Annotated in this window: 29 protein-coding genes and 1 riboswitch; of the genes, 9 read left to right on the top strand and 20 right to left on the bottom strand. The window is 32.9% G+C overall.

The window, feature by feature from the left end; translation table 11 throughout:
- Window positions 1-567 precede the first annotated feature (567 nt).
- From GXK57_RS24010 to GXK57_RS23995, 4 genes are all read left to right on the top strand, one after another.
- On the top strand, window positions 568-891 hold the full coding sequence (locus GXK57_RS24010) for a PadR family transcriptional regulator (protein ID WP_160680551.1): 324 nt from the start codon (window positions 568-570) through the stop codon (window positions 889-891).
- Window positions 884-1,486 carry a DUF1700 domain-containing protein gene (locus tag GXK57_RS24005; RefSeq protein WP_160680549.1) on the top strand — a complete coding sequence of 201 codons (603 nt, stop codon included), beginning with the start codon at window positions 884-886 and terminating at the stop codon, window positions 1,484-1,486. Before GXK57_RS24010 ends, GXK57_RS24005 begins: the two co-directional genes overlap by 8 nt.
- A 12-nt stretch (window positions 1,487-1,498) precedes the next feature.
- Window positions 1,499-2,518: a DUF4097 family beta strand repeat-containing protein gene (locus GXK57_RS24000; RefSeq protein WP_160680548.1), complete on the top strand. Its 1,020-nt coding sequence runs from the start codon at window positions 1,499-1,501 to the stop codon at window positions 2,516-2,518.
- 575 nt (window positions 2,519-3,093) lie between these two features.
- On the top strand, window positions 3,094-4,422 hold the full coding sequence (locus tag GXK57_RS23995) for an FAD-dependent oxidoreductase (RefSeq protein ID WP_160680547.1): 1,329 nt from the start codon (window positions 3,094-3,096) through the stop codon (window positions 4,420-4,422).
- A 46-nt stretch (window positions 4,423-4,468) separates the two neighbouring features.
- Here GXK57_RS23995 and GXK57_RS23990 read toward each other — a convergent pair whose 3' ends face one another.
- From GXK57_RS23990 to GXK57_RS23965, 6 genes are all read right to left on the bottom strand, one after another.
- Window positions 4,469-10,072: a S8 family serine peptidase gene (locus GXK57_RS23990; RefSeq protein ID WP_160680546.1), complete on the bottom strand. Its 5,604-nt coding sequence runs from the start codon at window positions 10,070-10,072 to the stop codon at window positions 4,469-4,471.
- A 424-nt stretch (window positions 10,073-10,496) separates the two neighbouring features.
- Entirely contained in the window at window positions 10,497-15,653 is a 5,157-nt protein-coding gene (locus GXK57_RS23985; protein WP_160680545.1) for a S8 family serine peptidase, read from the bottom strand.
- Window positions 15,654-16,012: 359 nt separating this feature from the next.
- Window positions 16,013-17,485 (bottom strand): sucrose-6-phosphate hydrolase, encoded by a 1,473-nt coding sequence (locus tag GXK57_RS23980; protein ID WP_160680544.1) that lies wholly within the window; start codon window positions 17,483-17,485, stop codon window positions 16,013-16,015.
- A 9-nt stretch (window positions 17,486-17,494) separates the two neighbouring features.
- Window positions 17,495-18,451, bottom strand: a complete 957-nt coding sequence (locus tag GXK57_RS23975) for a carbohydrate kinase (RefSeq protein ID WP_160680543.1) — start codon at window positions 18,449-18,451, stop codon at window positions 17,495-17,497.
- A gap of 239 nt (window positions 18,452-18,690) precedes the next feature.
- The gene (locus GXK57_RS23970; RefSeq protein WP_160680542.1) at window positions 18,691-20,550 is read right to left on the bottom strand and encodes a sucrose-specific PTS transporter subunit IIBC; all 1,860 of its coding nucleotides are present in this window, start codon (window positions 20,548-20,550) and stop codon (window positions 18,691-18,693) included.
- A 320-nt stretch (window positions 20,551-20,870) separates the two neighbouring features.
- On the bottom strand, window positions 20,871-21,707 hold the full coding sequence (locus GXK57_RS23965) for a PRD domain-containing protein (protein ID WP_160680541.1): 837 nt from the start codon (window positions 21,705-21,707) through the stop codon (window positions 20,871-20,873).
- A 652-nt stretch (window positions 21,708-22,359) separates the two neighbouring features.
- Between GXK57_RS23965 and GXK57_RS23960 the strand changes: the two genes are divergently transcribed.
- A complete protein-coding gene (locus GXK57_RS23960; protein WP_160680540.1) occupies window positions 22,360-23,640 on the top strand; it encodes an ectonucleotide pyrophosphatase/phosphodiesterase in 1,281 nt (426 codons plus the stop codon).
- Window positions 23,641-23,843: 203 nt separating this feature from the next.
- On the opposite strand, the gene GXK57_RS23955 is transcribed toward GXK57_RS23960, so the two are convergent.
- From GXK57_RS23955 to GXK57_RS23910, 10 genes are all read right to left on the bottom strand, one after another.
- Window positions 23,844-24,614, bottom strand: coding sequence for an ABC transporter ATP-binding protein (locus GXK57_RS23955; RefSeq protein WP_160680539.1), 771 nt, complete (start codon window positions 24,612-24,614; stop codon window positions 23,844-23,846).
- A 2-nt stretch (window positions 24,615-24,616) separates the two neighbouring features.
- Window positions 24,617-25,615: an iron ABC transporter permease gene (locus GXK57_RS23950; protein WP_160680538.1), complete on the bottom strand. Its 999-nt coding sequence runs from the start codon at window positions 25,613-25,615 to the stop codon at window positions 24,617-24,619.
- Between the two features lie 11 nt (window positions 25,616-25,626).
- Window positions 25,627-26,535 carry an ABC transporter substrate-binding protein gene (locus GXK57_RS23945; RefSeq protein ID WP_160680537.1) on the bottom strand — a complete coding sequence of 303 codons (909 nt, stop codon included), beginning with the start codon at window positions 26,533-26,535 and terminating at the stop codon, window positions 25,627-25,629.
- Between the two features lie 155 nt (window positions 26,536-26,690).
- Entirely contained in the window at window positions 26,691-27,287 is a 597-nt protein-coding gene (locus GXK57_RS23940; RefSeq protein WP_160680536.1) for a histidine phosphatase family protein, read from the bottom strand.
- A gap of 57 nt (window positions 27,288-27,344) precedes the next feature.
- The gene (gene cobS / locus GXK57_RS23935; protein WP_160680535.1) at window positions 27,345-28,082 is read right to left on the bottom strand and encodes an adenosylcobinamide-GDP ribazoletransferase; all 738 of its coding nucleotides are present in this window, start codon (window positions 28,080-28,082) and stop codon (window positions 27,345-27,347) included.
- Between the two features lies 1 nt (window position 28,083).
- The gene (cobU, locus tag GXK57_RS23930; protein ID WP_202127783.1) at window positions 28,084-28,632 is read right to left on the bottom strand and encodes a bifunctional adenosylcobinamide kinase/adenosylcobinamide-phosphate guanylyltransferase; all 549 of its coding nucleotides are present in this window, start codon (window positions 28,630-28,632) and stop codon (window positions 28,084-28,086) included.
- Complete coding sequence (gene cobT / locus GXK57_RS23925) at window positions 28,629-29,705, bottom strand: nicotinate-nucleotide--dimethylbenzimidazole phosphoribosyltransferase (RefSeq protein ID WP_160680534.1); 1,077 nt, start codon at window positions 29,703-29,705, stop codon at window positions 28,629-28,631. The genes cobU and cobT overlap by 4 nt, the downstream gene beginning before the upstream one ends.
- A gap of 366 nt (window positions 29,706-30,071) precedes the next feature.
- A riboswitch (cobalamin riboswitch) is annotated at window positions 30,072-30,353 on the bottom strand.
- A 35-nt stretch (window positions 30,354-30,388) separates the two neighbouring features.
- Complete coding sequence (locus GXK57_RS23920) at window positions 30,389-30,805, bottom strand: hypothetical protein (RefSeq protein WP_160680533.1); 417 nt, start codon at window positions 30,803-30,805, stop codon at window positions 30,389-30,391.
- A gap of 172 nt (window positions 30,806-30,977) precedes the next feature.
- Complete coding sequence (locus GXK57_RS23915; protein ID WP_160680532.1) at window positions 30,978-31,826, bottom strand: GNAT family N-acetyltransferase; 849 nt, start codon at window positions 31,824-31,826, stop codon at window positions 30,978-30,980.
- Between the two features lie 444 nt (window positions 31,827-32,270).
- Window positions 32,271-33,068, bottom strand: coding sequence for a Cof-type HAD-IIB family hydrolase (locus GXK57_RS23910; RefSeq protein WP_160680531.1), 798 nt, complete (start codon window positions 33,066-33,068; stop codon window positions 32,271-32,273).
- 516 nt (window positions 33,069-33,584) lie between these two features.
- On the opposite strand from GXK57_RS23910, the gene GXK57_RS23905 reads away from it, so the two are divergent.
- On the top strand, window positions 33,585-33,974 hold the full coding sequence (locus GXK57_RS23905) for a VOC family protein (protein WP_160680530.1): 390 nt from the start codon (window positions 33,585-33,587) through the stop codon (window positions 33,972-33,974).
- 52 nt (window positions 33,975-34,026) lie between these two features.
- Here the strand turns inward: GXK57_RS23905 and GXK57_RS23900 are convergent, their stop codons facing one another.
- Window positions 34,027-35,805: a M3 family oligoendopeptidase gene (locus GXK57_RS23900; RefSeq protein ID WP_160680529.1), complete on the bottom strand. Its 1,779-nt coding sequence runs from the start codon at window positions 35,803-35,805 to the stop codon at window positions 34,027-34,029.
- Between the two features lie 300 nt (window positions 35,806-36,105).
- Between GXK57_RS23900 and GXK57_RS23895 the strand changes: the two genes are divergently transcribed.
- Genes GXK57_RS23895 through GXK57_RS23885 form a run of 3 tightly spaced genes read left to right on the top strand, consistent with a single transcriptional unit; the run spans window position 36,106 to window position 38,014 of the window.
- Window positions 36,106-36,483 (top strand): GntR family transcriptional regulator, encoded by a 378-nt coding sequence (locus tag GXK57_RS23895; protein ID WP_160680528.1) that lies wholly within the window; start codon window positions 36,106-36,108, stop codon window positions 36,481-36,483.
- 17 nt (window positions 36,484-36,500) lie between these two features.
- Window positions 36,501-37,364: an ABC transporter ATP-binding protein gene (locus tag GXK57_RS23890; protein ID WP_160680527.1), complete on the top strand. Its 864-nt coding sequence runs from the start codon at window positions 36,501-36,503 to the stop codon at window positions 37,362-37,364.
- Window positions 37,361-38,014: an ABC-2 transporter permease gene (locus GXK57_RS23885; RefSeq protein ID WP_160680526.1), complete on the top strand. Its 654-nt coding sequence runs from the start codon at window positions 37,361-37,363 to the stop codon at window positions 38,012-38,014. The genes GXK57_RS23890 and GXK57_RS23885 overlap by 4 nt, the downstream gene beginning before the upstream one ends.
- Window positions 38,015-38,263: 249 nt before the next feature.
- Here GXK57_RS23885 and GXK57_RS23880 read toward each other — a convergent pair whose 3' ends face one another.
- The 3 genes from GXK57_RS23880 to GXK57_RS23870 form a co-directional block, all read right to left on the bottom strand.
- Window positions 38,264-38,929: an HAD family phosphatase gene (locus GXK57_RS23880; RefSeq protein WP_160680525.1), complete on the bottom strand. Its 666-nt coding sequence runs from the start codon at window positions 38,927-38,929 to the stop codon at window positions 38,264-38,266.
- 51 nt (window positions 38,930-38,980) lie between these two features.
- Entirely contained in the window at window positions 38,981-40,195 is a 1,215-nt protein-coding gene (ilvA, locus tag GXK57_RS23875) for a threonine ammonia-lyase (protein WP_160680524.1), read from the bottom strand.
- Between the two features lie 344 nt (window positions 40,196-40,539).
- On the bottom strand, window positions 40,540-43,421 hold a 2,882-nt coding region (locus GXK57_RS23870; protein ID WP_160680523.1), incomplete at its 5' end, for a tandem-95 repeat protein.

Below are 43,421 nucleotides of genomic sequence, written 5' to 3'. Positions count from 1 at the left end.
TAGTTTTAGACTTTGTTTATTTTACTCTGTTTAATTTTCAAAGACCAAGTTTGTTTTGCTGCATTTCTGACAGCTCATTTATCTTACCACCGTAAGATTTCTTTGTCAACACATTTTTAAAATTAATTTAATTTATTTAAAAAACTAATTTCAATTCTTGTGTTCGCCCTATCAACTCTGTCGTAAGGACGAGTTTTATAATATCATGTGTATTAATATAGCTAAGTATTAAATTTCGCTATTTATTGTATTTAATCACTTTATTCTTTATTTTCCTCTTGTTTAATAGGTAATTACTATATTGATACACTAGGATATGTTTATTTTATATTCAAGAAATTTTATCCAATTCTTAAGATTTTCTTAAACATTGTTTAGTACCTTGCATTATTCAATACTGATTTATATACTATAGATATGAGATATGCAAAACACTAATTCAGTAATTGTTAGAACTACTAATGATAAAGTCAAATTTCCCACTAAATATAAAGATATTTTATCTGTGTAATAGAGTAAGTATATTTTTTTATTTTTCCTAATTTAAATTAATAAAGAGGTGATATGGTGAATATTCAATTAAAGAAAGGTGTTTTAGAACTTTGTGTACTTTCTGTATTGGCTAGGAAGGATTGTTATGGATATGAACTAGTAAATGAGATCTCTAAAAACATTCAAATATCAGATGGAACTATATATCCAATACTCAGAAGACTTACAGAAGAAGGCTACTTTACAACTTACCTTCAAGAGTCTCAAGAAGGACCACCTAGAAAATACTACAGATTAACAGAACTAGGATACAAGACAAAACTAGAATTAGAAAATGAATGGTTTAGCTTTTCAAAGAATGTTAATACAATAATTAAGGGGGAAAATCCTGATGAATAAGCATCAATTTCTAAATATACTTTCAAATGGCCTACTTGATTTCCCTGAGAAGGAAAGAAAAGATATCATATATGATTATGAAGAACATTTTGATGTTGGTCTAGCCCAAGGAAAATCAGAAGAAGATATAATAAGAGAACTAGGCGATCCACATACAATTGTGAGTCAATATAGAAAAGAGAATAAACTTATATATGATAATACACAGGTAAGTGATATTAGAAGAAATAGTAGCGATAATGGTACCAATAAAGTATTTGCAATAGTTCTAATCATATTACTTCTATTATTTAGCCCTGGAATATTTGGAATAATTATAGGTATATTAGGGGCAATGATTGGTCTATTAGCTGGAACTTTTGCTATAGGTATCGCTGGGCTTGCTGTAACACTAGGAACAACTGTTGGATCTGTATTTGGACTAATTTCAATTCCTAGCGGTTGGTCAGCGGTACCTGGAACAGCTTCTCTATTAATAGGAATCGGCACTATAGCCTTAGGTATATTAAGCACCATAGGGAGCTTCTATTTAATAAGAGCGTTTATTCTTCTAATAATAAAATTTGTTAAATGGATTATATCCGTTTTTAGATAGAGGTGAGATAGTATGAAAAATAATTTTATGAAAAGACTTTGTTTAATTCTAGCAGCTGTAGTCTTAATCTGTTATGGATCTGCAGCTATAATATTGAAGGTGACAAATTTTAACATCCTTAATGTAATAAATGATACTAATTCATTTATTAGTAATAAGCATATTGTTGAAAGGCACTCTAGTACAGTCCAATTTAATGATAACAATAATAGTTCTTCGTCCTCTAATAATAAAGGTGACTACAATTTGAATGATGAGGTTGACAAGTCATTATCAGGAATAAACAATATAGACTTATCTTTTGTAAGCAGTGATTTAACATTCCATGATTATGATAAAAACGAAATAAAAGTAGTCTTAACTGGTAACTTGAAGACTAGCTTTGCAACAACTGCTCCCAAACTCGAAGGTTCAACAGATGGAGATACGGTAAAAGTTTCACTTGAAAATAAGTCCTTTCTAGGTATAGGAAGCTACTCATTAAACTCAAAGATAGACATCTACATGCCAAAAGACTACTCAAAAAACTTATCAGTTAGTACTGTTTCCTCAGAAATAAATCTATCAGATAAACAACTTAATAACCTACATTTGAACTCAACTTCTGGAAATATAAAATTATCAAATATTAAAGTTGACTCTCTCAATGCTAAAACAGTTTCTGGAGATATAACCGGTTCAAGTGTTATAACAAATAAGACTGAAACTCAAACAGTATCAGGAAAAGTATTGTTAGATAAGTTTGAAGGTGTATCAAGTTCTTCTTCAGTATCTGGAGATATATCTTTTAATTATCAAAATGTCATAGGTGATATCAGTGCACACTCTACTTCTGGGGATATTATTTTAAAGCTACCTAAGGACTGCTCTTTCAACTTAGATGCTTCCTCTACTTCTGGAGATATGAGTACTAAGTTTTCTCTTGAAAACAGCTCTTCTGGAAAAAGGAGTTTAAGTGGAACCTATGGTAATGGCAATAACAAATTATCACTTCATACAACCTCTGGAGATATTAATGTAGATAAAAATTAATAAATATATTAAATAGGCGTTTTAATAAAAAATTTTATATCAACCCAAGCAGTCAAAAAGTCGCTGAAGATAAACTTCAGGGACTTTTTTTCATATTTGCCCATAGCTTTATCCAAGCCATAACTGCTTACAAGAAAACAACTTTTTTCATCATACTTTATATTAGCTTTATCCTTTATAGAGTATTACTAAATAATAAAATAATTTTCAGTATAGAATTACTTTTTTGAAGAAAAATAATAAAAAGATGCTGAAGCGACCTTCTTCAGTGAGTTTTCTCTGCAGCTCTCTTTCCGAATTTATTTTAGGAAAGTAATGCTGCCAAACACGTTTTATTTTATGAACTTATGTGAACAAATTTAGGCAGAAAAATATATTTTATTATTCACTGTATATCATAATAAGGTATTGTAAACCCTTGATATTTATGGGTTTAACAAATAAAAAGTCTCATAATTTCATATACATAGAAAAAAATATATGGATTTTTTCTATAACTCTTGTTAAAATATAGACAAGCGATAATTGTTATTTATAAATAATTTATATTAATTATATTTTTGGAGGTAAAGATTATGAAGGTGGCAGTAATAGGTTGTACCCATGCAGGTACTGCAGCGATAGTAAATACAGCAAAACTATATCCAAATGCAGAAATTACAGTATATGAAAGAAACAACAACATTTCATTCCTTTCTTGTGGTATTGCATTATATGTTGGTGGAGTTGTTAAGGATCCTCAAGGATTATTCTATAGCTCTCCTGAAGCACTAGCAGAACTAGGTGTAAAAACTAAGATGTCTCACGATGTGCTAGATATAGACTTTGATGCGAAAAAACTTAAAGTGAAAGATTTGAATTCAAATGAAGAATTTGAAGATACTTTTGATAAGCTAATAATAACTTCTGGCTCATGGCCTATAGTGCCTAAGATAGAAGGAATAGATTTAGATAATATACTTCTTTCAAAGAACTTCTATCACTCAAATACAATTATAGAAAAAGCAAAAGAAGCAAGCAAAATTGTTGTTGTAGGAGCTGGCTATATAGGTGTTGAATTAGTAGAAGCCTTCCAAGCTAACGGAAAGGAAGTTACTTTAATAGATAGCGTAGATAGAATATTAAGCAAATATTTAGACAAAGAATTTACTGACACTGCAGAAATGGCTTTTGCTAACAGAGGAGTTAAGCTAGCTTTAGGAGAAACTGTAAACAAGTTTGAAGGCAACAATGGAAAGGTTACTAAGGTAGTAACCAATAAAGGTGAATATGAAGCTGATCTTGTAATCTTATGTATTGGCTTTAGACCAAGCACTGAGCTGTTTAAAGGTAAGCTAGATATGCTTCCAAACGGAGCAATCCTTGTAGATGAATATATGAGAACAAGTAAAGAAGATGTATTTGCTGCTGGAGATTGCTGCTCAGTAATTTACAATCCAACAGGTAAAAGAGAATACATTCCTCTTGCTACAAATGCAGTTAGAATGGGTACTCTAATAGGCAGAAACCTTGTTACGCCAACCACAAGATATATGGGTACTCAAGCTACTTCAGGAATTAAAATATATGAATATAACATTGCTGCAACAGGTCTTACAGAAGATTCTGCTAAAGCTGCAGGCTTCAATGTTAAATCAGTATCCGTTACTGATAACTATAGACCAGAATTTATGCCAACTTTTGATTCAGCTACAATAAAAGTTGTATATGATGCTGATTCTGAAGTTATTCTTGGTGCACAGCTTATATCAAAGACAGACTTAACTCAGATGATGAATACAATGTCTGTAGTTATTCAAAACAAAATGACAATAGATGAGCTTGCCTTTGTAGACTTCTTCTTCCAACCTCATTTTAATAAACCTTGGAGTTTATTAAATGTAGTTGCCTTAAGCGCTAAATAGGATGAGAAAAAATAGGTACCTCTTACATAGAGGTACCTATTTTTTATTAATTAATTCTTTTCCTTCTTACAAGAACTACTCCACCCGCTAATGCTATGATTCCTAATACTATCAATATATTAGAATCGATAACTGAACCAGTTTTAGGCATTGATGCTGAACTTGTTGAAGATGCTGATGATGTTGAATTTGTAGTATTTGATGAGCTTGTTGTGTTTGAACCATTACTTGAACTTGATCCTGATGTTCCATTTGCCCCATTTGTTCCGCTTGAACCATTATTTGTGTTTGATCCTGTACCAGGTTGTGCAGGACTTATTACAACAGTCTCAATATTACCATTTAGTGAAAGGAAGTAGTCACTGCAATGTGTTATTGCTATATCAACATAATACAATGAACCTTTCTGATATGCTTTTAAGGCGTCTCCAACCTTATCTACAACCTTAGTATCAGAATTATAATGGTATAGATATATTGGTTTTGAAGCATCAAGCTTTGAAGTATCAACTGGCAATGAAACCACTGCTTTTCCTGGTAAGTTTCCTTCAAACTTAAAGGATATCATCTGTGCTTTACCATCTAACTTGTTGATCTCATCTGCGCTTGTTGAAGTAGCATTGAGCCCTAGATCTACACTTCTATCAAAATCACCTAAATCACTACCATTAAATGTCCATGTTATAGCACCTAAAGAAGAATTAGTATTAAAGGTAGCAAATACATTTGAACCTTTTAAGGCCTTAAATACATCACTGGAAACTGATGTTATATTTGTTGCATCAATACTAAGCTTATCACCTGTCTTTGACTTACTTATTAAAGTCTTAAGATAATCTATTAATGATATTTCATCTGATGTTGTCTGAGCAGTAAGAGTAAAGTTAATATCTTTTGCTGTTGTATTGCCAGCTTTATCAGTAGCAGAAACAGTTAATTTATGATTTCCTAAAGCCGAGATAGCAGTTGTTCCATCATAGCTGTTTCCATCAAGCTTTAATGAAACAGAAGCTTCTTTATCAGTTGTAGCCTTAGGAGTAACTGATGTATTGACATAAGTTTTACCATCCTCAACACCTGAAACTGTAACTATTGGAGCTGACTTATCAATATTAGCTATATCTATAGAAGATGTAGTTACGTTTCCTGCATAGTCTATAACTCTAGCGTATAGCTTACCATTGCTAACTACCTTAACTGGTGCTGAATATGGCAAGTAGGTGTTATTATCAAAGCTGTATTCTATCTTATCAACATCCTTATCAGAGGAATCTGCTGCAATAGTGACACTTACATCCTTGTTGGTTAGTTCTGTTGTACTTGGAGTAAGCGTTGCAGCCTTAGGAGCTACTTTATCTTTAATAACATTTATAACATCTACTGTAGCATTGCTTGATTCGTCAACAAGATTAACTTTTATAATACTCTTATCGCTTGTCAATGGAACGGTATAGCTAAATGGCTTATCTGGAGCATCACCTGTAGCTGGATATCTATCATAGGATAGAACTGCATTTCCATTTACAAACAAGCTATATCCATAGGCGTTGTCATTAACGGCTCCATTTAAAGTAATACTATCTTGATTTGTATAAACATTGCCATCTGCTTTTGCAACCGGACTGTTTATTACAAGTTTTGGTGCAACTGAATCATATAAAACCTTATATGCATAATTAAATACAACTGTACCAGTATTATCTTCGGCATAAACATTTATATTATTATTTCCTTGAACTAACTTAACTTCTGCGCCGAAGGTTAAATCATCTTTTACAGAAACGTCTTGTCCGCCTATCTTAAACACGGGTACCTTGTGGTTTACCTTACCAGTTACTGTATACACATCTTTATTAGTATCTTTCGCAGAAAGTACTGAGAAGGCTTCTAAATTGTTAAAATTAACTTCAAAAGGATCTGAGTTAACAGTAGATACAACAGTGAAATCTTGCTCTGTTGTATTTTGATAAGAATCCGCTGCTAAAATCTGAACCAAAGTATTTCCATCAACTGCAACATCTGCTGTAAAGGTTCCATCTGCATTCAGCTTAACTGGAGACCCGTTTATTGTTAATGCTAATTGAGATGTATCTGTTACTTTACCATTAAAGATAACACTATGACTATTGGTATAAATATAGCCATCCTTTGATACTACTGGTGAAGAAATACTTATAACTGGTTTTTTAGTATCTACAGATACACTGTAATTTTTATTGTAAACTTCATTACCATTACTATCTTTTGCAACTATACTTATTGTGTTGTTTCCCTCTGTAAGTTCCAACTCCTTTTTAAAGGTTCCATCTGGAGATACTGATGTTTCTACTCCATTTATAAGTAATGTCTTTACGTCTGACTGAACCACTCCAGAGAATTGAATCTTATCACTGTTAGATTTATCTCCATCATGAAGATCATAAAGATAAACTTCAGGGAGTACACCTGTCTTTACACTTATAGAGCTCTCTCCTATATTAGAAGCATAGTCTGTTCCTAAAACTTCTATAGAGTTTTCACTATTATCTTTAAGAGGAATATCTATGGAATAGGTATCTCCTGTTAAAGTAATATTTTTTAATTGCTTACTAGTCAATGCTGTTCCATTAACGGATATTGCAAATACTCCATTTGCACCTGTAGCATCATCTGATGCCTTCCATTGAAGCTTATAGGATCCATTGGCTACTTTGTCTGGAGATATTATATTGATAGAAGGTGCTTTACTATCAATCTTTACAGGCAATTCTAAAGACTGGGTAGAAGAGTTATCTATATCTGTAGTTGTTTGAATTCTTATATAATATTGTCCGTCTGGTGCTGCCTCGTAATTACCTGTTGCTTCATTGTATATGCTTCCATCCCAAGTACCTTGAGAGTCTACAGTTCCATATACGGTCTTCGATAGTTCATTTTCTAAAATATTTTTCTTCACATTATTTTCTGAGGATAAAGTTCTTATCAGTTTTTTATCCTTATCTAGTACTTGTACTTGTAAGTTCTTAGCACTCCTTAACATATATAGGTTAGGAACAACAGTATTGTAAAGAGCTAAATTTCCTGTGGAGAATGCTACTTTATCTTTATCTATACTTCCATCCTTACCAACAGCGTATGGAGTAAATGCGGAACTTGAACCTGTACCCAAGCTTGTTGTTCCAACAATTCTACTTGAGTCCCACATAGGTGAATCTATGGTCTTTAAAGCTGACCAATCACCATAGAAGCCCATGTATGGTACAACCAAAGAAGGAACATTATCTGCAGCAAGCTTTATAAAACCTTCAACATAACTTTGCTTAGCAAGACTGCTTGGTAAAGTAATTGTAACGGTTATTTTAGCAGAACCTCCAGCTGGAACAGTTACTTTATTTGCACTGTATTTTATACTTGCACCGCTTATAACAGCTTCTGTTGCAGCGCCAGTATCCGTACTAGTAGTCTCTGTTAACACTCCTGTGTCACTTAAATTATAAGTGTAGGCATCTTTACCATAATTAGTTAAGGTTAAGTCAAAAGAACTACTCTGTCCTATTTGTTTTAAAGCTACAGCTGCGTTTCCATTGTTATCTGTAACAGTAACCTTATTCTTTATTGCTGATTCTATTTGTATTAACCCAGCACCTTGTCTTCTAGGTGAATAAGGCACTGAAGTATTATATTTATCATATTCTATCTTTGCTGTATTAATAGTAGCCTTTTTTGCTAGCTCAACTAAAGCTCTTCCTGAAATTCCTGGATTATTAGCTTTAATCGCTTGTACTATTAAAGCCTCTGATCCAGCTACATGAGGTGAAGCCATAGATGTTCCACTCATAGACTGATACTTATTTCCGTTTGCCAAGGACCATATATTACCACCAGGTGCTGATATCTCAGGTTTAAAATCTAATTCTGGAGTTGGTCCCCAAGAACTAAAGGCTGAAAAGTCTCCTGCATTTGGATTAGCTATACTTGTACTCTTTCCATTAAACTGAACTGCTACGCCACTAGCTATCAAGCCTTTTAGCTTAGCACCAGAAGAATAAGATACATTAATGCATGGTATAGTAACACCAGCTTTAGCAGCTGTTGTTGGTATAGAGTCATCACCTTGTGCGTTATAGAAAATAACACCTATTGCCCCTGCATATTGAGCTGCTAGCTTTTTGTTTCCGAAGCTACCACTTACCTTTTGTACCAAAGCAATTTTTCCGTTTAAGTTCTTTCCAGAAAAATCATCCCCAGTACCTTCTATAGTGTTTTTGCCTTGTCCACAATCTATTAACTGATAACCTGCTTTATTAGTCAATGCCACTAATGGATCAACTTCACTCTTAGAATAAAGCATAAGACCAGAATCACTTGTTGACACATAATCGAAAGCTGGACCTGTGATATTTGTGTTTTCATAAGATGCTACAGTGATTGCATCTTTAGAGACTCCTGGGCTTCCTACAGTGGCGTCATCAGTTGTACCTAAAGTATTTACAGGTGGTACATTGTTTGCTGAACTACCTGTAGATATAGCTGAATTACCTGCAGATATTACAACTACAGTCCCATTGTCAGTAGCATTTTTTATAGCTATCTGAGTTGGATCATTAGCATCTTGAAAGCCTGCATCTGATCCTAGACTCATGTTTATAACATCTGCTCCATGAAGAACAGAATCTTCTATTGCAGCTATTATATCATCATCATATGCACTTTTACTTGCCGGATTGTTTGTAAATACCTTCATAGCTAATAATTGAGCTTCTGGTGCAACACCTCTTACTGTACTAAAGGTATCAACACCGGACTCCTTGCCATTTGCAGCAACAATTCCTGCTACGTGCATTCCATGCATCTCAGTATTAGGATTCTTGTCAACAACATCATCAGATCCATCCGCAAAGTTGTGACCATAAGGAACCTTTACAGAATAGAATTTTCCTGGCCCCTTAGGAGTTGTAGCTGTAAGCTTGGCCTTTGATGGATCAGTTATGGTTAAATCTTTATGAGTATAATCAATACCTGTATCCACAATAGCAACTACCATACCTTCACCTTTATACCCTAAGTCCTGCCATGTACTATAGGCCTGAGTCAAGGTATCTGCGAACTTCATATCTGGATGATAAGTTTTTGCCTCTGTAGCACTCTTTACCCCAGAGATGGAAGCTATTTTTGAAATATCGCTTCTCTTAGCCTCAATACTGAAGCCATTAACGAGATAGCCATAGGTTCTTCTTACTTTGTTGCCAGTTATACTCTCAGCCTTCTTTATTATGGACGATTGTGTATTTTGAACTTTTTCAATAGCTCCAGTAACTGTTTTATTAGTTATTGGATTGGCTGAAGAAATTCCTTTTGCCTCTCCTTCAACCGCTGATTTTCCGTCAAGTTGAACAATAACCCTCACTACTTCATTTGGATCATTTCCGTTAAGTTTTTTAGTATCATCATCTTTAGTATTGGCCAATTTGCCTTCAAGCTTACTAGAAACCTTGATTTTACTTGCACCTTCAGCATTTTGCTGCTTCATGCTTTCAATCATTTCTTGTTTAACTTTCTTAGCATCTGGCTGTTCTGCCTTCGCTGTGACACTGCTTATATTGGTAAAAAATGATGCAAACATTAAGAATGCAACCAATAAGGACAGTATCTTCTTTCTGGATTTGTTCAAAATATTCCCCCCTTTTGGATACTATAATGCCCCCTCAAAACACTTTTTGTTAGGGTCCAGTACATACCACGTATGGATAGCATTAATAAAGAATTAAGCTCTATATTAATAACCTACCATCTTACGGTATATTACACATTTTATTCCTTAAACTGGAAATTATCAATAGTTTTTTATTATCCCATTAAAATTAATATAATGATTTTTTAATACTATCTTTTTTTCTTTTTTATTATAAAAGCACTAAGATTTTAAAACAAGTTAAAAACTGTTTATAAACTTTTTGGCAGGACACATATTTTTTACTATTCAGTCTAAAAATACACTGAAAGACCTTGATATTACTAGTTTAAGCTAAAAGATTTATAATTTCTATATAGTAAAAAATAGGTATCCCTAATTGAGATACCTATTTTATCATAAACTAGATTAATCTTTTTCTTCTTATTATTACTGCACCACCTGCTAAAGCCATAAGTCCTATTATCACTAATATATTAGAATCTATTACTGAACCTGTCTTAGGCATTACTGCTGGTGTACTAGTTGTAGCTGTACTTCCAGTAGAAGTGGTTGTATTAGCTGAGCTTCCACTAGCACTTCCGCCATTAGTAGTTGTTCCTGTGCTTGTTCCAGTAGTGTTTGAAGCTACTTGCTTTTCAGCCACTATATATCTGCTAAAGTGTGGAGTATTGAAAGTAACTTTGTTTCCATCTAACTTTGTAGCCATTTCTTCGTAAGCCTTAGTAGTTTCATTGTAATAGAACACAGCAAGTTTACTCTTATCTAGGCCTTTTAACTCATCATCTGATAAAGTTAAAGTTATTGTAGCTAGAGCTTCATTACTAAAGCTGTGAACTGGAGTTTGCTTACCATTGCCATCTATTAGAGCTTCAAAGGTAAATACCTTATTAACTGCTTTTAGTCCCTTAGTTAATGGTGAGTTTTCATCTACTTTAGCATTTATAACAACTCTTGAACCATTACCAATTAGATTTTGATCAAAGGCTGCAAATGGTAGATTAATTGAGTTTGTACCTACATTTAATGTAAATGAACCCCTTCCACCCTTTATAGCATCTGCATTCTCAAAGGCAAAACTTGCTGAGTTTGTAGCATCTGAAGTTACAACATTGTTGCCATCTTTATCTAGAGGCTTTCTTACTGATACATTAACTGATCCATCACTGTTCTTATCAGTTTTAACTGATTGCTTTACTGTAAACTTAATTTCTAGAGTTGACTTATTGCCAGCCTTATCAGTAGCAGTTCCAGTTATAACATGGTCTCCTTCTGAAGCTATCGCAGCTGCTCCATCATAAGCTTTTCCATCTAATAATAGACTTACTGCTACAGTGTTATCATCAACTGTTATGCTTGGAGTAACCTTATCCAAGTAAGTAGCTCCATTTTCTATATTCTTTACATTGAATACAGGCACTGTCTTATCAATTTCAAAGCTAACTTTTACTGTTGACTGATTTCCAGCCTTATCTGTAGAGGTAACCTCAAGAACATGCTTTCCTTCAGCAGTAACAGCCTTAAAGTCATAAGCATTTCCATCTAACGAAGCTTTAACAGTTGCTCCAGTTTCAGTTTGTACTGTAGGGGTTACATCTGAATTATATAGCTTTCCATCCTCTACACCAGTTAAACTTAATGTTGGTGCGGTTTTGTCAATTTCAAAAGTAACTGAAGCTTCAGTTACATTGCCAGCTTCGTCAACAGCTTTAGCTTTTAGAACATGTTTTCCTTCCGCATCAACTGGCGCTCCGCTATATGCTTTATCATCTAAAGTTAAAGTTACAGTAGCTTTCTTATCTGCAGTTACTACTGGTGTTACTGCCTTATTGTATAAACCACCATCAGTCACTCCTGATATAGTTAATGCTGGAGCAACCTTATCAATTTTCACCTTTATCTTATTCTCAGTGATATTACCTAAAGCATCTGTAGCCTTAAGCGATATTGTATCTCCATCCTTAACAGATATAGTTTTATTAAAGTCTTTCTTATTAACTTCTGGGCCTGTTGCTCCATCTACCTTTACATTAAGAACAACTTCACCATTGATTTCAAACTTATATCCTGCTCCATTATCTGAAACATTACCATTTAAAGTTATTGAATCTTGGTTAGTAACAATTAGTCCATCTCCATTAACTGCTGGACTAGTCAAGTTAATAACTGGAGCAATTGAGTCACAATTTATCTTTGTTGAATAATTTATAAGCTTATTTCCGTTTAAATCTTCTGCGTATATAGGAATAACATTAACTCCTTGATTTAGCTTAAGTTCAACTGCAAAAGTTCCATCATCCTTAACCTTAACGTCTTGATTTGCTATCTTGAAAGTCTTAAGTTGAGTATTAACCTTACCTTCTACGGTGTAAGTATCAGCAGGACTATCAAATCCCTTAGTAAAGTTATCATCATAGAACAGCACTGGAGCTGAGCTTCCAGCATTAATCTTAAAGTCATTAATTCCAATATTATAAACAGAATCTGTCACTGTAACTGCTAGATCATTTATACTATCAGCTTTAAGATCAGCATCGAAGCTATAAGTTCCATCATTAACTTGAAGATTCTTAATATCTTGATCTAATTGTCCATTTATAAGTACAATAGGGCTGTCTTTTGACATAGCTAAATTGTCTTTAGCTTCAAGCGTTATGTGATATGATGCCACTCCATTATTAGCTGTACCATTAGAAACTGCTGATACTAGTTTTATCTCTGGTGCAGTAGTATCAACCTTCACAGGGATCTTATAATCCTGTGGTTTCGCACCTGCTAAGTCTACTGTTGCTTTTATATTAAGATAGTATTGACCATCTGGCACAGCTCTCTTTTCACCAACTGTTGGATCGTATAACTTTCCATCCCAAGCTAAAGAGTTATAAACTGAAGATACTTTTCCTGAACCATCTGTGTCATTATATACTTTTCTACTAATATCCTTATCGTTAGCCACAACACCTAAAACCTTACCATTTGCATCTGAAAGTTCTACATCTACATTTTTTGCATTTCTTAAAAAATATAAATCAGGTACAAAATTATCAAACAATGAATCATCATTAGGTGATATGGCTATATAATCTTTATCTACTACATCATTTCCTTCGCTATCTTCACCAGTCACTCCTAGTGGTATATACTTGTCTCCACGAGCAGTCTTTGCTGATGATGATACTTGAAATATCGGATTTCCATCATAATTCATCTTATCTATTATTTGTTCTTTACCCCAATCCCCATAATAACCCATGAATGGTATTACTAAGGATGGTATATTAGAAGCATTAAACTTAACAAAACCTTCAACGAATCTATTTTCTGATACAGCTTTAGGTACTGTTAGTGTAACCTTAACTGTTGCAGTACCGTTAGCTGGTACAGTTACAGAGTTCTTATCAAAAGTCACCTTTGCTCCATCTACCTTTACATCATAAGACATAGTAGATATAGACTCTTGATCCTGCTCAGTTAAAACTCCTCCATAGTTATCTAAATCATAAGTAGCATCCTTATCTCCGTAGTTTTTAAGAGTTAAAGCAAAGGAAGCTTCATTTCCTATTTGCTTTAAAGCTACGTAAGAATTACCATCATTTGTTACAGTAACCTTATTATTTATAGCTTTTTCAGTTTGTATCATACCTGCGCCTTGTCTTCTTGGAGAATATGGTGTATCTGTATGATACTTGTCCATTTCTATTGTGGCGGTGTTAACGGTTGTGTTCTTTGCAAGATCAACTAGATCTCTTCCCTTTAAGCTAGGATTAGCTTTCTTTAAAGCTTCTACTATAAGAGCTTCACTACCTGCTACATGAGGTGAAGCCATAGAAGTACCGCTCATTACCTCATATTGATTGTTGTTTACTGTAGAGAATATATTTCCACCTGGTGCAGAAATCTGTGGTTTAAAGTCTAAGTTAGGTGTTGGCCCCCAAGATGTAAAGTCCGAAAAATCTCCTGCATTTACATTAGGAGTTATAACCCTTTCAGTTCCAAACTTGATCTTACCGCCATTCTTAGCCAAATCAGCAAGCTTTTTACCATCTGTATTAGTAACAAATACACCTGGTATAGTTATAGATGGATCTTCAGCCATATTTATATATGCGTCTCCACCAGCCTCATGATTATATACTATAGCAGCAACAGCACCTTCGCTTTGTGCATTTTTCTTCTTATCAACGAAATTAATAGCACCTCTTTTTATAAGAGCAACCTTACCTTTAACATCTTTTTCTTTAAAATCGGATACTTGTCCAAGTCCACAATCTACTATTTCAAGATCCTTTGTTGGATCTAAAACCTTTGAAGGCAGTACATCTGAAGTTGTATATCCTGCTTTTGTTCCTTTACCATCTTCAAGGGTGATAGCAGAAAGTGTTACACTTGTATTTTCATAGCTAGCTACTTGAAGTGCATCCTTAGCAAGTCCAGGAGAGCCAACTAAGCCTGTATCTGTCATATTAGATTGTTTGTATGGAGCAGTAGAGTATTGAGAATTACCTGCAGATACTACTACCACTGTTCCTGCATCAACAGCCTTCTTTATGGCTACTTGTTCAGGGTCATCATCTTCTTGAAAGCTTGCTGTAGATCCTAAACTCATATTTATAATATCAGCACCTTGATTTACTGATTCTTCTATTGCAGCAACTATATCATCAGAATATGCTCCTTTTATTTCTGGATTATTGGAAAATACTTTCATAGCTAGAAGCTGAGCTTCTGGAGCTACACCCTTTATGCCATTGTTAGCTGCTATATCTTCATCACTTCCATTGGCTCCTACTATACCTGCAACATGCATACCATGCATGCTAGATGTTGTATCTCTAACTTCATCATTTTTATCAGCAAAGTTATAACCATATGGAACCTTATCAGTATAGAACTTACCTGGACCGCCTTTTTTTATGTTAGCCTCAGTAAGTTTTTCTTTGCTAGTATCAGTAAGCTTCATATCTTTATGTGTGTAATCTATACCAGTATCAATTATTGATACTACCATTCCCTCACCTTTTAAGCCAAGATCCTTCCAAACCTTAGTTGCTTCTGTTAATTCCTTTGCGGTGTTCATATCTGGGTAATAAACATTTACCACCTTAACATCTTTAACACCCTTTAATTTCTTTATATTGTCTATATCTTTAACCTTAGCATCAATACTAAAACCATTTACTACTGTACCAAATGTGTTAATTATCTTATTACCAGTTATCTCTTTTACATTGTCTTGAACGGTCTTTTGCGAGTCCTTAACATATTGAATATCCGATTTAACTGCAGACTTTAATCCTTTTTCTCTAGCCTTATCTAAGGCTGGCTTTCCATCAAGTTCAACAACCACCCTTACTGAATCATTTGGTTGTTTCCCTTTTAGCTTGTCCGCTTTTTCATCAAGCCTCTTTTTATATATTTCTGTGGCTATAGCTTTAAGATCATTTGCCCCAATTATCTTTTTGTCTAATGCCTTAACTTGTCTAGTAAATCCATTAGGCACAACTAAAGCTAATGCAACAAGTGCACTTATGGTTTTTGATAAAACCACTCTGTTTTTCATTTAATAACCCCCTTTTTATAAATAAACTTACACATATGGTAGATTACTACATTTTATTCCACAACATACCAATTATCAATAGTTATTATACTTCTAGAATAAATTTATTTTTTTATCAAAAAAATATAGTTATTTTTAATAATATATTACAATCTCTTCTGTTTTAAGAAACTACCTTATCGTTTTAAAGTTATGCATTAATAGTTTTATCTATTTATCTATATTCCTATAAAATTGAATCAATATTTATAAATCTTTCTTAACAATAATAAAAAAAGACAGCCATTTAATTGACTGTCTTCCTACTTTGTTATTCTCACAGCTTTAGTCTTAGAAAATGATAAATTCATAAACTACAACTAATACTCCCAGAACTTAATATTGTTAAACTTTGCAGTTCCTCCTTTAGAGAAGAACTTTATATTTTTACTTTCTAAGCTTGGAAAGACTCTAAGAGAAAATACCTCTTCCCCTTGATTTATAAATATCTCTAGAGAGGATCTATCTGAGAATATTTGAAGCTTCAAGCTTTTATTTTCCTTTAACTTACAGCTTCTTTCTCCACTTAATGCTTTTCCTGAATTACTTCTATCTATTGTAAACAGCTTTTCTTTAGGCAAAAATCTTAGCATAGTATACTCCGCTCCATCCTCTGAGCACCTTAGCTTAAGACCAACTTCCTCAGCATCTTCTATATCAAGCTCAATGCATAGTTCATATACATCTCCGTAGAAACCTTCTAAGTTTTTATCATCATCTTTTATCTTAACATTAGTTGCTAAAACACTGTTTTTTCTTAACTTTTTAAGTTCTTCTGGAACTCTTTGATGAATCTTATTGTCTTTTAATTCAAGTATTCTAGGAAGGGTCAGCATATGTAGCCAATGATACTCTTTGGTTGGCTGTTCTTCTTCCTCAGGCATTCCCATCCACCCATAAATAACTCTTCTATCTAAGTTATCTTTACAAGTTTGTGGTGCATAGAATTCAAAGCCTCTATCAATCTCAGTAAAACCTCCGTGATTCATAGCACCAGTTTCATAGTTCAAGCTGCCAACAAAATATCCAGCTTGATATCTATTATTGTATAAAGTCCCCTGAGACTCCATTCCTTGAGGACAAGTTATAAGTACGTCTTTATCTCCCAGAGAGAACAAATCTGGGCACTCCCACATATATCCCATATCACTATTTTTATTTATATTACTTCCTGATACTACTCCAACTAAATTCCAAGCTTTTAAGTTCTCAGATCTATATAACAATACTCTTCCTTCTAGACTTTCAGTCTGAGCTCCAAGCACCATATACCAAGACTCTCCTTGCTTCCATACCTTAGGATCTCTAAAGTGAGCAGTATACCCTTCAGGCTGACCTCCAATAACAGGGTTATCCTCATACTTTTCTACATTAATACCATCCTTTGAAAAAGCCATACACTGATAAGACTCTCTATTGCCTTCCTTATCTTTAACATTGCCTGTATAAAATATTACCATCTCTCCGTCATGCTCTATAGCACTACCAGAATAGCACCCATGTGATTCATACCATCTTTCTGGAGCTAATCCAACACCAACTTCTTCCCAACAGATTAAATCCTTAGATCTTAGATGGTACCAATACTTTAACCCATGTTTAGTGTCAAAAGGATGCCATTGATAAAATAAATGATAATAATCTTTATAAAACACAAAGCCATTGGGATCGTTGATAAGTCCTACTCTTGGCGCTATATGGAACCTTGGTCTATAGTAATCACTATTAACTAAGCTACTGTTTTTCTTAATCTCTTCTAATGCATTTTCTATTAAGTCTTTATTATTAATCAAAGTAATCACCTACTTAAAATCATTGACTTCCGATAAAGTTGGAAGAGCAGCTATCGCTCCTAACTTAGTACATACAATAGCACCCACTTTATTTGCAAAAGTTATAATGTCCTTCATTGCTTCCATATTTTTAACAGATACTTTAGGTTCCTCTGCTTGAGCTAGCTTATATAGAACTGCACCTACAAAGGCATCACCTGCGCCTGTAGAGTCTATGGATTTTATACTTACACTTTTTATAACAGCAGTAGTATCTCCATTAGTGATTAACGTACCTTCTCTTCCTAAAGTAACTGCAACTGTACTGTTGCCCATTAAAGCAATAGCTTTTGCTGCTTCTTCTACTGTAGTTCTGCCTGATATAAGAAGAGCTTCCTCATCACTTACCTTCACAAAATCAGCATGCTTCATACACCATCTCGAAACCTCTACAAACTCTTCTGTTCTGCCTTTCCACAAGTCAGTTCTGTAATTAGGATCAAAGGAAATAAAGGTTCCATTTTCTTTTGCTTTATAAATCAAATCAGTGTAGGTAGCCTTTAAACTTCCACTCAATAAAGCAGTGGCAGATCCAAAATGAATTATCTTGTTATTTATTATCTTAGATAACTCATGCTCACTTAACTCATAAGCTTCATCTGCTCCTCTACTAAATATAAAATCTCTTTCTCCATTATCTTTCAAGGAAACAAATGCTAAGGTAGTGCTTTTATCTTCCATGAGTTTCATATATGAAGTATCAACTCCAACCTCTTCAATGGTATTCTTTAAAAATAAACCAAAAGCGTCTCTTCCTACACTTCCACCAAAATAAGCCTTGCCACCTAACTTTGCTATTGCCGAAGTAACATTGGCTGGAGCTCCCCCAGCCTTTTTTATAAAATTGCTTCCATCTACTAAGCTGCTATTAACATCGGAACATATAAAGTCTATCAATAACTCTCCAATACAAAAAATACTATTCATAAAACCTCTCCTTGTTAATTAAGTTAAATTAAAACTAAATCTCATAATTTTAAACTGTCTAATATTACAACTAAAAATATAACTTTTTAAATTCTTAAATTCTTATATTGCTATATTTATATAATCATATAAATATATAGTATTAGTAAGGGTTTAAGGATATTAATACAATTAACTTCACAATATTTTATAGTTTAAAATAGGCTAGCATGCATTATATTAATGCATGCTTTAATAAACTAAACTCTTACCTCTATTATTCCTTCTTGACCAACAGTAGTTCCTTCTTTTATAACATTGATAGCTGAGTAATCATCAGTGTTAGCAACAATAATAGGTGTAATTGGTGAGAGGTTATTCTTCTTTATGAAATCAATATCTATATCTGCAATTAAATCGCCTTCTCTTACTATATCTCCATTCTCCACATGTACTGTAAATCCTTCTCCATTAAGCTTTACAGTATCAATTCCTATGTGTATAAGAATTTCAACACCTTTAGTTGATGTTATTGCTATAGCATGCTTTGTATCAAATACTGCAGAAACTGTACCACTAACTGGTGAGACAACTTTTCCATCCTTAGGATTTACTGCTACCCCTTTTCCTATAACTCCTGAAGAAAAAGTACTATCTGGAACATCCTTAAGATCGATAATATCTCCATTCATTGGGCTTTTTATAACTTCAACAACGCCTTCTTTTAAATCTACTTTCTTTTCTTTAGCTTCAACTTCTTCTTTAAAACCTAATATACTAGTTGCTATGAATGCACCGCAAAAAGCTATAGCCATTCCTATTATATAATGAAGCATTGTAGAACCAGTTACTAGCGCAATTCCTGGTATTCCTGTTACACCTATACCACTCATTCCAACCTTCATTAAAGTAACATATCCACCACCTAAAGCTCCTCCTATAGCAGCTGCAATAAATGGTCTTACTAACTTAAGATTAACACCAAATATAGCCGCTTCTGTTATACCTAAAAGACAGGAAACTGATGCTGGCATAGCAATAGCTTTCATCTTTTCATTCTTTGTCTTAAAGTAAACTGCAAGAGCTGCTCCACCTTGAGCAACGTTTGCCATGGCCCATATTGGTAATAGGAAGTTAACACCTATAGCTTTATTAGCTATTAATCCAGCTTCTACTGCATGGAAACTATGATGAACCCCTGTAATAACTATTGTTGAGTATAATCCACCAAAAACCAAACCTGCTACTGGTCCAGCAGTGTTATATAAGCCTTGTAGTCCAAAGGATATTCCGTCACCTAAGAATCTTCCCAAAGGTCCTATTATTAGGAATGAGAAAAATCCTGTTATCATAAGAGTTAAGAACGGTGTTAGTAAAATATCAAGTACGTTAGGAACGATCTTTCTTAGACCCTTTTCTATATAAGACATAACCCAAACCGCTATAAGAATGGGTAATACTGTTCCTTGATAACCAACCATACCAACATTAAATCCAAATATATTAATGTATTTCTCAATACCTGTGCCCACATTCCAAGCATTTTGAAGATTTGGATGTATCAATATACCACCTAAAGCTGCTGCTAGATATGGGTTCGCACCAAATTCCTTCGCAGCTGAAAAGGCTATAAGCACTGGAAGAAATACAAAGGCTGCATTTGAAAACATATCAAGAAGTTGGAACATTCCACTCTTTCCATCAAGCCATCCAAACTTTGTACACATCCCAAGTACTCCCATAAGAAGTCCTGATGCAACTATTGCAGGAATAATAGGTACAAATATATTTGATAACATTCTTGCAAATCTCTGCAGTGGATTCATCTTCTTCATAGCAACCTTCTTCTGATCGCTTACTGAAGATTGCTGTATTGAAGTTCCCTTAACTAGTTCTGCATACACTTTATTAACTGAACCTTGACCTATTATTACTTGGAATTGACCAGAGCTTAAAAATGCTCCTTTTACTCCATCTAAATCTTCCAAGTCCTTAGTCTTAGCTAGACCATCATCTTTTAACACGAATCTTAATCTAGTAGCACAATGAGTTGCACTTTCTATATTCTTTTCTCCTCCTATTAGAGGTAGAATTTCCATCGCTAATTTTTTATAATCCATATAATTCATCCACCTTTATAATTTATAATATCTTTTAAAACTAGTTGTCAGATAGACTTGATAAAACATATCTATTTAATAATTTTCTGGTTATGTTATTTTACAAATTTATATTATTAGATTGCAGCCTACTTTCTAAAGATAAAAAAATAACCTAAATTGAAGTAAATCGGATTGTTTATAGATAAAAAATCCACTTACCTTCAATTTAGGTTTTGCCTGCAATTTAACGAATTTTTAAGAATTAATTTTATATATCTAACAATACTTATTCTTAAAAATTGAACTCAGTAACAATCCTAAAACCTGATATTTAATTATTAAACCTTTTTGCTTGTAAGCCTTTGTACATGAAGTATTAGGTATACCATTTCCTCATCAGTAAGCTCATAATCATAGGTTACTTTTATGTAGTCTCTTATCTTCTTTACGCAAAGATAGGAAGCCTGATATTTATCTTTGACTACTTCGTATAAGCTATCATCGCCTGACAACTCCTGCTTACTACTAAACATCCTTTGAGCAAAAAACTTTAAATGAGTTGTAAATCTATGAAAACTAAGAGATTCCTCGTCAATATCCATCTTATAGTGGTATTTCACTATGCTTAGAATATCTTGGATAAGCTTTGTTATATTCATAGTATTTGGCATGCTTTCACCAAGAGTAGCATTGATTATATGAAGTGCAATAAATCCTGCTTCATCCTCTGGAAGATCTATACCTAACTTATATTTAATATAGTTAATAGCCCACATACCTATTGAATATTCTTTTCTGTATATTCTTTTTATCTCCCATAACATCTCATTTTTAATAGGTAGTCCATTTTTGAATCTTTTAATTGCAAAGTTTATATGATCTGTTAGTGCTAAAAATATAACATCTTCGAACTTCTTATCCAAAGTCTTTTCAGCATACTTTATAATACCACGGGATATATCAACATATTCCATAGGTGTCTCATTTAATAAACTTTTGAATCGCTCAGAGTCATTCTTACTATCTAGTCTAAATATCTTTTCTATTTTGTTTTCTTCTATTTCATCTCCTGAAACTTTCTTGAATGCAATTCCCCTACCCATTATCACTTGCTCAATACCATTTTCATCAATGATTGTAACAACATTGTTATTTAATACCTTTTCTATTTTCATGTTATCACTCCGGAGATTGTCTTTTATTTAATAAAGCTAATACTAGGAATTAGCTTAGCAGCTTTTTATGTACCTCCGCGGCAGTATATAAAAAAAACCTAAATTAAAACATGCCTATATAGCATACTTTAATTTAGGTTTTGCCTGCTAACCAGTAACAATCCTAATACTATTATTTGATTATATTAATATTATACCATCACTGTAAACATTGTCAACAGGTATTTAATACTCATTTAAAGTATTACGCTTAATTTAAGCTAATCAAAGTATCTAATTGAATACCCACATAACTTCAAAATAATGCTTTAATATGTACCACTTCATAATAAGACTTATATTTTCCAATTGAAGTGGTACATCTTTAGCTAAAAATATTAAATATTAGTAAATGTAACTCCATAAGGGTTTTAATTTCTAAAATAGAAGCCTATACTAGTGTTAGGAATACAATAAACAAATTGCTAATGCCAGTTTCATTAGTGATTTTTTTATGTAGCTGCCTTTTCTGATTTTTAAATAACTTAGGCAACTCATAAGTTGTATTAGCCTATATTTCATATGACTAGAAGCTGTATGAAAATAACTTTTTGGACAAGTATATCTAAAGTTTAAGATTACTTTGTCTAATATTACTTAGGAGGGTTATTATATGAAAGCTAATCCTATTATAATAATATCTTTAGATGGTGTTGGAAGAAAAGATTTTGATTTGTTAAAAACTCTACCAAACTTTGGGAAGCTACTTAAATCTAGTTCATATTCTTATAAAGTTAATAGTATATATCCATCTCTAACTTATCCAGCTCATACTTCAATAGTGACTGGCAAGAAGCCTGTTAATCATGGTGTAATAAACAATATATTGTTGCAACACTATAGAGCTTCTTCCGATTGGTTTTGGTTTAGATCACAAGTTGATGGAGAAACAATTTATGACTTAGCTAAGAAGGAAGGTTATACTACTGGAGCTATATTATGGCCAGTAACAGGTAAGGCTAAGATAGACTATAATATCCCAGAGATATTTGCAAATCGCTGGTGGCATACTCAGGCAATGGTATCCTTATGCAGTGGAAGTCCTATATATCAATTACTCATGAACTTTAAATACGGTTACTTAAGAGAAGGCAAAAAACAGCCTGAGCTTGATAACTTTTCCACTGAGTGCGCTCTTTATCTGTTAAAAAAAGAGAGGGTAGACTTCCTCATGCTTCATCTTACAGATGTTGATACTATGAAGCATCATAATGGTACGGAAAACGAGGAGGTAACTCATGCCTTAAGAAGACATGATGCTAGGCTAGGAAAAATACTAGAAGTAGTAAATAATAATGAATGTTATAAAAATTCTACTATAATATTGTTGGGAGATCACTCACTTATTGATACTGAAAAAATAATCAAGTTAAACACTGTATTTTTAAAAGAAGGCTATATAACTAAGGATGAAAAAGGTACGTTCTTAGAACCTAAGGTTTATATGAATAACTGCGATGGCTCTGCCTATGTATATATAAAGGATTCTACTGAAGAGTTACAAAATAAAATTATCGATTTAATTAAAGACTTTTCAAAAAATAATGATGACTGCATAGAAGAGATAATAAGCGGTGACGACCTAAAGCCTTTAGGTGTAGATAAAAATTGTACACTTATGCTTGAGGCTAAGAAAGGATATTACTTTTCAAACGACTTAGATGGAGACGCTATAGAAGATGTTGGTGAAAAGTATGATAAAGCCACCCATGGTTATTCTCCTTTCAAGGAAGATTATCAGACCTTTTTCTTAGTAAGTGGAGATACTATAAGGAAAGATTACAATATCGGTCAAATGAACCTAATAGATGAAGCTCCTACTATTGCAAAGATAATAGGAAAAGAACTAGAAGGTGTAGATGGACGAGTTATAAGTAGCATATTTGATGTTTAATAGTTATATTTTCTGTTAAAGTCCCCTGTTGAAGTTAAGTTATCAGATGATTTTATGAGAAACTCTTTACACAAAAAGCACCACTGCAAAGCCTCCTGCTAAGTAGTGATGCCTTTTCTATATCATAAACCAATTTATACGTGTCCTAAGATCACCAACCCTATGATTTTAGGACACACATGAATTGTAGTTATGAACCTTATCTAATTTCTAGTAAATATTATATGTTTTTCCTCTCCAATTGATACCAGTTTACAATCCACACCATAAACTTCTTTTATATTATAAGGAGTTATTACTTTCTCCGTTGGCCCATTGGCAAATATTTTTCCATCCTTCATTATAACTGTATTATCAGAATATTTTAAAGCCAAGTTTATATCGTGTAATACTGAAATTATTGTTTTGCCAGACTTCTTTATATTTATTAAATTTTCTAAGATTTCAAGCTGATGCTTTATATCTAGATGGGACAATGGTTCATCTAATATTATGCACTGGCTTTCTTGAGCAATAGCCCTTGCAAGTAATACCCTCTGTCTTTCTCCCCCACTAATTTCAGTTATAAGCTTATCTTTTAGCTCAAGAGTTCCTGTAGTCATCATGGCTTCAAGGACTTTTTCCATATCATCCTTTTTCTCATTACCTAGAAACTTAATCTTGTTACTTCTTCCCATCATAACTACATCATAACAGCTAAACTCTAGCTCAAGTAAAGTATCTTGAGGCACATAACTTATAATATCAGCAAAATTCTTTGCTTTTATCTTATTAATAGGAGTCTCTGAAACCACTATATTACCTTTGCTTGGAGAAATATATTTTATTATATTTTTCACTAAAGTTGTTTTCCCACTTCCGTTAGGGCCCACTATAGAGTAGAACTTACCTTTTTCAAAGCTAATATCTATACCTTTTAGTATTAAACTTTTATTAACCTCATATTCCAATTGTATGATATCAATTATGGACATATTCATCCTCTCTTTCTTTTCCAAAGAAGATATATAAAAAATGGAGCTCCGAAAATACTAGTGATAGCTCCAACAGGAAGCTCAGTAGGTGCCATTATTGTCCTTGCCAAAGTATCACATGTAAGCAAGAACAGGGCTCCAAGTATGAAGGAGAATGGTATAAGTTCTCTATGATTGGCACCCACTACTAACCTTGCTATATGTGGAATTATAAGTCCTATAAAGCCTATGACTCCACTAACTGATACTATTACAGCAACCATAATTGAGCTCAGTAGTATAATATACTTCTTTAACTTATCAGCCTCTACCCCTAAGGTATATGCAGCCTCATCTCCAGACGCCATTATGTTAAGCTGCCTATAAGATAAATTAAATATGAAGGAGATTAATACTACTATAGGTAATACAACAATTATCTGTTTATATGAAGCTTCATTGAAACTTCCCATGGTCCAATAAACTATTCTTTCCATAGCCTCTCTATGTAGAATCATTGAAAGAGATATCATTGAAGAAAAAAGAAAGTTTATAGCTACCCCGGCAAGTAATAAAGTAGCTGTAGGAAGCTTTTTGCCTACCTTGGCTATGTTATATACTAATAGTAGGGAAACAAAAGCCCCAACAAAAGCAAAAATAGTGGTAAAAAATAAGCCCTTTGCTTCTAGTCTTAATATTATTGCTAATGTGGCTCCTAAAGCCGCTCCTGAAGATATTCCAAGTATATATGGATCAGCCATTGGGTTTTTAAATATTCCTTGAAATACAGCCCCACTTACTCCAAGTCCTGCACCTACTGTCATAGCCAATATTACTCTTGGTAATCTTATATCAAATATTATCTTTCCATATACTGAATCTATATTCGTCCCTATTATCTTCAACCATATTAGTCTAGCCGCCTCAGTAGCTTTTATAGAGGCTGAACCAATGGTAATAGATATTATAGAACATGCTATAAGCAGTATAATGAGACCTACTAACAATCTCTTTTTCTTCATTTTATTACCTCTTAAAAAGCTTCCGGATGAAGGATCTTAGCTAGAGCCTCTAATCCATCTGCCTGTCTTGGCCCTTGCCTAACCAGCATGTTATCATCTATTTCAAAAACCTTATTTGCTTTAACCGCTGAAAGATCTTTATATCTATCTGATTGGATAAATCTTTTTTTAGCATCATATTTATCTGATACTATTATTGTATCAGGGTTATTCTCAACTATCTTTTCAAAACTATACTTCCAGCCCTTCACATCCTTAGCTATATTATCTCCTCCAGCTTTTTCTATAAGCTGGCCAACAAAGGTATCTCCACCTGCAGTATAATCCTCTTTTCCAAAGTCTACAACATAATATAGCTTAACTTTCTTAGCGTTCTTAAGCTTATCTTCTACTTGAGTTACCTTCTTTTTCATTCCATCTACTATCTTTTGACCATCTTCTTTTACCCCAAGTACTTCTGAAGTATCTAAAATATTTTTATAAGCTCCATCGAAACTGTCTTCTCCATAAAGTACAGCTACCTTAATTCCCAAGTCCTCAAGCTTCTTAAGAACCTCCTTTGAAAAGTGAGCCCCTGCTATAACTAAATCAGGTTTAAGCTCTGTTATTTTTTCTATATTAGGATTTTCCAATCCTCCAACCTTTTCTATCTTAGAAACAGCCACTGGATAATCATCATAGTCTGATCTACCAACTAATACATTTTCTTTCTTTAATGCAAATATAGTTTCTGTAGCTCCTGGGGATAAGGTAACAACTCTTTGCGGAACCTTATCTAATGCAACCTCTCTATTATAAGAGTCTGTAATCTTTATTCCTTTAACCTGTTCCTTTTTAGCTTCTTGCTTTTGACAAGCACCTAATGATAAAGCAATAATTAGTGAAAAAAATATTATTGTAATTCTCCTTATATGTTTCAACTGATCTTCCTCCTTTATTTTTACTTTTTATCATATATAGCCACTATTAACCATTGAAAATACTAGCTTTAGCTAGCAAAAGTTTTACACTTTCATTTACAGTAAAAAGTCCCTAAAGCAACCCTCTTCAGTGAATTTTTTCTCATCTAACTTATCTAGCAGTTCAAAACTTCTAAAACCGCACTTCCCTCATATATGGTAAATAGTGTGTAGCAGCCATGATTGATATTAAACTTATAAAAAGCTTCATGTCCTAGCGATAAAAGATGACAAATCGCAGCTCTTACAGTGCCTCCATGTGCAACTACAGCTACAATTTCTTCTCCTTTTGACTCATTTATCACTTTCTCAATCCCTAAGCTCACTCTGGAATAAAAATCCTTAAAACTTTCTCCTTCAGGGAAGGTAAAAGTTCCATAATCCTTAATAAAACTCTGAAATTCATCATGGTAATTGGAATCTATATATCTGTAATCTTTTCCTTCCCATTTACCAAAATCAATCTCATTAAAGGCTGTTTCCTCTAAAAACTTTATATGTTTCTTAGAAAAATCAAAAACCATATCTGCAGTAACTTTTGCTCTTTTTAAGCCTGAATAATAAACTTTGTTAATATTGATTTGTGTAAGTTTGTTCTTTAAATTTATATTTTGTATAGTTCCGTTATCACTTAATGGATAATCGCAAGTTCCTTGATATATTCCTTTATTATTTGCCTCAGTTTCTCCATGTCTTATAAAAATTAACTTCATTAAGAAATCCCCCATCAAAGTAAACACTTCTCTATTAAGTAACTCATATTAGTTGCCTTACATAAGCAAATTGAAAACTATTAAGACAATAACTTCATTTAACTCAATACTTGCCCCCAAAATATCTCCTGTAACTCCATCTAGTCTTTTTTCGATGTAGGTTCTAAAAATCAGTGTAAAGACTACTCCTACAAGTATAACTATGAGACCATTAAGTCTAGCAGCTAAGAGAGTTACACCTATTCCTATAAACAAAGCTAAAAATGAAGTCATTTTAGAAATCTTTCCTATGAATAAGTCTCCTAATCCTTCGCTTTCTCTAGCATACCTTCTCTTGTACATAAGAAGTGTAGCAAGGGACCTACTTATAACAGGAGATATAAAAAGCGCGCTATATAGGTTCATCTTTGGCATATCTTCTATTGCTACAAACCTTAGAAGTATGATAATTATTAGTGCTAAAACTCCGAAGGTTCCTACTCTACTATCTTTCATTATTTCCAGCACTCTTTCCTTATTTCTTCCGGAAAAAATACCATCGGCTGTATCGCTTACGCCATCTAAGTGAAGACCTCCAGTTATGATAATATGCGATAATATAGTAAAAACACTTGGAAGGGCCCCATGAAAAAAGGTGCTGGTCACAAGATATATAAGCATATCTATAGAGCCTACTATAACACCTACAATTGGAAAATACCTCACTGCATCAGCAAAATCTTCTCTTTTCACTTCTAAACTCAAGTTTATTGGTATCCTAGTCATAAACTGTATGATCAAAATAAGATTTTTCAATTTACTCCCCCTTAATTCTTACAGGTAATCCCGAAACCACCAAATAAACCTCATCCGCTGCTTTTGCTATTCTTTGATTTACTCTTCCTGCGATATCTCTGAACTCTCTAGATAATTTATTTTCTGGTACTATGCCGCTTCCTACTTCATTAGTAACAATAACAACCTTGCAGCCTGTATCTTTAAGTACCTTTATAAGTTCATCAATTTGGTAAATTATCTTATCTTCAATCAATCCATAGTCATTATCTTTATCTTCGTTAAAACTCTCTAGTAATATATTTGAAATCATTATGGTTATACAGTCTAAGATTATTCCATCATATTCTTGACAACCTATATTACTAAATGCATCTTTAAAGTTCTTATAAGCTTCTAAGGTATCCCAATAATCAGGCCTTTGATTCTTATGTTTTTTTACCCGTTCCTTCATCTCATCATCAAAGGGTATTGAAGTCGCTATATACAAAACTTTAGAAAAATCCTTTAGCAGTGATTCCCCAAAGGAAGACTTTCCACTTCTTGCTCCTCCAGTTACTAATGTAATCATGATTTATTCTCCCATAATCCTTTATAATTTTGTAAATCCACATTTCCTTCCTCAAAGGTAGCCATTTCATTCATTACCCTGGTAGCAGCCTCTATTATGTTAAATGCTATAGGGCATCCAGACCCTTCACCTAGTCTCATACCTAAATCTAAAATAGGTTCTAAACCTAACTGCTCCATAATCAAGTTATAACCTTTTTCTAAGGATATATGAGAAGGAAACATAAACTCTTTGGATAAAGGTTCTATTCTATAAGCCAAAAGAGCTGCTATCGCAGAAATAAAACCATCTATCACCACAGGAAGCCTGCAACTTGCTGCCCCTAAATATACCCCTACAAGACCAGCTATATCAAAGCCTCCAACCTTATGAAGTACTTCTATAGGATCCTCAGCATTAGGTTTATTAACCTCTAGAATTTGCTTAATAACCTGAAGCTTTTTTTTCATTCCCTGATCCGTAAGACCAGCTCCTCTACCAACTGCTTTATCTATAGAGCATCCAGTCAAAGCCATAAGTACTGATGAACTAGAAGTAGTATTGCCGATGCCCATCTCTCCAGTTCCTATAAGCTTATAGCCTTCCTCTTTAAGCTTATAAACTAAATCAAACCCAACTTTAATTGCCTTAACTGCTTCTTCTCTAGTCATTGCTTCGCCTTTAGCTATATTAGAAGTACCTTTCCTTATCTTACAGTTTATTAATGATTTATGAGTTATATCCTCCTTAATTCCGATGTCTACAACCTTTAGATCACAGCTATTGTGTCTTGCTAGAACTCCAACTCCTGTTATCCCCTTTAAAAAATTAATTGTTTGAGTTGCAGTAACTATCTGTGGAGCAGAAGCTACCCCTTCTTCGCAAACACCATTGTCTGAACACATTATGACAATAGTTTTCTTATCTACATGATTGTTCAAGGCTCCAGTTATCCCAGCTAATCTTATAGCCATATCTTCAAGCTTTCCAAGACTTCCTATAGGCTTCACTAAGTGATCTACTCTTTTTTTTGCTTCAAGCATTTTATCTGTATATAGTGGTTTTATATTTTCCATAAAGTACAATTCTTTCATCTTGCCTCAATCCCCCAATAACAATCGCCAATAGACACTGACTTTTAACTATATAAATTTTTCAAACCCATATTAGCAAATTCTTTGAATTCAATAAGCTTCACTTTTAATGAATAGCCTAAACCTTTAAACATTATATTTATAATGAGAAGTTGTTATACTGTAAAAAAATTAGAGGACCTCCCTAAGGAGGCCCTCTTAAAACAAGCACTATAATTACTGTATGTATAAACAATTGTTATATAAAAATATTCCTCTAAGGTATTTTTTAGCTTAGAGCAACGCATTTTTATAAAACAGATAACTCCATTATGTTAAGGAGTAAACCATAAAACAGCTTATATTTTAGTAACTTTTCCACCCCGGAAAATTAACTTTTCTTATGGCAGGTTTTCTGGCTTTGAATCATCCTACTTTCTGCTCCTTCCCAAGTTATGCAAAAAACTCTCGTTCCCTAAAACTATGCTATAAATGCTTTTTATAAAAGCTTTTAAAGATAGAAATATTGAAACAGTAACGCATGAACTCAGTGGATCTAATGCAGATTTTGTCATCATCACAGTAACGGGGGCTGCAAAGGTCTTTCACCTTTTTCCCTTTTACCTTCTAGTGTATATCAATAGAAGCACCTATAAGAACTTATTAAATTGTCACCTAAATTATAGTATTCGTCTATTACATAGTCAATACTTTAGCTTTTGTTTTTCCTTGCCTTTTTTTGAATGTTGTTTTATGAGGTATGATACTATTCTTATTATTACATAGATTATAAATATATACAAAAATCCCCACACGCCGGCTACTATATCTGCAAATTCCATATTCCCACGTTTTGTTATCTTCTGCTCTATCTCTATACCAAATACTATAACCAAAAGTACTGTAAATGTGTATATAAAGGATATAGCTGTTATACTATACTTGGAAAGCTTCCTAAACGCTATTTGAGTTACTGCAAAAATCAGCATTCCAGCTATACCTATTATTATGAAGTGAAGCTGCTTGTCTGTAAAGTTGTATCCTGATTGCTGAGCACTTTGTATAATAGCATCATGGATGTCATTTACAGCTTTCATAAATGCTTTTATCAATGGTACCATAAATATCCCCCCTTATCCCTTAATTTATATATTATACATATTATCTTAAAGCTTCAACTAGTAAATTTTATTTAATGAGCTCTATATAGAACCTTAATTTATACTTATTCGAAAATCCTACTCTTTAGGATTTTCAAGCATGTATAATAAATTAATAGTTGAATTAGAAACTCTATAGAACCTTATACATCTCATATTGGGATAATGCTACTTTCTTAAACCCATTTTTAGCTAAAAAGCCGAAGGCACTGCTATTATTGGCAAAGTTAGTTGTAATCATATTTAAGGCCAATTCTTTTACAGAATAAGTAGTCATAGAAGATCCTACTCCTTTATACCTGAATTCCTTATCTACATAGATAAAACCTAACTTACCTGATTGATTTATACTCATCCCACCTATCAGTTTACCTTCAAAAAAAGCTCCATAATAACAGTAATCTTCAGATAGACTTACGGATTCAAAACTATTTTGCCAATTCATATGACCATCATATCTACTACAGACATCCTTATACTGATCTACTGATATGCTCTTTAAAGCTATTTTTTTATTATGATACCTTTTTAAGTTTCCTAAATTATCATTAGAGTAGTAGGATATATCATAGACTTTACAGTATCCCATTTTTTTATAAAAAGCTATAGCTCTTTCATTTCCAACTATCACTTCTAAGAACAGTTGGCTGCAGCCTTTATTCTGAGCAGTCTCTTGGTGAAGTTGGAACAACCTTTTACTTATCCAGCCTCCTCTATACTCCGGATGTATAGCCAATCCCCCACATCTTAAGGTTTTTACTCCTTCGTAATCCTTTATTCCTCCTAACATAAGGCCAATAGGTTTCGTCCCATCATATACAACAAAAGAATCTTCCTTTGAATTTCCTTCTGCTCCGAAGAACCTTTTCTCAAATTCACACTTAGTTATATTAAATTTGATAATATAGTCCGAAAATCCATCTTCAAATGCTTTGAATACATCATCAATACCTACCTCTAAACAACTCCTATACTTTATCATATAACCCTCCCCTAAGCATTTATAAATTCAAAGTCTTTTTACCCTTTAACTCTAGCTATATTTCCTAAATTCTCTCATCAAGTAGTATAGCTTTCCTCTGCACATTGCCCATAATAACTACTGACTCAAATATAATTTTCTCATAATTAGCATACTAAATTTGAGATTCTTGTTATAATATTACTATAATATTGCTATTTTTTACAAGTAATATATACTATTTTAAAATTTTATTAATATGTAATTATTACCACATAACTTCAATTTGCCTATTATTACTTAGGATTTTAGGTTGTTGTAAATTTCACTTTTTATATATCTATATTTGATAAACCATTACTTTTTACATGATTAAATTATCATATTAATAGTTGAGAGAATTAATAAAGGTACAATAAAAGACTTTTTATTAGTCATTTATTGTACCTTGTATAGAAGTGTAATTTACGCATCTTTTTTGAGAACTTCTCTTTCAATTACATCAATTACACCATTATCATCATTACTTTTAGCTATAAATCTTCCATACTTTTTTAATTCTTCTGGAGCATTAATCATAACATAACTATGATAAGCATTTTGAAGCATTTGAACATCATTAAAATAATCTCCAAATACCATTGTTTCTTCATGGGTTATATTAAACTTCTCCTGAAGAAAGTTGATAGCAACGCCTTTATTAACGTCTTTTCTTCCTAGGTCTAGCCAATTTTGACCTGAAACTGCTAGTTGTAGTTCTTTTCCCCACTTTTCATTGAGTATCTTATAGGAATTTTCTGCTGAACCTTTAAAGTCGTATACTGCTATCTTTAAAATATCATCTTCAACTGACTCTAAATCATCCACCTTCATCATCTTATGATAATATTTTTCTACTTCCTTATTGAATAAAGTGTTTTCAGACTCTATATAAGCACACTTCTTCCCACAAACAACGGCATGGCAGTGATCTATTTCCCTTACATCCCTCACTATCTCCATCGCAATATCTCTAGATAAAGTCTTTGAAAATAACTCTTCTCCATTATGAACCACAAAGGAACCATTCTCCGCCGCAAATAACATCTTGTCCTTAGCTTTTCCAAAGTTATTTGCCAAAGTATAGTATTGTCTTCCACTAGCAGCTACAAATATTACACCTTTATCTGCTAACTCATCTAAAGTATCAAAAAAACCTTCTGGAAGCTCCCCCTTGCTATTAAGTAATGTTCCATCCATATCTGTTGCGATTAATTTTATCATCAAACAACCTCCATATATAAATTAATATAAATTTATATCAATTAACTTTTGTTTAATATTTAAAGTACATACACTTGTACATATTACATACTTAATAATTGCTCTTTACAAGTACAGTTTATCATATATATAATCATAAATCCAATTGGCTACATAAAAGCTTCTTATACTTCCACAAAGACCTTATCATTGGAATTCAAAAGCATTACCTGTAAATTTTAATTGGTTTTTAATTTAGGCAACATTAATGTATCTTAGTTCTGGCTACTTTATTTCAATAAGGTAATTTAAAAAGCCTAAAATTATAATAGTATATGTAGTCCAAGGATATGATACAATATTATTAAAGAACTTACTGTAACTACATTAAAAAGTACTTTATAGGTAATAAACATAGTGTTGAGGTTAAATATTAAATCATCTTATGATTTAATTCCTACTAACTTATAACTAATTATTTAGTTTCAACATTTATGTTAAATATATCTTTAATAAATTAAAAGAAAGGTTGATTCAATGAGAATAGCACACTTAGCATTATGGACTAGAGACTTAGAAAGGACAAAAGATTTTTATGTAAAATACTTTAATGCAACATATAACGAGAAGTATTATAATGAGAAAACAAGATTCAGCTCTTATTTTCTATCCTTTGATGATGGGACTAAGTTAGAAATAATGGAGAAACCCACCATACTCTCAATAAATGTTTCCAAAAGTTATGAGTGCTTCGGTTATGCTCATATAGCATTCTCAGTGGGAAGTAAAGAAAAAGTAGATGACCTTACAAACATATTAGTAAACGATGGCTACGCCCTTATAAGTGGTCCACGAACCACTGGAGATGGATATTATGAAAGTTGCATCCTAGATGCAGAGGGAAATAGAATAGAAATAACTATGTAAAATAGAGGTATAGTAGTGTATATTGATTACCACACTACTATACCTCCTTATATTATCTTTCTTTGCTAAGTTCTATAAACTTTTCTATATCCTCTTCCACTATCTTTAATGAGCTTCTCCAGAAATCTACAGAGTGTATATCTATTCCCATAACCTTAGTAACATCTGCTATATTCCTATCTCCTGTTACTGCAAGAAGATTATCGTAAGCTTCTACAAACTCCTCTCCTCTTTTCAAATATTCAGCATAAAGTCCTTTGGCAAATAGTAGTCCAAAGGCATAAGGGAAATTGTAGTAATTATATGCAGCATCGTAATAGTGTGGTTTGCATGCCCACATATAAGGATGTAGATATTCTGGATCTAATCCATCCCCGTAAGAATCTTTTTGAGCTTGTAGCATTATTTCCTTTAGATCCTCTGCACTTAAAGCACTTTCTTCTCTTCTTCTAAATAACTCACTTTCAAATAAAAATCTTGAATATATATCAACTATTACTTGAGTACAGTCTCCAATCTCAGTTTCTAATATTGAGAAAGCTTCCTCTTTTGTTGCAGTCTTTACAGCAGCCTTCTTTATTATAGTTTCACAGAAGGTAGATGCAGTTTCTGCTATAGGCATAGGATAATCTGAGTTTAACGGGCTTTTATCTCTTACACAATAATCATGGTATCCGTGACCAAGTTCATGAGCTAAAGTAACCACATCACTAAACGCTCCCCCATAATTTAATAAGAATCTACTTTCTTTTATAAAATGAAGACCTGAACAGAATGCACCACCAACTTTCCCTTCCTTAGGCATTACATCTATCCAATCTTTATCAAAAGCCATCCTAGCAAAGTCTGCAAGCTTATCGCTAAATGTTCTAAAATTATCCTCAACGAACTTTTGCCCTTTTTCATATGGAAACTCCATATTTACATCTCCCATAGGTGCAAAAAGTTCATAAAATGGCAGACCATTCTTATAGCCTAAAAGCTCAGCTTTCTTTCTTAGGTACTTTCTAAAAGAAGGTAAACTTTCTTTCATAGCAGTAAGCATTGCTTCCAAAGATTCTTTATCCATTCTTGACTTTATTAAGTTTTCTTCAAGAGGAGACTCATATCCCCTTAGCTTAGCTACTGTAATAACTTCTCCTTTTATTCCATTTAGCGCTGCTGCCACTCCATCTTCTATTTTTTTATAAGAAGCTAATTCTGCCTCATATGCAGCTTTTCTCACCTTAGGATCTTTATCATTTGCCATATTTCTGACAACAGTAAGAGGAAGTTCTTTCTTTTCTCCATCTATGTCTATATCTACTAAAACTGTAGAAGTTAAAAGATCTCTAAGCTTTGACCATGAGTTAGAACCAGTATTACGAAGCTTAGCAATCAAGGCTTCTTCTTTATCACTTAGTATATACTTGCTTCCTTCAGCAATCTCTGTTAGGAAAAATTTATGTTCAGATAAAAGTCCTGAAGCATCTATTAATTTGTCTATATCCTTAATCTCCCCTATCCACTTCTTTATCTTAGCCTCTGGCTCTGCAAATCTACTTACTTTATCTTGTAAAATATCAGAATACTTCAATCCTTCTTTGTTTTTTGTGTCTACACTTAATGTAAGATTTATAAAAGAAAATAATCTTCTTATCAAGTTATCAAGTTCTATAGATGTATTTATATATTCTTCTAGTTTATTTGTTTCATCATCATGAGAAGAACATATCCTCTCAGCCATTTCCTCATATGTCTCAGAAAACTTATCAGCTTTTGATAAGTCATTTAAAAAATCCGCTCCTTCAAAAGAACTATAAATTTCTTTTAAACTCCAATTTAAACTCATAATAATCCTCCCATTTTCTATATATGCTTAATGTATTATTTCATAGTAATAGTTACTTTACTTAAGTAAATTATAGCATTTATTGTATATTAATCTAGGGAATTTTTAGCAATAATAAAAATATTTTAACGTTATAGTACATTTTTATCATCAATTTTAATTATCTTATATTATTTTCATAAAAAGTATGATAGCTATTTCATATAAATTCTAAAATAATAATTGACTAACTATTCGACTCTGTATATACTGTCTATATACAGTATATATACACTACTTCTTTGCAAAGGAGCTTATTATATGAGAATAATTATCTCGAATACATCTGGAGAACCAATTTATGAACAGATATCTACACAAATAAAAAATCTTATATTCACAGGCGAGCTATCTGAAGGTGATGCGCTTCCTTCTATTAGAAGTCTAGCTCAAGAATTAAAGATTAGCGTAATAACAACCAAAAGAGCTTATGAAGAACTTGAAGGCGAAGGTTTTATTGAGACCATCCCTAGCAAAGGTTCATACGTATCTAGAAGGAATAAAGAATTAATGAAAGAAAAGCATTTAAAGCTTATTGAAGATAAATTAATTGAAGTATTAGATGAAGCTAATTTATTAAATTTATCTTTAGATGATTTAAAGGATATGCTGCAAATTTTATATGATAGCAGTAAATAACACTCTGGAGGATTTATATGAATAATATTTTAGAGATATCAGACCTTTCAAAATCCTATAAGGACTTTTCCTTAACTAATTTAAATCTTACGCTTGAGCGTGGATATATAATGGGTTTTATCGGACCTAATGGAGCTGGAAAAAGTACAACTATAAAACTTATAATGAACCTTCTAAAAAAGGATTCTGGAACTATAAAAATATTTGGTTTAGATAACATATCTCACGAAAGAACAGTAAAAGAAAAAATAGGTTTTGTTTATGATGAACCCCACTTCTACGAAGAGTTAAATACAGAAGAGATGAAGAATATTATGTGTCGCTTTTATAAATCTTGGGATAATAATAGCTTTAATAAGTATCTGTCTGAGTTCTCTATCCCTAAAGATAAAAAGATAAAAGCTCTTTCTAAAGGGATGAAAATGAAATATTCCCTTGCTATAGCGCTTTCTCATAATGCTGAACTTATAATAATGGATGAACCAACTTCAGGCTTAGATCCTGTTTTCAGAAGCGAAATGTTAGACATTTTGCATTCTATAATTCAAGATGAAAATAAAGCTATCTTTTTCTCCACCCACATAACTACAGACTTAGAAAAAATAGCTGATTATATTACTTTCATAAACAATGGAAGAATACTATTTTCCAAAGAAAAAGATGAAATACTGGAAACTTATAAAATTGTAAAAGGCGATAAGTCATTGCTACACAAGGATAACAGTACCTATTTTATAAATATAAGAGAAAATTCTTTTGGTTTTGAAGCCTTAACCAATAACAGTGCACAGGTAACTAAAATTTTTGGTGATAAAGTACTTATTGAAAGAGCTTCTCTAGAAGACATAATGGTTTATTCTGTAAGGAGTGATAAAAGATGATCAATCTAGTATTTAAAGATTTATTAATACAAAAAAAGTCTATCTATATTGCTATACTATATGGTTTCATTTTCAGCTTAATATTATCAAGAGCTTCTACCCCAGATGGAATTTTTATTGCAGTTCCGTCAGTTATAGCTTATCTTTTTATTAGTTATGCCTGTGCTTATGATGATAAAAACAGTTCTGACCTAATGTTAAACAGCCTTCCAATCAATAGAAGAGATATAGTATACGCTAAGTATTTATCTATAATTGTGTATCTAATTATTAGTATATGTATTTCATTTATATTTACTTCATTGGTTAAGTACTCAGGCTTTAGTACCCTTAATAGATTAATGACTTTTGAAGATGCAATAGGTTGCTTTGCTAGTATTATATTTTTAAGTTCAGTCTATTACCCTATATACTTCAAATTAGGATATCTAAAATCCAGATATATCAGTATGTTCCTCATGTTAGGTGCCATATTTATCCCTACTGCTATATTCAATTTACTGGGCAATAATATTGCTACATATATTGTCAATTATCTAAGTACTTTATCAGAGAATGTACTAAAACTGATAGTCCTATTCGTATTATTTATTATTTGGTCACTTTCACTTGCTATCTCTATGAATATCTACTTAAAGAAAGATTTATAAAAATACACTTAATTTATACACGCTCGAAAATCGCAACATTTGAAGATTTTAGGTCATGCATAATTAATAGTTGAGTTAGTGAATCTATAAAGATGTACTACTTCAATCCGAAATCTATTTTCAAAACACCTTTAGGTTTTGGGAAGAGAATTTGAAAATATAAATTTTATTATGAAGTGGTACATCTATATAAAAGCTTATATTTTCAGATTTAACTGGTACATCTTTAGCCTAAGTCATAGCACCGGTTTATATTTCTTCAAATAATTTCTTTAAATTGATAACCTCTATTAAATCAGCTACCTTTGCATAAGCCTTCCTTACATGTTCTTCTGAAGGCTCAACTAAATCAGGAATTAAGACACATCTTATACCACCTGCTACAGCCGCCTCTAAGCCTCTTGCTGAATCTTCAAGAACTATTGCCTTATCAGGTGTAACCTCTAATTTATCGCATGCTGTTAAGAATATCTCAGGATCTGGCTTTCCTTTAGTAACCTCATCTCCGCAAATAATTCTATCAAACTTATCATAGATTCCAGCAAGCTTAAGAAGCTTTGCTGCTCTATCTCTGCTGCTTGAGGTAGCTACTGCTTTTTTTATATTATTTTTCTCTAAGAATTCAAGAATATCTACTAGTCCTTTTTTTATACCTAGCCCCTCTTCTTCTATTATCTTATCTATAAACTTACCATGTTTCATATATATTTCTTCGAAAGGAAACGCATCACCAAAGGTCTCTTTAAAGTGATTTGCTATAGAGTTTCTGTTCATTCCTATTAGACCCAAAGCAAATTCCATTGAAATCTCATAATCATATAACTTTCCTGCTTCTTTCCACGCTCTCTTAGATACAACTTCAGTATCAAACATCAATCCATCCATATCAAAAATAACTAATTCAATCTTGCTCATAATAACCTCCAACTAAATATTGTGACTTTATACTACTAAAATTTTAGTTATTTAATACACCTTAATTATCTTGAATCCATTTTTCTCAAGCTCATCAGTTATCAAATGAACATGTTCATGTCCATTTGTCTCTACAGTTACCTCCAACTGAACCTTCATAAATGCATCAAAGGTTTTAAACTTATTATGGTCTAGTTTAATTATATTGGCATTAACACTAGCTAAAACTTGAGATATTCTTTGTAATTGGCCTGGCTTATCTAGTAGTTCTACAGTAAAACAGAACTTTCTTCCACGGGATACAAGTCCTCGGTCTATCATGGCTGCAATGGTTAAAACGTCTATATTACCACCACTTATAACACAGGCTATCTTCTTGTCTTTCTCTCTAATCTTTCTCAGCGCTGCTAGTGGAAGAACCCCTGAGGTCTCACCTATGAGCTTGTGCTTTTCCAAAAGTATTAGAAATGCTTCCATTACCTCTAGATCAGAAACTGTAACTATTTCATCCACATATTCTTTTATTATTGAGAAATTTAGATCTCCTGGGGTTTTTACAGCAACACCGTCTGCTATAGTCTTAACACTTTCGAGAGATACTACCTTATTCTTTTCTAATGACAACTTAACTGCATTAGCTCCCTCTGGTTCTACCCCTATAATTTTAACATTAGGATTTATAAGTTTAGCAGCTACAGCTATTCCGCTTATAAGCCCTCCTCCACCAACAGGAACTATTATGCAGTCCATATCTTTTATCTCATCAAAAATTTCTATAGCTATAGTACCTTGTCCCTCTATAACATCTACGTCATTAAACGGGTGCACAAATGTATATCCATTCTCTTTCTCTAATCTTTTAGCTTCTTCGTAAGCTTCATCGTAGCAATCTCCGTGAAGTACTACATTTGCTCCAAAGCTTCTAGTTGCTTCTACCTTTATAAGTGGAGTTGCTTTTGGCATAACAATAGTTGCCTTAACACCTAATTTTTGAGCTGCTAGAGCAACCCCTTGAGCATGATTACCTGCTGAAGAAGTTATAAGACCTTTTTCCTTATCTTCCTTAGTGAGCTTACTTATCTTATTGTAGGCTCCTCTTATCTTAAACGCTCCTGTAACTTGTAAGTTCTCAGGTTTTATATATATTTCATTTCCTGATTCCTTGCTAAAAATGTTGCTATAAATAAGTTTAGTATCTTTCAAGACTTCTTTTATTCTTGCACTAGCTTCTAAAAACTGTCCCTTTGTGAACTCTTTATGTTCCATTAATACTGCCCCCTACTTTATATCAGAAAATAGGCTCGTTCCAATAATAATTGAAGACGAGCCTTGTGTAACTTGTTTATAAATTATCATATTTATTACATAAATATTCTATCAAATATAGTATATTTTGTGAAGCACTGGGCAGAATAAATACCTATCATTTTAACAAAAGCTCTGTTGAAATTAAGTTGTAAATAATCCGATGCTTTGATGAGCCTACACAAATAATTAATTACTATAAAAATCCGGAATGTGAATAAATAAAAGAGACACTGCTGATTATTCATCAACAGTGTCTAATTATTTCTTTAGCTATTACTATTAATAGCTTACTAATGAGTTTATTAGCTTCTCTTAGGTTTAAGAGTCAAGCCTAATCCTGAAAGTATTAATATGGTTCCAAGTGCAACTAATCCATTCATATCAACTTCTGATCCAGTCTTAGGTAACTGTTTAATAACTTCTGCTGCAGCCTTAGCATTCATTGAAAAATCATGCTTTACTATTTCTTTACCTACTGATATAACTGGACTTGTATAAGTTTCATATCCATCCTTTGCTGCAACTACATAGTAATCAGCATCAGGGAATACCATATATGCATACTTACCAAAGTCATCAGAGAATTGAGGGTTAGCATTGTCTGCTGGTGGGAACTCTGCAACTTTAGGTAAATCTACAAGAGTTCCAGGCTTTCTTCCTGCTAATATATTTCTAGTAGTATTTGCATAGTATAATTTAACATTTACACCTGTAATTATTTTATGGCTTATACTATCAGTTATTGTACCATATGGGTCAATCAATGCAGAACTAAGATTGATTTCTCCATCTTGATTCATAGCGACCTTCATACTACCAATTATAATCTTTTGTCCATTAGGTAGAGTATATTTTACTGCAAATTTATACTCTTGTCCTTTTTCTAATCCATCTGCACTAAATACACCTTTATCATTGGCTGAATTATATATATGAGTACTTACTCCTGATGAAATTAACTTATCATCGCTATCATAAACATCAAAGCTTAGGTTAGAGTAATCTTTTAACAGTGAATCCTCACCATTAGGTTTCTTAAATAATACTAATCCAGCAGCAGTTTTATCCGAAGTAAAGGACTCATTACCAGTTCCAGTAATGCTATCTACTGTACTCTTCTGATTAAAGGTAACCATTTTAGTTTGATTTCCTATAACTACTGGTTTAGTAATACTAACATCATAGGTTACTCCACCCTTAGGTATAGCAATCTTATATTTACCATCAGCTCCAGTTATAAGCTTCGTATAGAAATCTATAACCCCATCATTGTTAAAGTCTTTTGATACCTCAATAACAGCATCTTTTACAGGCAACTTTGTGGTATTGTCCACAACAACTCCAGTTAAAGTTCCAGGCTCAAAATTAATAGTTATTTTCTCTGAAGCATATAAGCCTCTTGATTTGTCTTCTACTACAGCTGTTACTGGTACACTTACGCTCTTTACACTTTCAATGTTAGCAGATCTATAAAGTACTTTAGCTAAACCATTGCTATCAGTTTTAACTACACTTCCATTAGGGAAGCTTCCCATAGGAGCATTGAAGATAACTTCAGTATTGGCTAAAGGCTTATTATTCTTATCTGTAACCTTTACTGTAAGGGTGGTAGTCTGAATTCCATCTCCAATAATAGTTGTTGGATTTGCATTTAAACTTATGACAAAGTTAACCAATCTAGCATCTACTCTGACCTCATCAGTTGAAGTCTTATCCTTAGCAACACCTACTGAAAGAGTTTGAGTACTGTACTTTGAGTTCTTAACTAATAAGTTGTAGCTACCCAATTTTATGTTTTTAAAATAGTAATTTCCATTATTATTAGATACTACTGTAGCTACAAGATTGTTTGATAAATCTCTAAGTTCAACAGTAGAACCTGGCAATATAACTCCTGTAATTTGATCAGTTACTGTACCTAGAAGATTAAGAGTAGCATCAACAGTTATATTTACATTTGATACAGCAGTTACACCCTTACCATCGCTTACAGATACCTTAAAGCTATCATTTCCACTAAAGCCTGTCTTAGGTGTGTAGCTCCATCTTCCACTCTTCGAATCTAAGGTTATACTTCCATTGTTCGGTTCACTTACTATGGCGTATAGTAACTCATCATTATTTTCATCAAGTCCAACTATGCTATCTGATACTGACTTATTCATAGTAGTAGTTCTAGAATAGTTTTCTACTGTAGGGTCTGCATTAAGAACTTTTATAAAAATAGTAGTAGTAGCTGTTCCTCCTTTGCCATCACTTACAACAACCATAAAGCTATCATTTCCACTGAAGCCTTTCTTAGGACTATAAGTCCATTGTCCTGTAGTCTCATTTATAACTACTGAACCATTAGTTGGTTTGTTAAAAGAAGAAATTGAATAAGTAAGCTTATCATTATCTACATCAGCACCTATTACGGATCCTGATACTGGTTTGTAATATGGAGTATTCTTACTATAGCTTGAATCTACTGTAGGTCCATCATTTACTGGTTTTACAGTTATATTAACTATTGCTGGTGCTGAATCAACATCTCCATCATTTGCTTTAAAGCTAAAGCTGTCTGATCCATTGTAGTCCTTGTTTGGAGTATAGGTGAAGGTTCCATCTTCGTTTAGCTTTAGGGTTCCATGAGATGGTGCTTTAACTACATAGTACTTTAAGCTGTCTCCATCTACATCTGAACCTGTAACTGTTCCATTTAAAACTTTATCTTCATCTGTGTTTAAATTTTGTCCAAAAGCACTTGGTATGTCATTCACTGGATTAACAGTTATATTAACTGTTGCTGGTGCTGAATCAATATCTCCATCATTTGATCTAAAGCTAAAGCTATCTTGTCCATTGTAGTCCTTGTTTGGAGTATAGGTGAAGGTTCCATCCTCATTTAGCTTTATGGTTCCATGAGTTGGTGCTTTTACTACATAGTACTTTAAGCTATCTCCATCTACGTCTGAACCTGTAACTGTTCCACTTAAGATCTTATCCTCATCTGTGTTTAAGCTTTGTCCAAAAGCACTTGGTGTATCATTCACTGGATTAACAGTTATACTAACTGTTGCTGGTGCTGAATCAACATCTCCATCATTTGCTTTAAAGCTAAAGCTGTCTGATCCATTGTAGTCCTTATTTGGAGTATAGGTAAAAGTTCCATCTTCATTTAGTTTTAAAGTTCCATGAGTTG

It is taken from the genome of Clostridium sp. C8-1-8 (assembly GCF_009928445.1).
In the GTDB taxonomy this organism is placed as follows: Bacteria; Bacillota; Clostridia; order Clostridiales; family Clostridiaceae; genus Clostridium_AR.
This window is presented reverse-complemented; position numbering and strand designations above follow the sequence as displayed.

Bases quoted from the DNA above. Each gene is read 5' to 3' on its own strand.
- GXK57_RS24005 (WP_160680549.1), top strand. From the start codon at position 884: ATGAATAAGCATCAATTTCTAAATATACTTTCAAATGGCCTACTTGAT.
- GXK57_RS24000 (WP_160680548.1), top strand. From the start codon at position 1,499: ATGAAAAATAATTTTATGAAAAGACTTTGTTTAATTCTAGCAGCTGTA.
- GXK57_RS23995 (WP_160680547.1), top strand. From the start codon at position 3,094: ATGAAGGTGGCAGTAATAGGTTGTACCCATGCAGGTACTGCAGCGATA.
- GXK57_RS23985 (WP_160680545.1), bottom strand. From the start codon at position 15,653: ATGAAAAACAGAGTGGTTTTATCAAAAACCATAAGTGCACTTGTTGCA.
- GXK57_RS23975 (WP_160680543.1), bottom strand. From the start codon at position 18,451: ATGAATAGTATTTTTTGTATTGGAGAGTTATTGATAGACTTTATATGT.
- GXK57_RS23970 (WP_160680542.1), bottom strand. From the start codon at position 20,550: ATGGATTATAAAAAATTAGCGATGGAAATTCTACCTCTAATAGGAGGA.
- GXK57_RS23965 (WP_160680541.1), bottom strand. From the start codon at position 21,707: ATGAAAATAGAAAAGGTATTAAATAACAATGTTGTTACAATCATTGAT.
- GXK57_RS23960 (WP_160680540.1), top strand. From the start codon at position 22,360: ATGAAAGCTAATCCTATTATAATAATATCTTTAGATGGTGTTGGAAGA.
- GXK57_RS23955 (WP_160680539.1), bottom strand. From the start codon at position 24,614: ATGTCCATAATTGATATCATACAATTGGAATATGAGGTTAATAAAAGT.
- GXK57_RS23950 (WP_160680538.1), bottom strand. From the start codon at position 25,615: ATGAAGAAAAAGAGATTGTTAGTAGGTCTCATTATACTGCTTATAGCA.
- GXK57_RS23940 (WP_160680536.1), bottom strand. From the start codon at position 27,287: ATGAAGTTAATTTTTATAAGACATGGAGAAACTGAGGCAAATAATAAA.
- cobU (WP_202127783.1), bottom strand. From the start codon at position 28,632: ATGATTACATTAGTAACTGGAGGAGCAAGAAGTGGAAAGTCTTCCTTT.
- cobT (WP_160680534.1), bottom strand. From the start codon at position 29,705: ATGAAAGAATTGTACTTTATGGAAAATATAAAACCACTATATACAGAT.
- GXK57_RS23920 (WP_160680533.1), bottom strand. From the start codon at position 30,805: ATGGTACCATTGATAAAAGCATTTATGAAAGCTGTAAATGACATCCAT.
- GXK57_RS23915 (WP_160680532.1), bottom strand. From the start codon at position 31,826: ATGATAAAGTATAGGAGTTGTTTAGAGGTAGGTATTGATGATGTATTC.
- GXK57_RS23910 (WP_160680531.1), bottom strand. From the start codon at position 33,068: ATGATAAAATTAATCGCAACAGATATGGATGGAACATTACTTAATAGC.
- GXK57_RS23905 (WP_160680530.1), top strand. From the start codon at position 33,585: ATGAGAATAGCACACTTAGCATTATGGACTAGAGACTTAGAAAGGACA.
- GXK57_RS23900 (WP_160680529.1), bottom strand. From the start codon at position 35,805: ATGAGTTTAAATTGGAGTTTAAAAGAAATTTATAGTTCTTTTGAAGGA.
- GXK57_RS23895 (WP_160680528.1), top strand. From the start codon at position 36,106: ATGAGAATAATTATCTCGAATACATCTGGAGAACCAATTTATGAACAG.
- GXK57_RS23890 (WP_160680527.1), top strand. From the start codon at position 36,501: ATGAATAATATTTTAGAGATATCAGACCTTTCAAAATCCTATAAGGAC.
- GXK57_RS23885 (WP_160680526.1), top strand. From the start codon at position 37,361: ATGATCAATCTAGTATTTAAAGATTTATTAATACAAAAAAAGTCTATC.
- GXK57_RS23880 (WP_160680525.1), bottom strand. From the start codon at position 38,929: ATGAGCAAGATTGAATTAGTTATTTTTGATATGGATGGATTGATGTTT.
- ilvA (WP_160680524.1), bottom strand. From the start codon at position 40,195: ATGGAACATAAAGAGTTCACAAAGGGACAGTTTTTAGAAGCTAGTGCA.